This is a genomic window from Streptococcus sp. DD12 (genome assembly GCF_001578885.1).
GTDB lineage: Bacteria > Bacillota > Bacilli > Lactobacillales > Streptococcaceae > Streptococcus.
In genome coordinates this window covers 633350-686011 of record NZ_KQ969495.1, presented here as the reverse complement: position 1 = coordinate 686011, position 52662 = coordinate 633350, and the positions used below count along the sequence as shown (strand labels likewise).

49 protein-coding genes and 2 pseudogenes are annotated in these 52662 nt (G+C 45.6%); 44 read left to right on the top strand and 7 right to left on the bottom strand.

Translation table 11 applies throughout. The annotated features are described in order from the left end of the window. The 14 genes from STRDD12_RS08410 to STRDD12_RS03130 all read left to right on the top strand — a co-directional run. The coding region (locus tag STRDD12_RS08410) for an LPXTG cell wall anchor domain-containing protein (RefSeq protein ID WP_156471458.1) at positions 1–3164 on the top strand (3164 nt) is incomplete at its 5' end. Between the two features lie 130 nt (positions 3165–3294). Next, the gene (gene hflX, locus STRDD12_RS03190; RefSeq protein WP_066915092.1) at positions 3295–4542 is read left to right on the top strand and encodes a GTPase HflX; all 1248 of its coding nucleotides are present in this window, start codon (positions 3295–3297) and stop codon (positions 4540–4542) included. After that, positions 4526–5161, top strand: a complete 636-nt coding sequence (locus STRDD12_RS03185) for a hypothetical protein (protein WP_066915091.1) — start codon at positions 4526–4528, stop codon at positions 5159–5161. Before hflX ends, STRDD12_RS03185 begins: the two co-directional genes overlap by 17 nt. 2 nt (positions 5162–5163) lie before the next feature. After that, positions 5164–6093, top strand: a complete 930-nt coding sequence (rnz, locus tag STRDD12_RS03180; RefSeq protein ID WP_066915090.1) for a ribonuclease Z — start codon at positions 5164–5166, stop codon at positions 6091–6093. Then, positions 6090–6845 (top strand): SDR family NAD(P)-dependent oxidoreductase, encoded by a 756-nt coding sequence (locus STRDD12_RS03175; RefSeq protein WP_066915089.1) that lies wholly within the window; start codon positions 6090–6092, stop codon positions 6843–6845. The genes rnz and STRDD12_RS03175 overlap by 4 nt, the downstream gene beginning before the upstream one ends. Continuing rightward, a complete protein-coding gene (gene recJ / locus STRDD12_RS03170; RefSeq protein ID WP_066915087.1) occupies positions 6842–9067 on the top strand; it encodes a single-stranded-DNA-specific exonuclease RecJ in 2226 nt (741 codons plus the stop codon). The genes STRDD12_RS03175 and recJ overlap by 4 nt, the downstream gene beginning before the upstream one ends. Before the next feature lie 49 nt (positions 9068–9116). Continuing rightward, entirely contained in the window at positions 9117–9629 is a 513-nt protein-coding gene (locus tag STRDD12_RS03165; RefSeq protein WP_066915085.1) for an adenine phosphoribosyltransferase, read from the top strand. A gap of 106 nt (positions 9630–9735) precedes the next feature. Next, entirely contained in the window at positions 9736–10680 is a 945-nt protein-coding gene (locus STRDD12_RS03160) for a homoserine O-succinyltransferase (protein ID WP_066915082.1), read from the top strand. A gap of 9 nt (positions 10681–10689) precedes the next feature. Continuing rightward, positions 10690–11382: a DnaD domain-containing protein gene (locus tag STRDD12_RS03155; protein WP_066915080.1), complete on the top strand. Its 693-nt coding sequence runs from the start codon at positions 10690–10692 to the stop codon at positions 11380–11382. A gap of 119 nt (positions 11383–11501) precedes the next feature. Next, positions 11502–12179 carry a tRNA (adenine(22)-N(1))-methyltransferase gene (locus STRDD12_RS03150; RefSeq protein ID WP_066915078.1) on the top strand — a complete coding sequence of 226 codons (678 nt, stop codon included), beginning with the start codon at positions 11502–11504 and terminating at the stop codon, positions 12177–12179. Next, on the top strand, positions 12176–12967 hold the full coding sequence (locus tag STRDD12_RS03145) for a Nif3-like dinuclear metal center hexameric protein (protein WP_066915076.1): 792 nt from the start codon (positions 12176–12178) through the stop codon (positions 12965–12967). Before STRDD12_RS03150 ends, STRDD12_RS03145 begins: the two co-directional genes overlap by 4 nt. 9 nt (positions 12968–12976) lie before the next feature. After that, positions 12977–14074, top strand: coding sequence for an NAD(P)/FAD-dependent oxidoreductase (locus tag STRDD12_RS03140; protein WP_066915074.1), 1098 nt, complete (start codon positions 12977–12979; stop codon positions 14072–14074). Between the two features lie 214 nt (positions 14075–14288). Further along, entirely contained in the window at positions 14289–14846 is a 558-nt protein-coding gene (locus STRDD12_RS03135; protein ID WP_066915072.1) for a GNAT family N-acetyltransferase, read from the top strand. 366 nt (positions 14847–15212) lie between these two features. Next, on the top strand, positions 15213–16256 hold the full coding sequence (locus STRDD12_RS03130) for a 2,3-butanediol dehydrogenase (protein WP_066915070.1): 1044 nt from the start codon (positions 15213–15215) through the stop codon (positions 16254–16256). A gap of 93 nt (positions 16257–16349) precedes the next feature. Here the strand turns inward: STRDD12_RS03130 and STRDD12_RS03125 are convergent, their stop codons facing one another. The 4 genes from STRDD12_RS03125 to STRDD12_RS03110 are packed head-to-tail and all read right to left on the bottom strand — an operon-like array spanning position 16350 to position 21013. Further along, positions 16350–17486, bottom strand: a complete 1137-nt coding sequence (locus STRDD12_RS03125) for an ABC transporter ATP-binding protein (protein WP_066915068.1) — start codon at positions 17484–17486, stop codon at positions 16350–16352. A 24-nt stretch (positions 17487–17510) separates the two neighbouring features. Continuing rightward, on the bottom strand, positions 17511–18347 hold the full coding sequence (locus tag STRDD12_RS03120; protein ID WP_066915066.1) for a sugar ABC transporter permease: 837 nt from the start codon (positions 18345–18347) through the stop codon (positions 17511–17513). Beyond that, positions 18347–19705 carry a carbohydrate ABC transporter permease gene (locus STRDD12_RS03115; RefSeq protein ID WP_066915064.1) on the bottom strand — a complete coding sequence of 453 codons (1359 nt, stop codon included), beginning with the start codon at positions 19703–19705 and terminating at the stop codon, positions 18347–18349. Before STRDD12_RS03115 ends, STRDD12_RS03120 begins: the two co-directional genes overlap by 1 nt. 60 nt (positions 19706–19765) lie before the next feature. Then, a complete protein-coding gene (locus STRDD12_RS03110; RefSeq protein WP_066915062.1) occupies positions 19766–21013 on the bottom strand; it encodes an extracellular solute-binding protein in 1248 nt (415 codons plus the stop codon). A gap of 306 nt (positions 21014–21319) precedes the next feature. On the opposite strand from STRDD12_RS03110, the gene STRDD12_RS03105 reads away from it, so the two are divergent. The 6 genes from STRDD12_RS03105 to STRDD12_RS03080 all read left to right on the top strand — a co-directional run bounded on the left by STRDD12_RS03105 (position 21320) and on the right by STRDD12_RS03080 (position 26299). Next, the gene (locus STRDD12_RS03105; RefSeq protein ID WP_066915057.1) at positions 21320–22876 is read left to right on the top strand and encodes an NAD-dependent epimerase/dehydratase family protein; all 1557 of its coding nucleotides are present in this window, start codon (positions 21320–21322) and stop codon (positions 22874–22876) included. A 201-nt stretch (positions 22877–23077) separates the two neighbouring features. Further along, positions 23078–24058, top strand: coding sequence for a Gfo/Idh/MocA family protein (locus STRDD12_RS03100; protein ID WP_066915055.1), 981 nt, complete (start codon positions 23078–23080; stop codon positions 24056–24058). 96 nt (positions 24059–24154) lie between these two features. Beyond that, the gene (locus STRDD12_RS03095) at positions 24155–24661 is read left to right on the top strand and encodes a methylated-DNA--[protein]-cysteine S-methyltransferase (RefSeq protein ID WP_066915052.1); all 507 of its coding nucleotides are present in this window, start codon (positions 24155–24157) and stop codon (positions 24659–24661) included. A gap of 31 nt (positions 24662–24692) precedes the next feature. Continuing rightward, complete coding sequence (locus tag STRDD12_RS03090; protein ID WP_066916200.1) at positions 24693–25046, top strand: arsenate reductase family protein; 354 nt, start codon at positions 24693–24695, stop codon at positions 25044–25046. 9 nt (positions 25047–25055) lie between these two features. Continuing rightward, entirely contained in the window at positions 25056–25685 is a 630-nt protein-coding gene (nth, locus tag STRDD12_RS03085; RefSeq protein ID WP_066915050.1) for an endonuclease III, read from the top strand. An 11-nt stretch (positions 25686–25696) separates the two neighbouring features. Beyond that, positions 25697–26299, top strand: coding sequence for a nitroreductase family protein (locus STRDD12_RS03080; RefSeq protein ID WP_066915048.1), 603 nt, complete (start codon positions 25697–25699; stop codon positions 26297–26299). Between the two features lie 96 nt (positions 26300–26395). Here STRDD12_RS03080 and STRDD12_RS03075 read toward each other — a convergent pair. Continuing rightward, positions 26396–27225, bottom strand: a pseudogene (locus tag STRDD12_RS03075) (exodeoxyribonuclease III). Positions 27226–27373: 148 nt separating this feature from the next. Between STRDD12_RS03075 and STRDD12_RS03070 the strand changes: the two are divergent. The 6 genes from STRDD12_RS03070 (at position 27374) to STRDD12_RS03045 (ending at position 33032) form a co-directional block, all read left to right on the top strand. Continuing rightward, entirely contained in the window at positions 27374–28135 is a 762-nt protein-coding gene (locus STRDD12_RS03070) for a threonine/serine exporter family protein (protein WP_066915047.1), read from the top strand. After that, positions 28132–28578, top strand: coding sequence for a threonine/serine exporter family protein (locus STRDD12_RS03065; protein WP_066915045.1), 447 nt, complete (start codon positions 28132–28134; stop codon positions 28576–28578). The genes STRDD12_RS03070 and STRDD12_RS03065 overlap by 4 nt, the downstream gene beginning before the upstream one ends. A gap of 86 nt (positions 28579–28664) precedes the next feature. Further along, a complete protein-coding gene (locus tag STRDD12_RS03060; protein ID WP_082753048.1) occupies positions 28665–29285 on the top strand; it encodes a DUF3862 domain-containing protein in 621 nt (206 codons plus the stop codon). Positions 29286–29410: 125 nt separating this feature from the next. After that, positions 29411–30154, top strand: coding sequence for a DeoR/GlpR family DNA-binding transcription regulator (locus STRDD12_RS03055; RefSeq protein WP_066915041.1), 744 nt, complete (start codon positions 29411–29413; stop codon positions 30152–30154). Beyond that, positions 30151–31062, top strand: coding sequence for a 1-phosphofructokinase (gene pfkB / locus STRDD12_RS03050; RefSeq protein WP_066915039.1), 912 nt, complete (start codon positions 30151–30153; stop codon positions 31060–31062). The genes STRDD12_RS03055 and pfkB overlap by 4 nt, the downstream gene beginning before the upstream one ends. Next, on the top strand, positions 31059–33032 hold the full coding sequence (locus tag STRDD12_RS03045; RefSeq protein ID WP_066915037.1) for a PTS fructose transporter subunit IIABC: 1974 nt from the start codon (positions 31059–31061) through the stop codon (positions 33030–33032). Before pfkB ends, STRDD12_RS03045 begins: the two co-directional genes overlap by 4 nt. A gap of 155 nt (positions 33033–33187) precedes the next feature. On the opposite strand, the gene STRDD12_RS03040 is transcribed toward STRDD12_RS03045, so the two are convergent. Further along, the gene (locus tag STRDD12_RS03040) at positions 33188–33649 is read right to left on the bottom strand and encodes a GtrA family protein (protein WP_066915035.1); all 462 of its coding nucleotides are present in this window, start codon (positions 33647–33649) and stop codon (positions 33188–33190) included. A 117-nt stretch (positions 33650–33766) separates the two neighbouring features. Between STRDD12_RS03040 and STRDD12_RS03035 the strand changes: the two are divergent. The 13 genes and pseudogenes from STRDD12_RS03035 (at position 33767) to STRDD12_RS08205 (ending at position 46814) form a co-directional block, all read left to right on the top strand. After that, positions 33767–34190 (top strand): annotated as a pseudogene (locus tag STRDD12_RS03035) (MarR family winged helix-turn-helix transcriptional regulator). 68 nt (positions 34191–34258) lie between these two features. Beyond that, positions 34259–34801, top strand: a complete 543-nt coding sequence (locus tag STRDD12_RS03030) for an NADPH-dependent FMN reductase (RefSeq protein ID WP_066915033.1) — start codon at positions 34259–34261, stop codon at positions 34799–34801. Positions 34802–34957: 156 nt separating this feature from the next. Next, entirely contained in the window at positions 34958–37081 is a 2124-nt protein-coding gene (locus STRDD12_RS03025) for a Tex family protein (RefSeq protein ID WP_066916196.1), read from the top strand. After that, a complete protein-coding gene (locus tag STRDD12_RS03020) occupies positions 37081–37518 on the top strand; it encodes a SprT family protein (protein WP_066916198.1) in 438 nt (145 codons plus the stop codon). Before STRDD12_RS03025 ends, STRDD12_RS03020 begins: the two co-directional genes overlap by 1 nt. A 352-nt stretch (positions 37519–37870) precedes the next feature. After that, entirely contained in the window at positions 37871–40522 is a 2652-nt protein-coding gene (adhE, locus tag STRDD12_RS03015; protein ID WP_066915031.1) for a bifunctional acetaldehyde-CoA/alcohol dehydrogenase, read from the top strand. 444 nt (positions 40523–40966) lie between these two features. Beyond that, on the top strand, positions 40967–42025 hold the full coding sequence (locus STRDD12_RS03010) for an AAA family ATPase (RefSeq protein WP_066915029.1): 1059 nt from the start codon (positions 40967–40969) through the stop codon (positions 42023–42025). Between the two features lie 10 nt (positions 42026–42035). Beyond that, positions 42036–42824 carry a nicotinamide riboside transporter PnuC gene (pnuC, locus tag STRDD12_RS03005; protein WP_066915027.1) on the top strand — a complete coding sequence of 263 codons (789 nt, stop codon included), beginning with the start codon at positions 42036–42038 and terminating at the stop codon, positions 42822–42824. A 234-nt stretch (positions 42825–43058) separates the two neighbouring features. Beyond that, positions 43059–43751, top strand: a complete 693-nt coding sequence (locus tag STRDD12_RS03000) for a glycoside hydrolase family 73 protein (protein WP_066915025.1) — start codon at positions 43059–43061, stop codon at positions 43749–43751. A gap of 207 nt (positions 43752–43958) precedes the next feature. Then, a complete protein-coding gene (locus tag STRDD12_RS02995; protein ID WP_066915023.1) occupies positions 43959–44804 on the top strand; it encodes a DegV family protein in 846 nt (281 codons plus the stop codon). Continuing rightward, positions 44797–45630, top strand: a complete 834-nt coding sequence (locus STRDD12_RS02990; RefSeq protein ID WP_066915021.1) for an SGNH/GDSL hydrolase family protein — start codon at positions 44797–44799, stop codon at positions 45628–45630. Before STRDD12_RS02995 ends, STRDD12_RS02990 begins: the two co-directional genes overlap by 8 nt. After that, complete coding sequence (locus tag STRDD12_RS02985) at positions 45608–46210, top strand: YpmS family protein (protein ID WP_066915019.1); 603 nt, start codon at positions 45608–45610, stop codon at positions 46208–46210. Before STRDD12_RS02990 ends, STRDD12_RS02985 begins: the two co-directional genes overlap by 23 nt. 97 nt (positions 46211–46307) lie before the next feature. Beyond that, positions 46308–46583 carry an HU family DNA-binding protein gene (locus STRDD12_RS02980; RefSeq protein WP_066915017.1) on the top strand — a complete coding sequence of 92 codons (276 nt, stop codon included), beginning with the start codon at positions 46308–46310 and terminating at the stop codon, positions 46581–46583. A gap of 63 nt (positions 46584–46646) precedes the next feature. Further along, positions 46647–46814 carry a hypothetical protein gene (locus STRDD12_RS08205; protein WP_156471436.1) on the top strand — a complete coding sequence of 56 codons (168 nt, stop codon included), beginning with the start codon at positions 46647–46649 and terminating at the stop codon, positions 46812–46814. Between the two features lie 113 nt (positions 46815–46927). Here the strand turns inward: STRDD12_RS08205 and STRDD12_RS02975 are convergent, their stop codons facing one another. Continuing rightward, a complete protein-coding gene (locus STRDD12_RS02975) occupies positions 46928–47860 on the bottom strand; it encodes a dihydroorotate oxidase (RefSeq protein WP_066915015.1) in 933 nt (310 codons plus the stop codon). A gap of 256 nt (positions 47861–48116) precedes the next feature. Here STRDD12_RS02975 and STRDD12_RS02970 point away from each other — a divergent pair, with 256 nt between their 5' ends. The 5 genes from STRDD12_RS02970 to STRDD12_RS02950 all read left to right on the top strand — a co-directional run. Continuing rightward, a complete protein-coding gene (locus tag STRDD12_RS02970) occupies positions 48117–48380 on the top strand; it encodes a phosphocarrier protein HPr (protein WP_066915013.1) in 264 nt (87 codons plus the stop codon). A 4-nt stretch (positions 48381–48384) separates the two neighbouring features. Continuing rightward, positions 48385–50118 (top strand): phosphoenolpyruvate--protein phosphotransferase, encoded by a 1734-nt coding sequence (gene ptsP, locus STRDD12_RS02965; RefSeq protein ID WP_066915011.1) that lies wholly within the window; start codon positions 48385–48387, stop codon positions 50116–50118. 102 nt (positions 50119–50220) lie between these two features. Then, on the top strand, positions 50221–51573 hold the full coding sequence (gene rlmD, locus STRDD12_RS02960) for a 23S rRNA (uracil(1939)-C(5))-methyltransferase RlmD (protein WP_066915009.1): 1353 nt from the start codon (positions 50221–50223) through the stop codon (positions 51571–51573). 6 nt (positions 51574–51579) lie between these two features. Continuing rightward, positions 51580–52161 carry a GNAT family N-acetyltransferase gene (locus tag STRDD12_RS02955; protein WP_066915007.1) on the top strand — a complete coding sequence of 194 codons (582 nt, stop codon included), beginning with the start codon at positions 51580–51582 and terminating at the stop codon, positions 52159–52161. A gap of 81 nt (positions 52162–52242) precedes the next feature. Further along, the coding region (locus STRDD12_RS02950) for a YSIRK-type signal peptide-containing protein (protein ID WP_156471455.1) at positions 52243–52662 on the top strand (420 nt) is incomplete at its 3' end.

The window sequence follows — 52662 nt, the reverse complement described above, 5'->3', positions numbered from 1 at the left end:
CCGAGTCTACATCCGCGTCAGTATCTGCGAGCGAGAGTCTCAGTACGTCTGTCTCTGAGTCTGAATCTCTTTCAACCTCAGTTAGTCAATCTGAGTCCACCTCCGCGTCAGTATCAGCGAGCGAAAGCTTGAGCACGTCCGTGTCTGAGTCTGAATCCCTTTCAACATCAGTAAGTCAATCTGAGTCCGCTTCCGAGTCGGTATCAGCGAGCGAAAGTTTGAGTACTTCTGTCTCCGAGTCAGAATCCCTTTCGACTTCGGTCAGTCAATCCGAGTCCACCTCCGCGTCAGTATCGGCAAGCGAGAGTCTCAGCACTTCCGTGTCTGAGTCTGAATCTCTTTCGACATCGGTAAGTCAATCAGAGTCCCTTTCTGAGTCAGTGTCAGTGAGCGAAAGCCTGAGCACGTCTGTCTCCGAGTCAGAATCTCTTTCAACTTCGGTCAGTCAATCCGAGTCCACTTCTGCGTCAGTATCAGTGAGTGAGAGTCTCAGCACCTCTGTGTCTGAGTCCGAATCCCTTTCAACTTCGGTAAGTCAATCTGAGTCCACTTCTGAGTCGGTATCAGTGAGCGAAAGCTTGAGCACGTCCGTGTCTGAGTCTGAATCCCTTTCAACTTCGGTCAGTCAATCTGAGTCCACTTCTGAGTCGGTATCAGTGAGCGAAAGCTTGAGCACGTCCGTGTCTGAGTCTGAATCCCTTTCAACTTCGGTCAGTCAATCCGAGTCCACCTCCGCGTCAGTATCAGTGAGTGAGAGTCTCAGCACCTCTGTGTCTGAGTCCGAGTCCCTTTCGACTTCGGTAAGTCAATCCGAGTCCACCTCCGCGTCAGTCTCGGCAAGCGAGAGTCTCAGCACCAGTCTTTCTATGAGTGAAAGTCTCAGCACCAGCTTGTCTACCAGCGAAAGCTTGAGTACCAGCTTGTCTACTAGCGAAAGCCTGAGCACGAGCTTGTCTATGAGCGAAAGTTTGAGTACTAGTCTGTCAACGAGTGAGAGTCTGAGCACGAGCTTGTCTATGAGCGAAAGTTTGAGCACAAGTTTCTCCACCAGCGAAAGCTTAAGTACCAGCCTTTCGATGAGTGAGAGCCTTAGCACTAGCTTGTCAACCAGTGAAAGCTTGAGTATGAGCCTTTCTATGAGTGAGAGCTTGAGCACCAGTTTCTCAACAAGCGAGAGCCTTAGCACTAGCTTGTCCACTAGCGAAAGTTTGAGCACGAGTTTCTCTACTAGTGAAAGTTTAAGTACCAGCCTTTCTATGAGTGAGAGCTTGAGCACGAGCTTGTCTACCAGCGAGAGCTTGAGTACAAGTTTGTCTATGAGTGAGAGCCTGAGCACAAGCCTGTCTACCAGTGAAAGCTTGAGTACGAGCCTTTCTATGAGCGAAAGCTTGAGTACCAGTCTGTCAACAAGCGAGAGCTTGAGTACTAGCTTATCTACCAGCGAGAGCTTAAGTACCAGTCTTTCTATGAGCGAAAGCTTAAGTACGAGCTTGTCTACAAGTGAAAGCCTCAGTACTAGTCTTTCTATGAGTGAAAGTCTCAGCACTAGCCTCTCTACTAGCGAAAGTTTGAGTACTAGTCTGTCAACGAGTGAGAGTCTGAGCACAAGTTTCTCTACTAGTGAAAGTTTAAGTACCAGCCTTTCTACTAGTGAGAGCTTGAGCACGAGTTTCTCAACTAGTGAAAGTTTAAGCACCAGTCTGTCTACAAGTGAAAGCCTCAGTACCAGTCTTTCCACCAGTGAAAGTCTCAGCACTAGCTTGTCCATGAGTGAGAGCTTGAGTACAAGTTTCTCTACTAGTGAAAGTTTAAGTACGAGTTTGTCAACGAGTGAGAGCTTGAGTACCAGCCTGTCTACAAGTGAAAGTTTGAGTACGAGCCTTTCTACCAGCGAGAGTCTAAGTACTAGTCTTTCCATGAGCGAGAGCTTAAGTACCAGTCTTTCTATGAGCGAGAGCTTGAGTACTAGCTTGTCTACCAGCGAAAGCCTGAGCACCAGTCTTTCTATGAGTGAAAGCTTGAGTACAAGTTTCTCAACTAGCGAGAGCTTAAGTACCAGTCTGTCCACCAGTGAAAGCTTAAGTACTAGTCTTTCTACAAGTGAAAGCCTGAGCACCAGCTTGTCTATGAGTGAGAGTCTGAGCACAAGTTTCTCTACTAGCGAGAGTCTCAGCACCAGCCTTTCTATGAGTGAGAGTCTCAGCACTAGCTTGTCCACCAGCGAAAGCTTGAGTACCAGCCTGTCTACAAGTGAAAGTTTAAGTACCAGCTTGTCTACTAGCGAAAGCTTGAGTACCAGCTTGTCTACCAGTGAAAGTCTAAGTACTAGCTTTTCTACTAGTGAAAGCTTGAGTACCAGTCTTTCCATGAGTGAAAGCTTGAGCACCAGCTTCTCTACTAGCGAGAGTCTCAGTACGAGTCTTTCTATGAGCGAGAGCTTGAGCACAAGCCTTTCCACCAGCGAAAGCTTGAGCACAAGTTTCTCTACTAGCGAGAGTCTGAGCACGAGTCTTTCTACCAGCGAGAGCTTAAGTACCAGTTTCTCTACCAGCGAAAGCCTGAGCACCAGTCTTTCTATGAGCGAAAGCTTGAGTACTAGCTTGTCTACTAGCGAGAGCCTGAGCACAAGCTTGTCCATGAGTGAGAGCTTGAGTACCAGTTTCTCTACTAGTGAAAGTTTAAGTACGAGTTTGTCAACGAGTGAGAGTCTGAGTACCAGCCTTTCTACTAGCGAAAGTCTGAGCACTAGCTTGTCAACTAGCGAGAGTTTGAGTACCAGCCTTTCTATGAGTGAGAGCCTCAGCACCAGTCTTTCCATGAGTGAAAGCTTAAGCACTAGCTTGTCTATGAGTGAAAGCCTGAGCACCAGCCTATCAACCAGTGAGAGCTTGAGCACGTCAGAATCACTGAGCCAAAGCACAACGACTTCTCAAAGTCAGGCAATCTCTATGACTGAGGCAATGAGTCTTTCGGAATCGACATCGGATTCAGAGCTTCTTTCAACTTCTCAAATGACCTCCTTGAGTGCTTACCCACAAGCACCAGCACCAGTCGGGCGGTTACCGCTGACAGGTGATGATAGTGCTAGCCAGTTGGCTTTAGGACTTGGGCTTGTCTTGATGGGAGGAAGCTTAGCTCTTGCTAAGAAGAAAAAGAAACCGTAAGCGATTAGCCAAATTTTTTCAAAGGTGTTTAGCCTATTTAAAGAGAGCCTTAGTCTAACTAAGGCTCTCTTTTTCTTTCACTCCGCAAATATGATATAATGGAAAGACGTGACGGGAAAGGAGGAGACCCATGTTTGAGACGAAACTAAGCCCTGAAAGAGTCCTTTTGGTCCATGTGGTTCTACCTGAGAGTCAACGTTGGGAAATGTCGCTAGCTGAGCTAGAACGATTGGCACAAACAGCTGGCGGACAAGTAGTGGGCAGTGTTATCCAAAGAAAAAATGTTATCGATGCCAAAAGTTTTGTCGGTAGCGGGAAGCTAGACCAACTACGCCAAGAGGTTGAAGACAACGCAATAGACACCGTTATTGTCAATAATCGCTTGTCCCCTCGGCAAAATATGGTCTTAGAGGAAGCTTTGGACTGCAAGGTGATAGACCGTATGCAGTTGATTTTGGACATTTTTGCCATGCGTGCCAGAAGTTATGAAGGCAAATTGCAGGTGCATTTGGCCCAGTTGAAATACCTCCTGCCTCGTCTGGTCGGCAAAGGCATTATGTTATCTCGGCAGGCTGGCGGCATCGGGAGTCGTGGGCCTGGGGAGAGCCAATTGGAGCTCAATCGGCGGTCTATTCGCCATCAAATCACAGATATCGAGCGCCAACTGAAAGTCGTTGAGAAACAGCGACAACAAGGCAGAGAGCAAAGACAGCAGTCATCTGTGTTTAAAATTGGTCTTATTGGCTACACCAATGCGGGTAAATCCACGATGATGAATTGCCTGACGCAAGATGACCAGTACGAGGCGGATGAATTGTTTGCGACTTTGGATGCAACGACCAAGAAGATTCATATCCAAGGCGCTTTTGAGGCAACCTTAACTGATACCGTTGGTTTTATTCAAGACTTGCCAACAGAGTTAATCGCAGCCTTTAAGTCAACTTTGGAAGAAAGCAGAGATTGCGATTTACTGTTGCATGTTGTTGATGCAAGTGACCCTGATTTTAGAGAGCAAGAAGTTGTTGTTGAGCAGTTGTTGGACGAGGTGGACATGGGCACTATTCCTCGGTTGACAATTTATAATAAGTTGGATAAAGTCTCTCTCTTTGCGCCCGACCGTTTTCCCCATGCGACCTTGTCTTGCAAGGCCAAAGATAGCCATAAGCAGATAAAAACGATCTTGGTGCGCGAACTTAAGCACCTCTTTTCTCCTTTTCAAATTACTTGTCCAGTCGAGGAAGTCTACCGACTATACGAACTCTCTCGTTGGGCCATCTTGGATCAAGATGAATTGGGGAATTTTTCAGAAACAATTACAGGCTATATTGCCGACAAAAACAAATGGAGATTAGAGCGCTTCTATGACAGATTATCTTAACTTAGCTTTAACTTATGGGGGCTTTACACAGCTCGATCAGGCTTATTTAACAGGGGTGCTCAAGGGACTGTCCGACAAGCAAAAGCGGCTTTTTATCACACCACCGCCTAGCGTCATCAATGCTTTTTTTGCGCAGTATTATCAAAAAGAATCCCCACGTCAGGCGTGTGATTACTTTTTTGACTTGTCCCAGGCTTTGGAACTCTTTCAAGACCAGCCAAGCTTTCAAGAAGCCAAGCCTTTTATCCGCTTGAATCTGGATGGAAAGGCCTATGGTTTTGCCTACCAGAATAAGTCAGAAGAGGCCTTGGTTTTTGCAGAATATCCGAGTCCTTGGACGGTAGATTTGGCCCTTCAAGTGGCCAATTTGTTTCCCTTTTACCAAGTGCGAATAGGTGAGGATTATCTGCATCTGAAGCCTTTGTCAAGGTCTCTGAGTCAGGCCCAACCATTGGCTATTGAGGACCCACTGATTGAGGGCTGGCAATGGGCAGATGGAACCATCTGTCTGAGGGGCTATAATCAAGAAGACCTTTTAGACTTAGCGCATCAGTATCCCGGACAAAAGGCCTTTGCCTTTTCGGACCGACAAGTAAACGTATATATCGAAAAGGAGTAAGCATGGAAATCCAATTTCTTGGAACGGGCGCTGGGCAACCAGCAAAGGGGCGCAATGTGTCGAGCTTGGCACTCAAGCTGCTCGATGAAATTAACGAAATTTGGATGTTTGATTGCGGGGAAGGCACCCAACGTCAGGTTCTCCACACCAATATCAGACCACGTAAAGTAAAGAAGATTTTCATCACGCATTTGCATGGTGACCATATTTTTGGTTTGCCCGGTTTTTTGTCCAGTCGGGCTTTTCAGGCCAATGAAGAACAAACGGATTTGGATTTGTATGGTCCTGTGGGGATTAAAAACTATGTGATGACGAGTCTACGCATGTCCAAGACCCGCCTGCCCTACCGGATACAATTTCACGAATTTGACCAGCACACGACAGGGAAAATCATGGAAACTGATAAGTTTACGGTTTATGCTGAGCCTTTGGACCATACGATTTTTTGTGTGGGCTATCGGGTCATGCAAAAAGATTTGGAAGGAAGCTTGGATGCTGAAGGCTTAAAGGCTGCTGGTTTACCTTTCGGGCCCCTCTTTGGAAAAATCAAACAGGGTGAAGACGTTACCTTGGAAGATGGCCGAGTGATTCGCGCTAGCGATTTTATCTCGCCACCACGACCTGGAAAAGTTGTGACGATTTTAGGGGATACGCGTAAGACAGATGCTAGCATTCGTCTCGGTTTGGGGGCTGATGTTTTGGTGCATGAAGCAACCTATGGCCAAGGGGATGAACGGATAGCAAAAAGCCACGGGCATTCGACCAACACACAAGCGGCTCAAGTGGCCAAACAGGCCAATGCTAAACGCCTCTTGCTCAACCACATCAGTGCCCGCTTTTTATTTAAAGACATGGCCGATTTTGAACGGGATGCCCAAGCGATTTTCCCACAGACCCATGTTGTTAAAGACTTAGAAACGATTGAACTATGAGAACACTGCTTATCACAGGGGCCTCTGGTGGCATTGCGCAAGCCTTTATCGAGACCTTACCCAAGTCTGATCGTTTGATATTGCTCGGTAGAGATGCCGAAAAACTCGAAAAACGCTATGACGCCTGGCCTAATAAACGCTGTCTGGCCTATGATGTCATGGATAATCAAGCCTTGGTGGCTCTTGTGACCGAAATTGGGGCGAGCGAGTCCATAGACGTCTTGGTCAATACGGCTGGCTTTGGGGAGTATAAGGATTATCAGGACTTTTCCTGCGATGAGGTTGAGGCCATGTTTCAGGTTAACACCTTTGCAACCATGACCTTTTGTCGCCTGTTAGGACCTCGCATGGCCCAAAAAGGAGCAGGCCATATTATCAATGTTGTCAGCATGTCAGGCTTGGTGGCGACAGCCCAGTCCTCGGTTTATTGTGCCAGTAAATATGCAGTGACCGGTTTTTCAGATGCCATCCGCTTAGAGCTAGCTGATCAGGGAGTCCAGGTCACCACGATCAACCCTGGTCCAGTGGCAACAGGCTTTTTTGATTTGGCCGACCCAGAGGGTGTCTACCTGGAAAAAGTTAAGGCCTTCACCTTGAGTCCTCAAGCGGTTGCAAAGAAAATGGTTGAGGTACTCGACCACCCACGACCGAGTGTTAACCTGCCCTGGACGCTCAACTTTGCCTATAAGTTTTCGGTTCTCTTTCCACGCTTTTCTCAGTTTTTGTCCCGAAAGGTATTTAATTATAAATGATTCAACAACGCTATCAATGGCAGCTGGCCCAAACGGATCCAGATGCAGATTTTATGGCTATGGCAAAAAAACAAGGACTAGATACGCTGACAGCTCGTGTGGCTTATGCAAGGGGCTTGACTAGTGAAGAGGCTCTAAGTCAGTTTTTGCAGAAAGATATTAGCCAACTGCATGACCCTTATCTCTTGCATGATATGGCGAAAGCAGTGGAGCGCTTGCGTCGAGCCATTGAGACCCAAGAACAGATTTTAATCTATGGCGACTATGATGCTGATGGCATGACCAGTGCCAGTCTGGTCCAAGAAACCTTGGAAATGCTCGGTGCCCAAGTGCGGGTTTATCTGCCCAATCGTTTTACCGATGGCTACGGGCCCAATACCAGCGTATACAAATACTTTATTGAACAAGAGCATGTCGATGTCATATTGACAGTGGATAATGGCGTTGCAGGTCATGAAGCAATCGCCTATGCCCAAGCAGCAGGTGTGGACGTCATTGTGACGGACCACCATTCGTTGCCAAAGGAACTGCCGGAGGCTTTTGCCATTGTTCACCCTGAGCATCCTGAAGGTCACTACCCTTTTCCGCATCTGGCTGGTGTGGGTGTGGCCTTTAAGCTGGCCTGTGCCTTATTAGAAGAAATTCCACAAGAACTTTTGGACTTGGTGGCTATTGGGACGGTAGCTGATATGGTCAGCCTGACGGATGAAAATCGTCTCATGGTGGCCTATGGCCTAGAAGTGCTCAAACAAACCGAACGTCTTGGTCTCCAAGAACTGTTAAGCCAAGCCCAAGTTTCCCCCTCACAAGTGACAGAAGAAACCATCGGCTTTACTTTGGCTCCAGCGCTGAATGCCCTGGGGCGCTTGGATGACCCCAATCCAGCCATTGAACTTCTAACGGGATTTGATGACTTAACTGCCCAAGAGTTAGCCAAATTATTGCTTGATAAAAATGAAGAACGCAAAGCCTTGGTCCAATCCATCCAGCAAGAAGCCCTTGCTATGGTGGATGCCAGTCGGCAGGCTCAAGTCCTTGCTAAAGAGGGCTGGCACCCTGGTGTCTTGGGAATTGTTGCGGGTCGCTTATTAGAACAACTGGGACAACCCGTGATTTTGTTGGCTATTTCCGATGGAAAAGCCAAAGGCAGTGCTCGCAGTGTCCCTGCTGTGGATATTTTTCAAGCACTGGATGCGCACAGGGAGCTTTTTGAGGCCTTTGGTGGCCATGCTGGGGCAGCTGGGATGACCTTGCGTGTTGACCAGCTCCCTGCTTTACAAGACGCTTTGGAGGCTTACATTTGCGACCAGCAGATTGATTTGAGTCAGAAACCGGCCCTGGCCGTCGATAGCACAGTGGCTTTATCTGATCTCAGTTTAGCAAGCTTGGACAATCTTCGCCTTTTAGCCCCCTTTGGCATGGACAATCCCAAACCCCACCTACGTCTTACAGATGTCACGGTGACCCAGTCAAAAACCATGGGCAAGGATCAAAGCCATCTTAAGTTACGTTTGCAAGAGGGGCAGACTGCAGTGGATTTGGTAGCTTTTTCACAGGGCCAGCGGGCTTTAGATTTCGCCCAGGCTCAGGGGCTAGAGTTTGTCGTGAGCTTATCGACCAACCATTGGAATGGGCAAACAAGCCTGCAGTTGCTTTTTGATGATGCGCGTGTCGAAGGCGTCCAACTCTATGATGTCAGAAGCCGACGCCAGACACCGCCGGCTGATGTGCCTGATTTGATGGAGGCGCCTCAGGCAACTGCTGTTGTGATTAACCAACTCCCAGAAGATTTGACCCCTATCTGCCAAGCCCTGCAGGCCTATCCCCATGAGGCCATTTATTTCCGCAACCAGATGACGCCAAATTATTATCTGACTGGCTATGGGCAACGGGAACAATTCGCCAGACTCTATAAAACGATTCAGCGTTTTCCAGAGTTTGATGTGCGCTATAAACTAAAAGAACTTGCCAATTATCTCAAGATTGACCCTATTTTGCTGGTCAAGATGATTCAGATTTTTGAAGAACTCGATTTTGTAACCATCTCAGATGGTTTGATGACGGTCAACAAAAATGCTGCTAAGCGAGATATTGCAGAAAGTCAGATTTACCAAGATTTAAAAGCTTTAGTTAAAGTGCAGGAGTTGATGTCGATTGGCAGTCCCAAGGACATTTATGACTATTTGATGCAACCAGCCAATGCAAAAACTGTTTCCGACTAGAGAAACATGCTATAATGTAGGCTGTTATAAAAAGGAGAAAGAAACATTCATGAATTTAAAAGATTACATCGCTAGTATTCCCAACTATCCACAAGAAGGGGTGACCTTTCGGGATATTAGCCCTTTGATGGCAGATGGCAACGCCTACAGCTACGCTGTTCGTGAGATTGTCCAATACGCTACCGACAAGGAAATCGATATGGTAGTAGGCCCTGAAGCGCGTGGTTTTATCGTGGGCTGTCCTGTGGCTTATGAGCTGGGTATCGGTTTTGCGCCCGTTCGTAAACCTGGAAAACTGCCTCGTGACGTGATTTCGGCGGACTATGAAAAAGAGTATGGCCTAGACACCCTGACCATGCACGCTGATGCGATTAAACCAGGGCAACGGGTCCTCATCGTCGACGACCTTTTGGCGACAGGTGGAACGGTAAAAGCGACCATCGAAATGATTGAAAAATTAGGTGGTGTTGTTGCAGGCTGTGCCTTCTTGATTGAACTAGATGACCTCAAAGGTCGTGAAGCCATTGGCCGTTATGACTATAAGGTTTTGATGCATTTCTAAGCGTGTTATAGTTGATAACTATAGCTATCTAGAAAAAATATATAATTGCTAACTATAGGTTCTTCCCTTATAATAGGTCTATCACTAAAAATGGGAGGACTTTAACATGCCGATAACTGTGGACAAAAAACTCGCTGCCATTGACATCTTACGTCAGGAAAATATTTTTGTCATGGACAATATGCGCGCAGACCATCAGGATATTCGGCCGATGAATGTTCTCATCGTGAACCTCATGCCCAAAAAGGCTGAAACGGAAGTTCATCTCTTACGTAATTTAGCGAATACGCCCTTGCAGATCAATGTTGATTTTCTCTATATGACCAGCCATCAGTCCAAAAATACGGGGCGCGGTTATTTAGAGACTTTCTATAAAACTTTCGCTGATATTGAGGGCAAGTTTTTTGATGGCATGATTGTCACGGGAGCTCCTGTCGAACAGATGGCTTTTGAAGAGGTCGATTATTGGCAAGAGCTATGCGATCTGTTCAACTGGTCCAAGACCCACGTCTATTCCACCTTGCATTTGTGTTGGGGGGCGCAGGCAGGTCTTTATTATCGCTATGGGATTGACAAAGACTTGTTAGCCTGTAAACTTTCAGGTGTCTATGAGCAAAAGGTTCTCTTGCCAGATAGTCCCTTGATGCGAGGGTTTGATGATACCTTTTTGGCCCCTCACTCTCGACATACCGAAGTGGTTGAAGAGGCGATTCGCCGTCAGAGTCATCTGCAGGTTTTAGCCGCAGGTGATCAAGTTGGGCTTTCTATCTTGTCTAGTCGGGATATGCGAGAGGTTTATAGCTTTGGTCACTTGGAGTATGGTCGTGAGACCTTGTCACAAGAGTACCACCGTGATCAAAAAGCAGGCCTGTCACCACAAATTCCCATCAATTATTTCCCAGAGGACCAGCCAGATCAGCAACCGAGCATGCGCTGGAGTTTAGCAGCATCAACCTTCTTTAGCAATTGGATGAACTATGCGGTTTATCAAGAAACCCCTTATCGCTTAGAACAACTCCAAGAAGAGGTAGCTATGTTTGGCTACCTATAAGAGAATGAGATGAGTTATTACAAGATTTTTAGTTCGGAACAGGCCATTTTGCCTCTTCCTAGTGCCTTGCTCTTGCACTTCAAGGCTATCTTTTCCAATGCAGATGATTTTCTCGTTTGGCAATATTTTTATTACCAAAACTTGAGCCCTGAAAATGAGATGACCCCTGGTCAGATTGCAGAAGCTACCGGCAAATCTCTTACAGAGATTAATCGTTCCATCGAACGCCTGGTCAATGGTGGCTTGATTAGCATGACAGATATTCAGTTGGATGCCCGCTTGGATACTGTTTTTGATGCTCGGCCTGTCTTTAGGCGTTTGGACGAAATCCTTGGTGATACGGCCCATCCAGCAGAAGACGCGAGTCAATCTTCACCGGTGATTAGTCTCAAGACGCTAAATGAAGAATTTGAACGCGAGTTAGGGCGTTTACTGAGTCCCTTCGAGCTAGAAGACCTGCAACAAACCTTGGACGAAGGCACACGACCAGAGTTGGTCCGTGAGGCGCTCAAATTAGCGGTTCTTAATGGTAAGGCCAATTGGTCCTATATCAACGCTATCCTACGCAATTGGCGCAAGGATGGGATTACAAGCTTGGCTCAGGTGGAAGCGCAGCGGCGAGAGCATGAGGCCAGTCAACCGCAAAACGTTACGGTTTCCGATGATTTTTTACAGGCGATGGACCTTTGGCAGGACGATTAAGCCCCACAGGCCCTCTGCTAGTGACCTATTTATCAGTGCTATCAAGCCCTTCTGGGCTTTTTTTTGTGTCCAAGAGATGGTATACTTAGAGCAGTTAGTCTGATGTGAAGGAAGTTAAAATGACCATTACCCTTTCAGACCGTCTCCAGGCGGTCAAAACCTTTGTGCCTCAGGGGGCACGTCTTTTAGATGTGGGCAGTGACCACGCTTATTTACCGATTGCGCTTATTCAGGAGGGGCAGATTTCTTATGCCGTAGCGGGTGAAGTCGTGGTTGGTCCCTATGAAGCTGCCAAAGCAAATGTCCAGACTTTTGGGTTGGAAAAGCAAATTGTAGTTCGTCTGGCAGATGGATTAACGGCCTTTGAGGCTGAAGATCAGCTGGATACCATTAGTATTTGTGGTATGGGTGGGGGACTCATTGCGCAGATTTTGGAGGCGGGTAAGGAGAAGCTAGCACCTGTGCAACGCCTCATCTTACAGCCCAACAACCGGGAAGATGATGTGAGGACTTGGTTGGAGCATAATGGCTTTGAACTTGTGGCAGAGTCCATGGTGTTGGATCATGGTAAATTTTATGAAATCTTAGTGGCGCAGGCAGGTCAGATGACCTTGACTGAGCAAGAAAAACGCTTTGGCCCCCTATTAAGTCAGGAAAAGTCAGCGACCTTTACCCAGCGTTGGCAGAGAGAACTGTCTAAATTGGAGAGGGCTCTGACTAAGATTCCCCAAGAAAATACAGATGACCGACGCCTATTGGTTCAAAAGATGAGAGCGATTGAGGAGGTTTTGGCGTGAAAGCAGAAACGTTGATTGAACGGTATGAAGTATTTTGCCCTCAGGAACTATCCATGGAGGGAGATGTTACTGGTTTGCAGTTGGGCAGTCTTGATAAAGACTTGTCACGTGTCATGGTTGCCTTGGATATCCGGGAGGATACGGTAAAAGAAGCCATTGCGCAAGGCGTTGATTTGATTATTGTTAAGCATGCCCCGATTTTTCGGCCGCTTAAAAATTTAGTAGATAACCCGCAAAATCGCTTGCTCTTGGATTTGGTCAAACACGATATTGCGGTTTATGTGAGTCATACCAATATCGATGTCGTGCCGGGCGGTTTAAATGACTGGTTTTGCGAGCTGCTAGATGTGACGGATACGACCTATTTGTCTCAAACGCAGGCCGGTTATGGCATTGGCCGAGTGGGTCATATTGCCCCACAAACCTTAGAGCAATTTGCCAATCTGGTCAAGGCTAAATTTGGACTGGACAGTGTGCGCCTCGTCAGCTATGAAAAAGAATCGCAGGCGCTCCTTGATTGTGTGGCTATCTGTGGCGGGTCTGGCCAATCTTTTTATCCGGAGGCTATCAAAAAAGGGGCCCAGGTGTATGTGACTGGGGATATCTATTACCATACGGCACAGGAAATGTTGACGCAAGGCCTTTTAGCGATTGACCCTGGGCATCATATCGAGGTTTTGTTTGTGGAAAAGGTAGCCCAATTGCTCAACCTGTGGAAGGAAGCACAAGGATGGGATGTCACGATTTTACAAAGTCAGGCAAATACCAATCCTTTTTATCACCGATAGGAAATCTGTATGACAAAAATAGCGATTATCGGAGCTGGGGCTGTCGGAGCAACAGCAGCATTTTACTTATCCCGAGAAACGGACTGTGACCTAACCGTTTTCGACTATGGGGAAGGTCAGGCCACCAAGGCCGCGGCAGGTATTATCTGTCCTTGGTTTTCTAAACGGCGCAATAAAGCCTGGTATCGCCTAGCCAATAAGGGGGCGCATTTTTACCAGGAGTTACTTAAAGACTTAGCAGCTAGCGGGTATGACGGGGATTTCTATCAACAGACAGGTGTTCTTCTTCTAAAAAAAGACGACAAAAAGCTAGACGAACTCTATGACCTAGCCTTGAGTCGGCGAGATGAGGCTCCTGCCATGGGGGATTTGAGCCTTTTGGAAGCAAGTCAAGTACAAGACCTCTTTCCAGGTTTGACCGGCTTTGCGCGAGCGCTTTACGCGACGGGAGGGGCTCGAGTAGATGGCGCTAGATTAACGCAGACGCTCTTAAAGGCTAGTGGTGTTCCACTTGTTAAAGGCAAAGTTGACCTTGAAGTGCTAGGCGATGCTTATCGGGTGGGCCATCAGGTTTTTGACCAAGTTATTTTGGCAACTGGTGCTTGGTTGGGTGAGATTTTAGAACCCTTAGGTTATTCTGTCGATGTCCGTCCCCAAAAGGGGCAACTCAGCGATTATTCGATGAGCCACCAAAAGCTAGACACTTGTCCTGTTGTCATGCCTGAGGGGGAATTAGACCTGATTCCTTTTACGAATGGCCAACTGAGTATCGGTGCCAGCCATGAAAATGATAAGGGATTTGACCTAACTGTGGACCCAACCATTACAGAGCGCTTCGACCAAGAAGCGATGGGTTACTACCCGGACTTGAGACAGGCTAAGGTCCACCAATCACGTGTGGGGACGCGTGCTTATACAAGAGATTTTTCCCCTTTCTTTGGTCAGGTTCCAGGTCTTTCTGGTGTTTATGCAGCGAGTGGATTAGGGTCGACGGGCTTAACCATTGGTCCTTTGATTGGTCAGTTCTTGGCCAATCTGGCGACCAGCAAAAAGCCAAGCCTAAATCCTAGCGATTACCCTATCGGAAGCTATATTGCTAAGCGTTAAGATGAAGCCTTGTAATCTGGGGCATTTTGAGTCCTTAAGCTCAGAGATGAAAAGCCTGACTTCCTAGAGGATTCCTGACCATTCCTCTCTCAGCTAAGAAAAGACTTTGTCTTCGCTCCCTAGGGGTGACTTTCTACTACTGATAGAAAGCTGCTTGGTTTTCTGGCACCATTAAAAATCGAACCCCGTTAAAAAAATGTAAAAAGGAGTTTACATGTCTCTGCACAGTCAACTAATCACCGCAGACTTGCCTGACCTAGCTCGGGTAGAGGCCCTCAATAAGGAGGCCTTTCCACCGGAAGAACGTGTCTCGCTGTCTGAAATGTTAGAAGCGGCTCAGGGGGATAGCGCAAACTTTTTTGCCTTTTATGACGAAGGTGATTTTGTGGGCTTTGCTTTTAGCCTTTACAACGAGGCTTGCTTTTATTTGAGCTTCTTTGCAATTATGCCGACCAAGCGTAGTCAAGGTTATGGCAGTCAAATCATTGACAAATTGGTCGAATTTTACCAAGGAAAGACCATGGTTCTCGAGGTTGAGCGCCTGGATGAACCGAGTGATAACCTGTCGCAACGTCAAGCGCGGATGGCCTTTTACCAGAGAAATGGCTTTAAAAGTAGCAATGCCTTTTTGAATTACGATGGCTTGAGCTTTGAAATCCTCTACCGTGGCGATCATTTTGATGAGGCAGCCTACCGGGATATATTTGCCAAGTTGCAAGCCCAGCATCCCTTTCATTTTGGCATTAGCTATCGGGATTTGAGTGACAGTTGATAGTCTGCTCGGTCATGGCTAAGGCTATCACTGTTTCGCCAATCTTCAAGTTCCCCCACAAAGATGATATGTTATAGGGGATGACGACTGACATTTGTCAGTAGTTGTCGTAAACTCCATATTGGAGGGCGCCCGCTCTTTATCTTTCTTGTTTGTTTAGCTGGGGCGCTGTTTTTACTCCTTTAGAGGAGTTGTTTTGTGCACCAGATAGGGCAGAAGTTTTGTAAACCCAAGAAAAGCTGGCTCAAGAAATCCAGCTTTTTTGTGATGATTTTCACTTGACAAATACAGCGGAAGCGCTTACAATAAAACAGTAGATTTCCTGAAAAGGGAATGGTACCAAAAGAAAATTGAGAGGTAACTATCATGGAAACTATGAAAGCAGCGCGTTGGTATGCGGCTAAGGATGTCCGTATTGAAGAAGTTGAAGTCCCTGAGGTTTTACCTCATCAGGTCAAGGTAGCCGTCAAATACACAGGAATTTGCGGGACAGACCTGCATGAGTATTTAGATGGACCGATTTTCATCCCAACGGAGGAACATGTTTACTCTGGGCAAAAAGCACCTGTGACACTGGGACATGAATTTTCAGGTGAAATTGTCGAGGTGGGTAACCAGGTGACGCGGGTCAAGGTTGGTGACCGAGTGACGGTTGAACCTATTTTGGCTAAGCACAATTTGATTGGGGACTATAACTTGGACCCTGATTTGAACTTTGTCGGTCTGGCTGCAGATGGTGGATTTGCCAAATATTGTGTTTTAGATGGGGATTTGGTCCATGTCATTCCAGATAGCCTGACTTATGAGCAGGCAGCCTTGACGGAGCCTGCAGCGGTTGCTGTTTATGCTGTGCGCCAATCAGCACTCAAGGCTGGTGATACGGCTGTGGTCTTTGGCCTTGGCCCTATTGGCCTACTCATCGTGGAAGCCCTCAGGGCTGCAGGTGCCTCAAAAATTTATGCCGTTGAATTATCAGCAGAAAGACAAGCTAAGGCAAGAGAATTAGGGGCGATTGTGGTAGAACCCGAGGCAGGAGAAACCGTTGTGGAAGCCATCCACCGTTTAACAGACGGGGGAGCGGATGTTTCTTATGAAGTCACTGGTGTTCCAGTGGTCTTAAGCCAAGCCTTGGCCGCTGTCCATAAGGCGGGTGAATGTATGGTCGTCTCTATCTGGGAACGGGAAGCGTCCATCAACCCCAATGAATTTGCCATTCAAGAGAAATCCCTGAAGGGAATTATCGCCTATCGCCATATCTTCCCTAAAGTGTTGGAATTGATGGAGCAAGGCTACTTCTCAGCAGACAAACTCGTCACCAAAAAAATTAGCTTGGAAAATATCGTCCAAGACGGTTTCATCGAGCTAACACAGGACAAATCGCAGATTAAAATTCTTGTAAAACCAGAATAAGATGTTTGCTATCGAGATAAGTTGAAACAGTAAAAAAACGCCAGTAGGCGTTTTTTTTTGTTGCGAAATACTGATGGGACGTGAAAATTTTTCTTACAGATGAATCCGTTTTTTAGTTTGAGGGTCAAAGAAGTGCCCTTTAACGACATTGAAGGTCAAATTGACAGTCTCTCCTGGTTTGTGGTAATCCCTCGCATCCACTCTGGCAGCGAATTCCGTATGGCCCTTGCGGACATAGAGCATGGTTTCAGACCCCAGGAGTTCAGCGACTTGAACCTCGGCATCCACATTAGCCTCGGGATAAGTTTCTTGAACAATCGGTTTGCTGGAAATGTCCTCTGGACGGATACCAAAGATGACTTCTTTTCCTTCATAGCCAGTTTCTTTTAGGATTTTGGCTTGCCCTTGTGTGATGGCGAGGTCGAGGCCTTCTTCATTGCTAATGCGCTGACCATCTACTTTGACCGTAAAGAAATTCATAGACGGACTGCCAATGAAGCCAGCTACGAAGGTATTCACGGGCTCGTTGTAGAGTTCTTGTGGGCTACCAATCTGTTCAATGCGACCGATAGTGCCGGAACCATCAGGGTTTTTGCTAGCACTCATAATAACGATACGGTCTGCCAAGGTCATAGCTTCCGTCTGATCATGGGTGACATAGATGGTTGTTGCGCCAATACTTTGTGTGATTTTGGCAATTTCAGCACGCATAGTCACCCGAAGTTTGGCATCCAGGTTAGAGAGGGGTTCGTCCATCAGAAAGACTTTGGCATCACGAACGATAGCCCGCCCCATAGCCACACGTTGGCGTTGTCCTCCTGACAAATCTGCGGGTTTACGTTCCAAGAACTCGGTTAAGCCTAGACTTGCCGCAGCCTCACGGACCCGACGGTCGATGTCGTCTTTTGCGTATTTACGCAGTTTCAAACCAAAGGCCATATTTTCATAAACGGTCATGTGCGGATAGAGTGCGTAATTTTGAAAGACCATGGCAATATCTCGGTCTTTAGGTGATTTATCATTCACACGTTCTCCATCGATGAAGAGGTCGCCTTCAGTGATATCTTCTAAGCCAGCAACCATGCGGAGGGTGGTTGATTTTCCACAGCCGGAAGGACCGACAAATACGATAAATTCTTTGTCCTTAATGTCGATAGAGAAATCTTCAACAGCGTAATGCGAAGCATTGGGGTATTTTTTATAAATCTTGTCTAATTTTAGTGTTGTCATAATAATTTTCCTTATCCTGTAAACTTATTTGACAGAACCACCAGTCACACCTTCAACATAGTATTTTTGCATAAAGATAAAGAGGAGTGTGATTGGAATGGCAATGAGAATGGCACCAGCGGTGAATGGTAGGAACCATTCGTTGATAGCATCTTGGTTGAGCATTTGATAAAGCCCTAGCGCTACGGTGTACTTGTCTTTAACGTCACCAAGAATGACAGAGGCAAAGATAAAGTCAACCCAAGGTCCCATAAAGGCCATCAGCGCAGTATAGACGATGATGGGTTTGGACAGGGGCAGGGTAATCTTGGTGAAAATTTGCAGGCGTGTAGCACCGTCAATCATGGCTGACTCATCCAAAGCGTAGGGAATGGTATCAAAGAAACCTTTGGCAATGTAAAAACCAAGCGCCGCCCCCGCGGAATAGACCAAAATCAGTGATGTTAATGTCTGGGTTAAATTGAGTGCCTTGAGGATGTAGTAAACTGCAATCATACTCATAAAGCCAGGAAACATATTTAGGACAAGAGCTAACTTTAGAAAGCCATTGCGATGCTTGAACTGGATGCGGCTTAGCGAATAGGCCATACCGACGGTGATGAGTGTAGAGAGGATACAGGTGCAGGTTGCCACGATAAAGGTATTAAGAAACCATTGGCCAAAAGGATAGGCATTGTTGTTAAAGAGTTTGATGTAATTGTCAAAAGTGTAGGTTTTGGGAAAGAAGTAGGGGACCGCATTGGTGCCTTCTCCTCGAAAACTGGTCAGGACAATCCATAGGATAGGGAGCAACCAAATCACGGCAAGCACGGTTAAGAGGATGTAAATACCTGTTAGGTAGAGATTTTTTTTGCGTTTCATTATTTAGCAGCTCCTTCCTGGAATGAAGCAGACCGCGTGTAGGCCAAAAGGCTAAATATGGCGGACAAGGCAAAGATAAGAATACCGATAACAGAGGCTAAATTATAGTCTTTGGCTGTAACGGTTAACTTGTAGAGCCAAGTGACCAGAAGGTCAGTAGACCCTGCTTGGTAGTAAGCGGAATTGGTTGGCCCACCACCTGTCAAGAAGTAGATGACATTGAAATTGTTGATGTTCCCGATAAATTGCTGAATTAAGGACGGCGCCATAATCAGTAAAATTTGAGGGAAGGTGATGTGCCTAAAAATTTGGAATTTGCTGGCCCCATCGATTTCTGCCGCCTCGATTTGCTCCGATGGGAGATTCATAATAATACCCGTTGCCACTAGCATGGTAAATGGAATCCCAATCCACATGTTGACAAAAATGATGGAAAATTTAGCCCACAGTGGGTCTGTTAAAAAGGGGATAGGCTCTTTAATGAGGTGCAGATGCTGTAAGATACCATTGAGTGGCCCGTGATCATTGAGGAAATTGCGCATCAAGAGCAGGGACACAAACTGAGGCACCGCAATCGTAATCACAAATAGCGTCCGCCAGACTTTTTTAAAGCGTAGCCCCTTGGTGTTGAGTAAGAGGGCAAGTACAATTCCGAAGAAAAAGGTCGTTGCCGTTGCAGCAACAGCCCAGACCAGGGTCCAGGTTAAGAGAGGGAAAAAGGTACTGGCCATGCGCCCTGAAAAGACGTCGCTAAAGCTTGCGAAACCAACCCAGTCAAAGAGAGATTTTGGAGCCGGGTGATTGTGATCAAAGTTGGTAAAAGCCAAAGAGATCATGTAGATCAACGGTAAGATGGTGAAAAGTAAAACTCCAATTAGCGGAATAGCCATCAGTCCCATGTGAAAGCGACCATCTGTCAGAGTTTTCACATCTGTCAGAAAGTTTGGGACAGGACGACCCGTTTGGACAAGAGACATGAGATGCCGTGTGCTTTTTAGGCTGCACCAGTAGATGTAGGCAAAGACTGCACAAAAGATAAGGGCAGCCAGTCCTGAAATCAGCATCAGCATAGAGTTGTCCCCGGCCACTTGAACGGTGATGGAAATACCGTCAACAGTTTTCGTGGCCTCTCCCTGCTCTTGACTCCCCAGAGTGATTAGGCCTTGAAGAGCTGGGATGACCTGTAGGAAAAAGCTCAGCAAAAAGAGTATTTCAGAGAAGAGGAAAAGCAAGCCTTTGGTCCATTGTTTATGGACGAGATTGCTAAAGCCCATGATGAAAAAGGATAGTTTGACCTCCCAGCTTCCTTTTTGAAAAACTTGGCGCATGGGAAGGCTCTCGTATGAAATCTGTGTCATAAGAATCTCCTAGTCAAGCTGTAAAAAAAGTGAAGAGAAAAAGACTCCTCACTTTTTGCCTTATTTAGCAGACGCTAAATCTTTATCAAATTGTTGCAATTTAGCAAGGTATTGGTCCTCACTGATTTTACCATTGTAAACATCACTGAGGATTGCAGCACTTTCAGTCCAAAAGACGGACATTTGGCTGAGTTTTGGCATGACAGTCGTGTAGCTGTCAGAAGAACCCATAGTAATAACTGCTTGAGCTAGTGTGTCATTTTGGACGGCTTGAGAAGCTTGGACTTCTTTGTTGGCAGGAATGATGTGACGGCCCTCAAAGCTGAATTGGTTTTCTTGACTGTCCTTGCTGGTCAAAGCTTGAGCGAGTTTGTAGCTAGCGGCAATACGGTCTGCGTTCCCTTTTGAAGGTGTTTGGTTAACCGCATAGAGCTTAACACCTAGAAAGGCTTTTTGTTGCACTGTTTTGCCACCGATGACGACAGTTGGGTAGATAGCGATACCAAGATTGTCTTTACCGACTGCTTTTTCAGCAGCAGCGTAATCCCATGGGCCTGATTGGAAGGCGTCAATGGAACCATCGCCAAATTTTGAAAGGGTATTGGCTGCGTCGACATTGACAAAGCCGCTATTAGATTTTTGAGCTGCAATAAATTTTAGCACGTTAACCCCAGCTTCATTGCCCCAGTTGGTTCCCTTAACATCTTCACCGGAAGCTCCAAAGAGGGTATCTCCGACTGATAGGAAAAGAGGGGCTGTGGCATAGGCATTGACTTCTTTTAGGTTGCCTCCGAATTTACCCTTTGAAGTAATGGTTTCATAAGATTTGACATCGTCTGCTGTCAGTTTTGATTTGTTGTAGTAGGTGACTTGAGACTCGATACCATAAGGAAAGGCATAGGTTTTTCCTTTGTATTGGGCACCAAGTGCAGCTTGCTCGGTATCATTTTGAGTAATCTCTTTCCGGTATTTTTCAGGAATTTCTTGAATGGCGCCTGATTCGACGAGTTTACCTAACTGATCATGAGGCAGTGAAAAGACATCGGCAGCTGTTGAAGCATCCTTAGTCAGGTTTTCTTGGGCATTAGGGTCTTCCATTTCAACCATGTCAACCTTATAGCCGGTTTCTTTTTCAAAGTTTTTAATGGTGTCTGCGTAAGATGTCTTAGCGCCAGTAGGCACCCACAACTTCAGCGTTTTTTCACTAGCAGAAGCTTTTGAATCTTTGCTGTTGCTACATGCGACAAGGAGTGACCCTGCCACTAAAAGACTTGTCCCTGCAAGCAGGACTTTTTTCCAATTTTTCATTCTGATTCCTCCTGAATGACTTGTTTTTCTCCATTATGCAACCGTTTGCAGAGTTTGTCAAGCGCTTTCTTTAAATTTTTTTAAAATATTTTGTTTTTTGTTGAGTCCTCCTAAGGAAAACCCATGAGACGGTAGGGGGTGCAGATTAAATTACCATCTGTTGACATTTTTCTTAAAAGTGGAATAAATCGACATTTTTAGCGTGTTTTTGAAAGCAGGGTTTGATACAATACTTATGATGATGGTTTAAGGACTTTTTTTGCGAAAACAATTGATGGGCCTGCCAGGACAAAGGAGTGAGTAAGGATGCAAAGGATGAAAGTCATGTTAACGGGGGCCTCTGGAGCGATGGGGCGGGCCTGTCTGAAGGAACTGACCAAAGATGAGATGGCTTTTGACTTACTCTTGATGTGTTTGGATACGCCAGAAGATCGTCGGGTCTTGTCAGCCTATCAAGACCATCCACAGATTGAAATTGCCTACGGGGACATCACCGACGCCGAATTCGTTCAAAAACTCATGCCTCATATTGACCTTGTCATCCATATGGCCGCTTTGGTGTCGCCTAAGGCTGATTATTTTCCAGAGCGTACCATGGAAGTCAACTATGGTGGAATGGAAAATCTCTTGGCTGCCATCGCTCACTGGGATCAGATGGATAAGACCCGTCTGGTCAGTATTGGGACTATTGCGCAGACGGGTGAGCGAATGCCTGGGATTCATTGGGGCCGTATCGGTGACCCCATAAAACCGTCAATGTTTGATTATTACGCAGTTTCCAAGGTAGCTGCTGAGCGTGTTTTGATTGAATCAGGTTTGACTTATTGGGTTAGTTTACGCCAAACGGGAATCATGGGGCCGACCATGGCCAGTATCAAGGACCCGATTATGTTTCATAATGGGTTAAACAATGTGCTCGAGTACGTGTCTGATCGGGATTCGGGTCGCATGGTTGCTCACCTGTGTCAGTATGTGGCAAATGATAGTTTAGCAGATAGTTTTTGGGGACATATCTACAATATTGGTGGCGGTGCCTCCTGTCGCTTGTCGGGCTATGATATGTACCGAGGGTTTTTCAGTCGTTTGGGGTTTAAGGATGTCAATGCGATTATCGAACCTCGTTTATATGCTACCCATAATTTTCACGGTCATTTTTTCCTGGATTCTGATACTTTAGAGGACTACCTGCACTTTCGGCAGGATGATTTGTCCTATCTGTTTGATTGTTTGATGGCTGATTTGGGTTGGCAGGCTAAGCTGTTAAGGGGGGTGAATCGCCTGCCTTTTGGGCAAAAACTGACGACCCCAATCATTCGAGCTATTTTTCGTCGGATAGCCAAGAGAGAGCACGGTAGCCTCTACATGGTGCAACACAAGCAGATGGATGAAATCGAAGCTTTCTGGGGCAATATGAAAAACTGGGAGGCTTTGCCTGCTCAGGTTGACCCCAAAGATTTGTTTACAAACTGGGAAGAAGAAGTTTGGATTGACCACGGCTATGATGACAGCCTGCCTGAAGAGGAGCTCAACCTTGCCATGGTGCAAGAGGCAGCCATCTTTCGTGGGGGAAAATGTTTGAGCACTCACATGACTGTGGGGGATTGGACAACGCCTCTGGACTTCTCTTGTAGCTACGGACATGACTTTAAAGCCAGCCCACGTCTTGTGCTAGAGGGCGGTCATTTTTGCCCTGAGTGTGAGAGACGGTCTTGGAATTATGGCCAAAGGGCCCAACGTGAGCCTTTCCTGCGTCAAGTTTGGGCGCCTCTGCATGGGCCTGAAGAAATTCGAGAATACCCCAAGGCTTTTTCAGAGGCCACGGTTGATGCCTTCCGCCAAAAAGAACTGCCAAGAGAGAAATAGTGGCCGAAGGCCAACTGCTTTCAGGTCTCTAGGGGAAATGTCGCCATGAGAAGCTTCTAGAACTATTCACTAATGGTTAAAAGTCAAAAGAAAATCCTTTTAAGGACTGAGTGACACGCTCAGCCCTTTTTTCTTAGTCTTTGAATGTCTCTTGCTACCTATGGTATACTAGAACTAGGAATAAGCAAAAGGAGAAGGACCATGCAAGAAAACAATTACCGTTGGGCTACCCTAGGGACAGGTGTCATTGCCAATGAGCTGGCACAGGCTTTGCAAGCGCGTGGACAAAAGCTCTATGCTGTAGCAAACAGGACTTATGACAAGGGGCTGGCTTTTGCCCAAAAGTATGCCATCGAAAAAGTCTACACAGACATTGATCAGGTCTTTGAAGACGAGGCGGTTAACATTATCTACATCTCCACGCCACACAATACCCATATTGACTTTTTGAGAAAGGCCCTGAGGGCAGGAAAACATGTCCTTTGTGAAAAATCTGTCACCCTCAATAGTCAAGAACTAGAAGAAGCGATTGCTTTGGCGAAGGAACATCAGGTGATTTTTGCCGAAGCGATGACCATTTTCCATATGCCCATCTATCGGCGTTTGGCCATGCTACAGGCTTCTGGCCACTTGGGCGACTTAAAACTCATCCAGATGAATTTTGGCAGTTACAAGGATTACGACATGTCAAATCGTTTCTTTAACCGCCAACTAGCAGGCGGAGCGCTCTTGGATATCGGTGTCTACGCCTTGTCCTTTGTGCGTTGGTTTATGGAGACCAAGGATAGTCAAATCAGCTCTCAGGTCCGCTTAGCCCCATCTGGGGTAGATGAACAGGCTGGTATTCTCTTGACCAATCCAGCTGGCCAATTGGCCACGATTACCTTGTCCTTACACGCTAAGCAACCCAAGCGTGGCTTGATTGTTTTTGATAAGGGCTATATTGAAATTTATGACTACCCTCGGGGGCAAAAAGCGGTCATTACCTATACGGATGACGGTCATCAAGAGGTTATCGAGGAGGGCAATACCTTGGAAGCACTCCAATATGAGGTGGCCGATATGGAAGAAGCCGTGTCAGGGCAGTCCAATCACATGTTTTTGGAATACAGCCAAGACGTTATGCAGATTATGACGGATTTACGTAAAGACTGGGACTTGGTTTATCCAGAAGAAGAATAATCTGGGCTTCCAGATACCCCAAATCTTTAGGGCTAGTCTGTCCTGTTGAGGGCTGATTTCCATAGGATTTGTTTGTCCAAAAAGGGAGGCGTATGCATGCTTTACCATCAATCTTATGACTCCCCTTTGGGAGCGATGTCTCTCTTAGCCACGGATAAAGGCTTATGTGGTTTATATTTTCAAGGGCAGGCCTATTTTGAAAAAGGTTTTGAGACATCTGAGCGACGTGAGGTCTCTAGGCCAGTTTTAGAAGAGACGGTTGCCTGGCTGTCAGCTTATTTTTCTGGGGAAAATCCCAGCACAGCCGATTTGGTGCTAGACCTCCATGGGACGCCTTTTCAACTGAGGGTCTGGCAGGCTTTGCGAGCAATTCCTTATGGTCAAGTCACCACTTATGGGGATTTAGCCAAGGACTTGCAATGTCGTTCGGCCCAAGCTATCGGTGGAGCAGTGGGCCGAAACCCCATTGCCCTGATTGTTCCCTGCCATCGGGTCCTTGGTGCTAAAGGGCAGTTAACGGGTTATGCCTCAGGGCTACAGGTAAAGGAAGCTTTGCTAAGAAGGGAAGGCCTTGAACTTGACAGTCTGGTAAAAGGCGACTAAGATGAAAAGAAAAGGTGAAAAGAAGGTTTTTATGTTAACATTTATTGCGTATCCCAAATGTAGTACCTGTCGGCGGGCAAAAGCGGAACTTCAAGAGTTAGGACTGGACTTTGAGGAGCGAGATATCGTCACCCAAACCCCAAAAGCCGAGGAATTGTTAGCCTGGCTAAAGGCTGGAGAGTTTCCCATCAAAGCATTTTTTAATACCAGTGGGCAAAGCTATCGGGCGCTGGGCTTAAAGGATAAAGTGGCTGACCTGCAAGCAGAGGAAGCAGCGCGTCTTTTGGCTAGCGATGGCATGTTGATTAAACGGCCTCTGTTGGTTAAAGATGGTCAGCTCTTACAAATCGGCCATCGTAAATCCTACGATGCTTTGAATTTGTAGGGTGGCGCTATGGTCTTATCCAAAAAACGTGCCCGCCACGTCCTAGAAGAAATTATTGCCCTCTTCCCTGAGGAAGAACCGAGCTTGCACTTTAGCAATCACTTTGAACTCCTCATAGCTGTCATGTTATCCGCCCAGACCACGGATGCTGCCGTTAATAAGGCAACTCCGGCTTTATTTAAAGCTTACCCGACCCCGAAAAAGCTAGCCTTGGCATCGGTGGCAGACATTGAGACCTATATCAATAAATTAGGTCTCTATCGCAATAAGGCGAAATACCTCAAAACCTGTGCCAATCAATTGCTGGAACGCTTCAACGGAGAAGTTCCTCGGACCCGTAAGGAGCTTGAAAGTTTAGCAGGTGTCGGACGAAAAACAGCCAATGTGGTGATGAGTGTTGGTTTTGGAATCCCTGCCTTTGCAGTAGATACGCATGTCCAGCGTATCTGTAAACACCATCAGATTGTCAAACAGGATGCCAAACCGCTCGATGTCGAAAAGCGCGTGATGGACGTGCTGCCCCCTGAGGAATGGTTAGCAGCCCACCAGGCCATGATTGCCTTTGGTCGGGCTATCTGTCACCCTCAAAATCCCGAGTGTGATCACTACCCGCAACTCTATGACTTTACCAATATATAGGAGACCTATTCATGAAATTTTTAGACCTCAATAAGAAGCGTCATGCCTTTAAAAACTTTACGGATAAAGCGGTGGATCCCAAAGATTTACGGACAGCCATTGAGATTGCTACCCTTGCCCCATCGGCAAATAACATTCAGCCTTGGAAATTTGTTCTCGTCAAGGCCAAAAAAGATGCTCTTGCAGAAACCTTACCCGATGCCAATCGCCGACAGCTAGACCAAGCCCCTTATGTGATTGCTTTGTTTTCGGACACAGATTTGACCCAGCGTTCCCGCAAGATTGCGCGTATCGGTGTCAAAGATTTGACCAATGACCAGTTAGAATACTTTATGACAGTCTTACCAAGTCGCTACGCCAAGTTTTCTGAGACTGTTAAAGGGGAGTATCTGGCGCTCAATAGTGGCTTGGTTGCTATGAACCTGGTCCTAGCCTTGACCGATCAAGGGCTGGCCTCTAATATCATCTTAGGTTTTGACAAATCAGTGGTCAATGACATTTTGGACATTGATAAGCGTTTTAGACCTGAACTGCTCTTTACGGTCGGCTATAGTGATGACTTGTTAGAGCCTAGTTATCGCCTACCAGTGGACAATGTCATTGAAGAACGCTAAAAGGATAGCAAAGGTAAATTGGCTCTTGCTATCAAAAAAAGACTAAGGACTCGAGTCCTTAGTCTTTTTCAATAATTTCTGCTTACGATGACAGGCCTAGGGCAGGTCGATGACCAAAACAATTGGGGTATGGTCTTGGCGTTCCCCAGAGTCAATCATTTCAGACGTCACGACGCAATCAGCCAGGCGTTGACTCACCAACCAGTAATCAATGCGCCAGCCACTATTATTGATTTTAGACGTTTTACTGCGCTGTGCCCACCAAGAGTAGACATGAGGGACGTCTCCGTGTAAGTAGCGGAAGGTGTCCACAAAGCCACGGTCTAGTAGACGAGTGAAGCCTTGACGTTCCTCGTCTGTAAAGCCAGGAGAGCGACGATTGCTTGCTGGATTAGCCAGGTCGATTTCCTTATGGGCAACATTATAGTCACCCGTCGCTAAAACAGGTTTTTGGGCGTCCAGTTCTGCCAGGTATTCTGCATACTTGGCATCCCAGATTTGACGCTCGGCTAAGCGTTTTAAGCCATCCCCAGCATTGGGCGTATAGACTTGGGTCACAAAAAATGTAGGGAATTCTAAGGTGATGATACGCCCTTCGCTGTCCATGGTAGAAGGGGCGTCAATCTCAGGAAAACTGACGATAGGGTCTAGATGTTTTTGTATAAAAAAAGGGTACCAGCATAGCCTTTACGCGCAGGTTCAACCGAAGACCGCCAGCTATTCTTGTAGTCTGGGAAATAGTCGTCTAAGAGGGCCAGATGTTTTTTACTAGGCCCTTTTGCGGGCAATTTGGTTTCTTGGATGGCAATGATGTCAGCGTCTTGGGCGACCAAGGTGTCGATAACTGCCCGAGACAATTGCGCTCGTGCTGAATCGCTGGTCAAGGCAGCGTTTAGTGAATCAATATTCCATGAAATGAGTTTCATAAGTCTTCCTTTGTATGTGATAGTGCCATTGTAACAAAAAGGGTCCAAAAAAGCGATGACAAGCCCTTGACCCAAAGCTAAAAATAAGCTGTTTGTCCGAGGTGTTTTTTGTTATAATAAAGGGGCTAAAATCTTAAAAGGAGTGCTCATGAAAGAAAGCAAGGATTTCAACTTAGCTGTGGATGTGATTATGTTAGCAGGGACCCTGCTGATTAAAAGTGGCTCAGAAATTTATCGGGTTGAAGATACCATGATTCGTATTGCGCACTCCCAGGGTATTTTGGACTGTAATGTTTTGGGGATGCCGGCCGCTATTTTCTTTTCTATCGATGCGAGCAATATCTCGCGGATGAAACGCATTACGTCATCGTCCTATAATATTGAAAAGGTTTGCGAGGTCAACCAGATTTCCAGAAGTCTGGTGGCTGGACAGATGAGCTTGGCTGAGGCCAAGCGTGCCTTAAAGGCGCTGGAAAAGAAGCCACTTCCCTACAGCCCCTTTGAGCAGACGCTAGCGGCGGTGATTAGTGCCCCCTTTTTTTCCATTATGTTTGGAGGCAATGCTTTTGATGCCGTGGGTGCAGGGCTTGTGACAATCGTGAGCTTTCCTATTTTTCTATTTATGGACAAGTATATCCGTATCAATTTTGTGAGTGCCTTTATGGCTGCGCTAGCTTTTGGTTTTTTAGCACAAGCTTGGCAGTTGTTTTCGGGTTTTCCGACTTCGGCAGATTTAATCATGGCAGGTGCTGTCATGCCATTTGTGCCCGGCATTGCACTGACGAATGCTGTCCGTGATATCATGACCAATCATATCAACACAGGGATGAGCCGCCTGTTTGAATCTTTGCTCATTACCTTGGCTCTAGGAGCAGGGACCTCAGTTGCCCTGATTTTGATGACCTTATGACCTTACTATTACAAGCTGTAGCGAGCCTCCTCGCTGTTATTACCTTTTTAATTGTCCTTAACGTCCAAAAAACCAAATTACTGCCTGCAGGCGTTCTGGGCATGGGAGTTTGGATTGTTTACTATCTGCTCAAGGGCCCAACCAATGTCATTATTGCGACCTTTATTGCTGCCATTTTAGGCGCTTGTATTAGCCAGATTCTCAGTATCCACTATCGCACGCCAGCTGTGGTGTTTATGCTAGCGGTTCTGGCGCCTTTAGTGCCGGGTTATCTCTCTTATCGGACAACGGCTTCCTTTGTGACGGGTGAATACCGTGAGGCGGCCATTCAAGCAACCTCGGTCGTCCTTTTAGCCTTGGTTGTTTCCATCGGAATGGCGAGCGGGACAGTCGTTTTAAAAATCTATCATCTTTATCGCAAGCAAGTCTTGAATAAGAAATAATACCGCAAGACAAGGCCGTCGAAAGCAGACGGCCCCTTGTTGTTCTCAGCTAACTGTGTTAAAATTTTACCAGATGGGAGTGGCTAATGAAAAAAATAATTATAAGTTTATGTTTAGGAATGAGCTTGCTGGCTCTAGCAGCTTGTACTGCAGAAGATGGGACTTCGCAAGCGACAGGAACCAGTGTTTCGAGTTCTTTAAGTGCGCAGCAAAATCCTACGGCAGCATACAAGGACCAGCGTCTGGCCATGGACAAGGTGACCTACGGAGTTCAAGCTGATAACTTTGCAGGGGGCAGTTCGCTGGCAACTCTGACCAGTTATTTTGGTCAACCAACAAAGTCAGAGCAAAGCCCCAGTGGCAATGTGACCCTAGATGTCTATACTTGGCAACTAGGCCAGGTAAAAATTCAAGCCAGCCTGTTTCAAGATAGCACGGTAGCCTTATCTATTTCGAATTTTTACTTTACACGTGAAGAAAGCATCACAAAGAAAACCTACCAAAAATTAAGCAAAGGCATGTCCTATGCCAAGGTAGAAGAGTTGCTCGGAAAGCCGGATGACTATTCTAAGGCTGTATCATCTGATGGAGAAGAAATGCAGGCACTCTGGGTGTCTGGTCTTCGCAGTCAAAAGAGCAATCCACGTATTACGCTGACATTTAAAGAGGGCCTTCTGGATAAAATTACCAGCGAAAACCTCTCCTAACAGAAAATGACTGCTTATGAGCAGTTTTTTTGATGCTTTTTAAAGTTTTTGAAAGATTTTGCTTGACTTTGAGAGAAAGTGAGATATAATATCCCTTGTAAACGATTTCAGAGAGGAGGAGTGAGGTGCTCAAATCCGAACGCAAACAGATCATTTTAGATCTTTTGGCTGAGGACTCTTTCGTCACTTTGGAACAGTTGACCCAAAGATTAAAGACATCAGAGTCAACCTGCCGTAGGGACTTGGATGAATTGGCGGAGGCGGGTCTCTTGCATCGCGTCCATGGGGGCGCTGAGCTGGTCACCTCTTTACAGGCAGAGCTTGATAACCAGGCCAAGTCGGTCAAACATGTGGCTGACAAACGGGCCTTGATTGCCAGTGCTTTGGCGACAATTTCACCGGGTGATGTGATTTTTATCGATGCAGGAACCACGACAGCTATGCTGATTGAAGCCTTGACTGTTTCAAATGTGACAGTGGTGACCAATTCCATTCACCATGCCACCTTACTGGTGGAGCGAGGCATTCAAACCCATATCATCGGTGGATTTGTCAAACAATCAACGGATGCTAGCGTCGGCGCTATGGCTATGCGACAGATTGATGAGTTGCACTTTGATAAGGCTTTTATTGGAATCAATGGTGTGGATAGCGATAGCTTGACGACACCAGACCCAGAAGAAGCGGTCATCAAACGCTCAGTGATTGCTAACGCAAAGGTGACTTATGTGCTGGCTGACCAATCCAAACTGGGGCAAACAGCTTTCGTCAAGGTGGCGCCAATCACATCTGTCGTCCTCATCACCAATCTGACATCGTCACACTTACTCACTACTATAAAGGAGAAAACGAGGGTAATCACAGTATGATTTATACAGTCACATTGAACCCATCGATTGACTTTATTGTCCGTCTGGACAATCTGGCCTTGGGGGAAGTCAATCGCATGACAAGCGATGATAAGTTTGCTGGGGGAAAAGGCATTAATGTCAGTCGCATTCTCAAGCGTTTAGGCATTGCCAATACAGCAACTGGCTTTATCGGTGGCTTTACCGGCCGCTTTGTCACAGATGGTTTGGATGCTGAAGGCATCAAGACAGACTTCGTCGCAGTTGACCAAGATACGCGTATCAATGTCAAAATCAAGGCCGGCGAAGAGACTGAAATCAACGGTCAAGGGCCACACATCACCGAGGAGCAGCTTCAGGCTTTGGAACAGATCTTGTCAGGTTTGTCTAGCGATGATACAGTGGTTTTTGCAGGTTCTGCACCAAGCAATTTGGGCAATGCCGTCTACAACCGCTTGATTCCAGTCGCTAAAAAAGCTGGTGCTCAGGTAGCCTGTGATTTTGAAGGACAAACCCTTCTGGATTCACTGGCCTACCACCCCCTCTTGGTTAAACCCAATAACCATGAACTGGGAGACATCTTTGGGGTGACCTTGACGGAGCTAGCAGATATTGAACGCTACGCGAAGGAAATTTTAGCCAAAGGGGCACAAAATGTCATCATTTCCATGGCAGGCGATGGGGCCCTATTGGTGACGCCTGAGGCATCTTATTTCGCTAAGCCTATCAAGGGTCAGGTCAAAAACTCTGTGGGGGCTGGTGATTCTATGGTGGCTGGCTTTACCGGTCAATTGGTTGAAACTGGTGATGTGATTGAAGCTTTCAAATGGGGAGTAGCCTGTGGTACAGCAACCACCTTCTCAGACGATTTGGCCACCAGTGAGTATATTAAAGAAATTTATCAAAAAGTAGAGGTAGAAAAACTATGAAAATTCAAGACTTGCTCCGTAAAGAAGTCATGATCATGGATTTGCAAGCGACAACAAAAGAAGCTGCAATCGATGAAATGATTACAAGCCTTGTAACTAACGGTGTCGTTACTGACTTTGATACTTTTAAAGAAGGTATCATGAATCGTGAAGCCCAAACGTCGACTGGTTTGGGTGAAGGGATTGCTATGCCCCACAGCAAAAATGCTGCTGTTGCAAAACCAACGGTTTTGTTTGCCAAATCAAATAAAGGTGTCGATTATGACGCTTTGGACGGCCAGCCAGTTAATCTCTTCTTCATGATTGCAGCGCCAGACGGAGCCAATGACACCCACTTGGCAGCCCTTGCGGAGTTGTCTAAATACTTGCTTAAACCTGGCTTTGCAGATCAGTTGCGTCAAGTCTCAACAGCTGACCAAGTGTTAGCGACCTTCGATGCCGCTGAAGAAGAAACTCAAGAAGAAGCAGTTCGCGAAGCCCAAAACAGTCAACCAAAAGCTGGTCAAGACTTTGTGGTAGCCGTAACAGCTTGTACGACAGGGATTGCTCACACCTATATGGCTGAAGAAGCGCTCAAAAAACAAGCTGAAGAGATGGGAGTTGCCATCAAGGTAGAAACCAACGGAGCATCTGGTGTTGGGAACCGTTTGACAGCTGAAGACATCGCTAAGGCTAAGGGAGTCATCGTTGCAGCTGATAAAGCGGTTGAAATGAACCGCTTTGATGGCAAACCTTTGGTGCAAGTGCCAGTTGCCAAAGGGATCAAAGAGCCTGAACAACTTATTCAAACTGTCTTGGATGGGCAAGCACCAGCCTATGCAGCGACTGGCAGTGTGGATGCTTCTGCCGAATCTGGTGAAAAACTGACATTGTGGGGGGCTTTCTACAAACACCTCATGAGCGGGGTTTCACAAATGTTGCCGTTCGTTATCGGTGGCGGTATCATGATTGCCCTTGCCTTCTTGATTGACCAACTGATGGGCGTGCCAACTGACCAGTTGTCACAATTGGGTTCTTACCATGAAATTGCAGCGCAATTTAAAGCAATCGGTGCAGCAGCCTTTGGTTTCATGTTGCCAGTCCTTGCTGGTTACATTGCTTATTCCATTGCTGAAAAACCAGGTTTGGTTTCTGGTTTCGTAGCTGGTGCTATTGCGTCAAGTGGTGCAGCCTTTGGCGGGGTCCCATTTGCTGAAGGCGGTAAAGCAACGCTTGAACTAGCCGGTGTCTCATCTGGTTTCCTTGGTGCCTTGGTCGGTGGTTTCTTGGCTGGTGGGGTTATCCTTGTTCTTCGTAAAGTCTTGGCAGGTATCCCACGTGCACTTGAAGGTATCCGTTCTATCTTGCTCTTGCCACTTCTAGGTGTCTTTGCAACTGGTTTCCTTATGCTTGCTGTTAATATCCCAATGGCAGCGATTAACACGGGGCTTAATAACTTCCTTTCAAGCTTGTCAGGTAGCTCAGCAGTGCTTCTTGGCCTCCTCGTTGGTGGTATGATGGCTGTCGATATGGGTGGACCAGTGAATAAAGCGGCTTATGTCTTTGGTACTGGAACACTTGCAGCGACTGTAACATCAGGTGGTTCAGTCGTCATGGCTGCGGTCATGGCTGCAGGTATGGTGCCACCGTTGGCAGTCTTTGTAGCGACACTCTTATTCCGTAACAAATTCACTGAAGAAGAACGTAACTCAGGTTTGACAAACATCGTTATGGGTCTGTCCTTCATCACAGAAGGAGCTATCCCATTTGGTGCAGCTGACCCAGCCCGTGCGATTCCAAGCTTTATTGCTGGTTCTGCCTTGACAGGTGCCTTGGTCGGTTTGGCTAATATCAAATTGATGGCGCCTCACGGTGGTATCTTCGTCATCGCCTTGACGTCTAACCCACTCCTTTACATCGTCTTTGTCTTGGTTGGTGCTATCGTCTCAGGTATCCTCTTTGGAGCCCTTCGTCGCCCAATCAAAGATTAATAATCACTGAAAAAGTCGGTTGTAGCCGGCTTTTTTGTTGTCTTCAAAAAACACTAAGATAGGATAAATTTTGCCCAAAGACCTATATTTTTTGTGTGCTAAGGTAATGAAGACGAAAAAAGTCTGAACCTTGTCGGTTCAGACTTTGCTCGTTTCTAGTCAATTTTTTTATCTTTAAAGACGAAAAATTTACTGATCAGGTAGTTCAAGGCGATGATGAGCACTTGTGCGAAAATCATTTCAATGGTATTCACCAGGGTTTTGCTATCTCCGACAAATTGCCCAATCAAATGAGGATTGGTGTCAACCAAGTACCAGGCCATCACCATATCAAGGGCGAGAGTCCCTAGGCGAGCCACGAAAAACTGCACCAGGCGTTTAAACCACCCTTGCCGTTTTTGGTTAAAGACAAACCTATCATTGGTGAAAAAAGCAAAGAGAATTGCTAAAACATTAGCAATCATGGCTGAAAGCGTCGCATCTTTTACCAGTGCGAAAATCAGAGCACGTACCACCATATAAAACAGGGTCGCCAAGACGCCAAAGAAAAGGTATTTGAAGGCTTCGCTTAAGATAAAGCGCCTTACAAAGTTGCTAAAGGAAGATTTTTGTTTCATAGCCTTACTATATCATAAAACTGCTCAAAAAGCGCTAGAAAGTCGCAAGTAGTTCTTGTCAGCTAGGGGGGACTAGGGTAAAATGGTGGAAAGGAGAAAGGTGAGGAGAAAAAAGGGATGTCGCAGTTTAAAAATGAAGCAGTAAAGGCCATGGTGGTCTTGCGCAAGGCTTTTCGGTCTGTAGATAATTATGTATCGACTACTTTTAAAGAAGACGGTTTGACGACCAGTCAGTTTGCTGTTTTGGATCTGTTGAATGCCAAGGGGCCTATGACGATTGGTGACTTGGTCAAGGGGGCCTTAGCGACATCAGGCAACATGACTGTGGTGATTAAGAATATGGAAAAAAAAGGGCTGGGTGACGCGTCAAGCTTGTCCCAATGATAAGCGAGCTTTTTTAATCACTTTGACAGCTAAAGGGAAGCAAAAGATTGACCAGGCCTTGCCACACCACATCCAGCGTGTTGAGACCTTCTTTGCCCGACTGACAGCAGAAGAACAAGGGGAATTAATCCGAATTTTAAAGAAGTTCAAAGACTGAGCCCTATTTTTGACAGGCCCAGTTTTTCTTGCTAAGATATCACTACATAGTAACAAAGAGGTGGGAAAATGACAAAAAATATTTTATTTCTAGTAGGGTCTTTGCGGGAAGGTTCTTTCAACCAACAGTTGGCCAAGTATGCTGAAAAAGCTCTGGAGGGAAAGGCGACTGTTAGTTATTTGGACTACAGAGATGTTCCGATGATGAACCAAGATTTAGAAAACCCTGTTTTGCCTGCCCTTGCTCAAGTACGTGAGGCAGTGGCAAAGGCAGATGCTATCTGGATTTTTTCTCCTGTCTATAATTTCTCTATTCCAGGTGTGGTTAAAAATGTCTTGGATTGGCTGTCACGCGCAGTGGACCTGTCTGATCCTACAGGCCCTTCGGTTTTACAGGATAAAGTGGTGACTGTTTCATCTGTTGCCAATGCTGGGCACAACCAGTTGTTTGCTATTTACCACGATTTATTGCCTTTTATTCGAACAAAAGTTGTCGGAGACTTCACCGCATCACGGATCAATGATGATGCTTGGACAACAGGGGTTTATGTGCCGACAGCGGATGTTCTAGATGAGATTGCTTGCCAAGCCCAAGCACTCTTAAAAGCCTAAGTCCTGCTTGTCAGCTTTAAAGACCACTCTGAGCAGGTCACAAACAAAATAAGAAATAACAAAGGATAAGTAAGGGTCTGATTTTGCAAGCCCTTGCTTATTTTTTTGCGTTTGTTAAAAGGCGCTTTGCCCTCTGGGATGTGGTATAATGGCCCTATGGAAAAACAAACTATGACAACAATCGCTAGTGATTTGGCAGTAAAGCCATCACAAGTGGCAACTGTTCTAGACTTGACCAGTCAAGGCAACACGATTCCCTTTATTGCGCGCTATCGAAAGGAAGCCACTGGTAATCTAGATGAAGTGACCATCAAAGCTATTATTGATAAGGACAAGGCCTTAAAGGCGCTTGCTGACCGAAAAGAGACGGTTTTGGCGAAAATAGCTGAACAGGGAAAACTGACAGACCAGCTGAAAACAGCCATTTTGGCGGCAGAAAAGTTAGCCGATGTCGAGGAACTTTACCTGCCATACAAAGAAAAGCGTCGGACAAAAGCCGGCATTGCGCGTGAGGCCGGACTATTTCCTTTGGCGCGACTGATCTTGCAGAATGCTTCTGACCTTGAGACCCAGGCCCAAGCCTATCTCTCTGAGGGCTTTCCAGATACTAAGGCAGCTTTAGCAGGTGCTGTGGACATCTTAGTCGAGGCCTTATCAGAGGATGTTGCTCTCCGTTCACGCGTTTACAATGATATCTGGGAAAACAGTATCCTGCGGTCGGAAGTCAAGGATGCAGAGAGCGATGAAAAAAAGGTCTACCAGATTTATTATGATTTTACGGAGCGGGTTAAGGATTTACCGGGCTACCGTGTTCTGGCCCTGAACCGAGGGGAAAAGGCTAAAATTTTAAAAGTCTCCTTTGACCACCAACTGGATAAGTTGACCGTCATCTTTCAATCACGCTTTAAGGCCCTCAATCCTTATATTGAAGAAGTGGTGCAACAAAGCCTCAAAAAGAAAATCATTCCAGCCATGGAACGGCGGGTGCGTTCAGAACTAACAGAGGCTGCCGAAGACGGAGCTATTCAGTTATTTTCTGAAAATCTTCGCCATCTCCTCTTAGTGCCTCCGCTAAAAGGCAAGGTGACGCTTGGTTTTGACCCAGCCTTTCGGACAGGTGCCAAGTTAGCGGTTGTTGACCAGACGGGTAAACTCTTGACGACCCAAGTCATCTATCCGGTCGTACCAGCTAGTGCACAAAAAATTGCCCAAGCGAAACAAGATCTCAGAGACCTCCTGGTGACCTATCAAGTGGAAATCATCGCTATCGGTAATGGAACTGCTAGCCGTGAAAGCGAGGCCTTTGTCGCAGAAGTTATCCGTGATTTGCCAGAGGTTAGCTATGTCATTGTCAATGAAAGTGGGGCTTCGGTTTATTCAGCGTCCGAATTGGCCCGTCATGAATTTCCGGAATTGACCGTTGAAAAGCGCTCAGCCATATCCATCGCCCGTCGGTTGCAGGACCCTCTAGCTGAGTTGGTAAAAATTGACCCTAAATCCATCGGTGTGGGGCAATACCAGCATGATGTCAGTCAAAAGAAACTATCCGACAATCTGGACTTTGTCGTTGATACAGTGGTTAACCAGGTAGGTGTCAATGTTAATACAGCCAGTGCCGCCCTACTGTCTCACGTAGCCGGCCTCAATAAGACAATTTCCGAAAATGTTGTCAAATATCGGGAAGAAAATGGACGTTTGACCAGTCGGGAACAAATCAAACAGGTTCCTCGTCTAGGGGCTAAAGCTTTTGAGCAGGCTGCAGGCTTCTTGCGAATTCCAGATGGCGACAATGTCTTAGATAATACCGGGGTTCACCCCGAGTCTTACCCAGCTGTGCAAGACTTGTTTGACCAGTTGGAAATTACGGAATTGGATGCGTCAGCCAAGGCTAAGCTACAAGCCCTATCCTTGGAAGAAACGGCGGAAAAACTGGCAATCGGGCAAGAAACTCTAGCCGATATCCTAGCTGATTTATTAAAACCTGGCCGAGATTTACGGGACAATTTTGAAGCGCCTGTTCTTCGCCAAGATGTTCTGGATATTAAAGACTTGCAGATTGGTCAAGCCCTTGAAGGAACCGTTCGCAACGTGGTCGATTTTGGTGCCTTTGTCGATATTGGCGTTCACGAAGATGGTTTGATTCATATTTCTGATATGAGCGACCAATTTGTTAAACACCCTAGCCAAGTTTTGGCCGTTGGTGATGTGGTCAAGGTATGGGTGACGAAGGTTGATTTGGAACGTCAAAAGGTTAACTTATCGCTGGTTGCGCCACGATGATAGATTTAAGGGCTTATGTGCAGTTGGTTTCTCTGGAGGATTTCCAGCTGCCCTTTCGCCATCAGGTTCAGTGGAATAACCGCTTAAGAACAACAGGTGGGCGTTTTTTCCCCAAGGATGGCCACTTGGACTTCAATCCAAAGGTTTTAGAGGAGCTAGGACAAGAGATTTTCCGTAAAATCGTCCGTCATGAACTCTGTCATTACCATCTTTATTATGCCAAAAAGGGCTATCGCCATCAGGATGCGGACTTTAAAAGACTCCTGGCCCAAGTCGATGGCCTACGTTACATGCCACCCTTGCCAAGCCAGCAGAAGACCTACAAATACCGCTATATTTGCAGTCATTGTGGTCAGGAATACCTACGCCAAAGACGGATGAACCTGCAACGCTATCGCTGTGGCCACTGCCGAGGGCGACTCATCATAGACAGCTGAAAAAAACCAAGGAAGACCCTTGGTTTTTTTGTGTTTTATAGAGTTGTTGCTGGTAAAAGGAATAAAAGAAATCACTATCGTATTAAGACTATAGTTTTTCTTTATTATCTTGATACAAAATTCCAAATAGTCAGAGGTCTATTCTTGTGTTATCTATCAAAAAAAGACACTTGGTTTTAAGTGAACGATTTTATTTAAAAGAAATAAATTGATTAAAGAGAAGACTATTTTAAACTCCCTGAAAATTTCGCAAAAATATTCTTGAAAGGGTTTACAGATTTCTGAAAATGGGGTATACTATGAGAGTAAATGATTTGTGAATTATATCACAACTAAGTTTAAAGGAGATCCTATGTCTGATAAGAAACAACCTACCCCTGAAGAAAAGAAATTGGCTGCCGAGCAGCATGTGGATGAATTGGTTCAAAAAGGATTGATTGCCCTTGAAGAAATGCGCCAACTCAACCAAGAACAAGTGGATTATATCGTGGCAAAGGCTTCGGTAGCTGCCCTTGATGCGCATGGGGAACTTGCTTTACATGCCTATGAAGAGACTGGACGTGGTGTTTTTGAAGACAAGGCAACGAAAAATCTGTTTGCCTGTGAACACGTGGTTAACAACATGCGCCATACCAAAACGGTTGGGGTCATTGACGAGGACGATGTGACTGGTTTGACCTTGATTGCAGAACCGGTTGGCGTGGTCTGCGGGATTACACCGACAACTAACCCAACGTCAACGACAATCTTTAAAGCCTTGATTTCTTTGAAGACACGCAATCCGATTATCTTTGCCTTTCACCCATCTGCTCAGGCATCCTCTGCACATGCTGCGCAAATCGTGCGTGACGCCGCTATTGCCGCAGGAGCACCTGAAAACTGTGTGCAATGGATTACAAAACCTTCCATGGATGCGACAGCAGCCCTCATGAACCACGACGGTATTGCTACTATTCTTGCGACGGGTGGTAATGCCATGGTTAAAGCAGCCTACTCTTGTGGCAAGCCTGCCTTGGGTGTTGGTGCTGGAAATGTACCTGCTTATGTTGAAAAAACAGCTAATATCCGCCAAGCTGCGCATGATATTGTCATGTCTAAATCTTTTGACAATGGGATGGTCTGTGCCTCAGAACAAGCCGTTATCATTGATAAAGAGATTTACGACGCCTTCGTTGAAGAGTTCAAATCTTACCATACCTACTTTGTTAACGACAAAGAAAAAGCGCTTTTGGAAGAATTCTGTTTTGGTGTCAAGGCTAACAGCGAGAATTGTGCTGGAGCCAAATTGAACGCAGATATCGTCGGGAAACCGGCTACTTGGATTGCAGAACAAGCTGGATTTAGTGTGCCAGCAGATACCAATATCCTGGCTGCTGAAGTGACAGAAGTGGGGCCAAAAGAACCTTTGACGCGTGAGAAATTATCTCCTGTTATTGCTGTTCTCAAATCTGAAAATCGTGAAGACGGTATTGATAAGGCCCGTCAAATGGTTGAGTTTAACGGCCTCGGACACTCTGCTGCCATTCATACGGCTGACCAAGAGTTAACCAAGGAATTTGGTAAAGCTGTCAAAGCCATCCGTGTTATCTGTAACTCACCATCAACCTTTGGTGGAATCGGGGATGTTTACAATGCCTTTCTCCCATCTCTGACTTTGGGTTGTGGTTCATATGGACGTAACTCTGTCGGGGATAATGTCAGCGCTATCAATCTCTTGAATATCAAAAAAGTAGGAAGACGTAGAAATAATATGCAATGGTTTAAAGTGCCGTCTAAGACATACTTCGAGCGGGATTCTATCCAATACCTGCAAAAAGCGCGTGATGTGGAACGGGTCATGATTGTCACCGACCACTCCATGGTTGAGCTTGGTTTCCTCGATCGGATTATCGAGCAATTAGACTTGCGTCGTAATAAGGTCACTTATCAAATCTTTGCAGAAGTCGAGCCAGATCCAGATATCACAACTGTTTATAAAGGAACAGAACTGATGCGAGACTTTAAACCAGACACCATTATTGCTCTAGGTGGGGGGTCTCCAATGGACGCAGCCAAGGTCATGTGGCTCTTCTATGAGCAACCTGAGGTTGACTTCCATGATTTGGTTCAAAAATTCATGGATATCCGCAAACGGGCCTTCAAATTCCCAGAGTTGGGCAAGAAAACCAAATTCATCGGTATTCCGACAACCTCTGGTACAGGTTCTGAGGTCACTCCATTTGCCGTTATTTCTGATAAGGCGAATAACCGCAAATACCCAATCGCAGACTACTCATTGACGCCAACCATTGCCATCGTTGACCCAGCCTTGGTGATGACCGTCCCAGACTTTGTCGCAGCTGATACAGGTATGGACGTGCTGACGCACGCTACTGAAGCCTATGTTTCTCAGATGGCTAACGACTACACGGATGGTTTGGCCTTGCAAGCAATCAAGCTCGTTTTTGAACACTTGGAAAGCTCTGTCAAGAATGCTGACTTTGAATCACGTGAAAAGATGCACAACGCTTCAACCATTGCAGGGATGGCCTTTGCCAATGCTTTCCTAGGCATTTCTCACTCAATGGCTCATAAGATTGGTGCGCAATTCCACACGGTTCACGGCCGTACCAATGCTATCTTGTTGCCTTATGTTATCCGCTATAATGGTACGCGTCCTGCCAAGACAGCTACTTGGCCAAAATACAACTACTACCGTGCCGATGAAAAATATCAAGACATTGCTAAAATGCTTGGTTTGCCAGCTTCTACCCCAGAAGAAGGGGTGGCATCTTATGCTAAGGCAGTCTACGAGCTGGGTGAACGGGTTGGTATTCAGATGAACTTTAAGGCGCAAGGCATTGACGAAGCAGAGTGGAAAGCTCACACCCGTGAATTGGCCTTTCTTGCCTACGAGGACCAATGTTCACCAGCCAACCCTCGCTTGCCAATGGTTGACCATATGCAAGAAATCATGGAAGATGCCTACTATGGCTATAAAGACCAACCAGGGCGTTTGAAATAAGTTTTTGAAGTGCCTTCTCATCAGCATTTAGCCATCTGCGTCACTGGAGTGGGGGACCAGCCAAGATTAAAAGAGCAGCAGAACTCTTCTTAGCTTTTTAGGCCCCCTTAGGTGTGGTTTGGATGGTAGTGAAACCCTAATAGCTTGCCTAGCTGTAAGGTCTTGAAGTTTTAAAACGCTTGAAACAGACTTGTTTCAAGCGTTTTTCTTATGGCAAGAAGCCTTTGATGTTTGTTTTTAAGCATTCGCTTTAACCTTTTCATGGGGAGAACGCCGTGGCTTCTACCAAGGTCTGAGCCTGTCTAGGTTTTATAAGTCGCAAGGCTTGTCTTTTCTTTTATCATTTCGATAAAAAGTTTATATCTTTTTGATAAAAAAGCTTGACCCCAGTAGAAACATCCCCTATAATGAAACCAACACCTTTTAAGGAAAGAGAAAAGAAGGATGACACAGAGGATTGCAGTTGTTTTTGGGGCCTTTGCCCCATTGCATCGAGGCCATATCGATTTGATTCAAAGAGCTAAGCGCCAATGTGACCGCGTTCGGGTAGTGGTATCAGGTTATGCTGGTGACCGTGGCGAAGTTGTTGGTCTCAATCTCCAAAAACGTTTTCGCTATATTCGAGAGGCCTTTCGAGATGACGAATTAACGTCTGTTTATAAGCTAGACGAAAGTCAGGTGCCTCGCTATCCCTTGGGCTGGGATATTTGGTTGAATCACTTGCTACAGACCATTGCTTATCGCGAGGAAGAAGAGGAATTAACCTTCTTTGTAGGTGAGGAAGCCTATGCTAAGGAACTTGATCAACGCGGTTTTTCTTCCCAGCTAGAAAAGCGTCGTTTTGGGATTTCATCGACGATGATCAGGGAAAATCCGAGTCGTTATTGGTCTTACATCGCGCAACCCTTTCGCCGACAATTCACCAAAAAAGTCCTGATTATGGGGAGTGCCAGCAATGGAAAGACAACACTTGCTAAGGACTTGGCGCGTTTTTATGATGCTCCCGTCAGTTTAGAGTATGCTAGAGAATATCAGGTCAAAAATAATGTTCGGGATGATGAGTTGACTCCCAAGGATTACTATTACCTACTTTTGGGTCAGTACGATCAGACCTCACAACTTATCGAGAGTCAGGCCAACCGTGGGTTGGTGATTGCTGATACTAATTCTCTGGTGACAAAAGGCTATTATGATTATTATCTGGATCAGGTTGGAGAAGAACCAGCCCCATCAGCTACCTTTGATAACCTCTTTGTCAGCCTGCTAGCCAAAGAAAAGTGGGATCTTATCTTATTTACGCAACCTGTTGGAACTTATGTGGATGATGGTTTTCGTGATATGACGATGGCAGATAGTCAGACACGGCTGCATTTTTCACATTATCTCGATGAGCTCCGACAACAGCATCTGCCGGATATCCCCGTGACCTATCTGACAGGGAATTACCTAGAAAACTATGAGTCGGCTAAAGAAGCCATTGATCACATTTATTCTATCGCATAAAGGAGAACACATGAAAAAACTTCGAAACAAATGGCAAACCTTTGGCCAACACTTGCACAATGTTCATCGGGAAGCGAAAAAAATCGGTTTTTGGGGAATTCTAAGCTTGCTCTTTCAAGACCTTTTTTGTGGGCGGAGTGTCTGGCAATGGCTTTATTTGATAGCCTTGTCCAGTGTGCCGCTTATTCTAGAGTTTAGTCAAACACAGGCCCAGCATGACTGGGTAGGGTTATTGGCCTCTTGGACAGGTATTGTCTGTGTGATTTTAGTAGCAGAAGGACGCGCCAGTAATTATCTGTTTGGGGCCATCAATTCGGCTATTTATTTGATAATGGCCTTTAACGCCACCTTTTATGGCGAAGTGCTGACGACAGCCTATTTCTTCATCATGCAACCTATCGGCCTTTACACCTGGTTATCCAACCGGATAAACGACCAAGGAAATGTTGAAGAATCTCATTTTGAAGCCAAGGCCCTGCGGCTGGTTGATTGGCTGAAGTACTTGGCCCTAACCGCGATTATTTGGATTGGTATGGGCTTTGCCTACCAAAGCATCCATAGTGCGCGTCCATTTCGTGACAGTGTGACGGATGCCACCAATGGGGTTGGACAACTGTTGATGACCCGTCTGTATCGTGAACAATGGATCTTCTGGATTGCGACCAACCTTTTTAGTATTTATCTCTGGTGGGGCAGCAATATCCAAATTCAGGGCATGTATTGGGTTTATACCCTTAATAGCCTGGTCGGCTGGTATCAATGGACCAAAGCGGTCAAAACACCAAAAACCAACGGTTAAGCTATTTCCTTTTTACGTGTTAGAAAGGGATATCATACCAGTAAAGAGAGGTTTCCTTTCTTTTTTTCTTGACCTCTTTAGGTCTAAAATAGACCACATATTGACCTCACCCCTGTGGATAAGTCTTAAAAAAGATAAAATTTTCCCTGTGGATAACTTTACAAGTTCATTGTTTTAGGTTAATATAATATTAAATAGTTTGACAGAAGGTGACAATTAACGAGGAAAACACACATGAAGAAAAAAAGAAAACAACTCTTGATGGTTGCGGCAACCTCGCTCTTATTAGCGGGAGGCTTGACTGCCCAGTATGCTTATCAAGGAAAAAATGTAACTAAAATTAAGGCAGAGGGCGTGTCCTACGGTTCTACCGCAAACTTTATCGCAGAAATCGCTCCTTCTGCCCAAGAAATTGCAGCCCAATATGACCTATACGCGTCAGTGATGATTGCTCAAGCTATTTTGGAATCCAGTTCGGGAACCTCTGCGCTCGCACAAGCTCCCTATTATAACTTCTTTGGGGTTAAAGGTTCCTATTACGGTAACTCGGTTTCCATGACAACTTGGGAGGATGATGGGGCTGGCAATGCCTATACGATTGATGCGGACTTCCGGTCCTACGCATCACCAGCAGGCTCGCTTTATGACTATGCTGCCCTCTTGAGTTCATCCTATTATGCAGGCACGCATAAGTCCAATACCAACTCTTACTTGGATGCGACGGCAGCCCTCACAGGTACCTATGCAACAGATACCAGCTATGGTGACAAGCTAAATAGCATCATTGCGAGCTATGGTTTGACCCAATACGATACGCCGACTTATACTGCGACAGATAGTGACACTGGTAGTGTCTGGAATAGCTACCGGGGCTCATACACCGATGCAGAAACCTTGGCTTTGGATGAAGCCTGGGCCAATCGCTAATAATGACAAACCTAGGACTTTTGCCCTAGGTTTTTTTATGTTTTCACCTTGAGTTTTTTCTAGAAAAACCATCTGTCAGCCCATGCTGAAAAGGATTAAGGAGCATTTTTTGCTGGCCCGTCATTTTTTGAGGAAATTTCGGGTAAGTTTTGCTTTTAAAATCTATTCTTGTTACAATAAGGAAAAAAGACTAGAAATGGTAAGCTTATGACAATTAAAATTGTGACTGACTCTTCTTTGACCATTGCGCCAGAATTAATTTCCGCACTGGATATCACAGTAGTGCCCTTATCTGTAATGGTTGCAGGTGTTGTCTATGCCGATACGGATTTAAAAGCACCGGGTTATTTCTTATCACTAATGAAAGAACACAAGGAGTTGCCAAAAACCAGTCAACCGCCGGTAGGGCTTTTTGCTGAGACCTATGAACGCTTGATAGCAGAAGGGGCTGACCAGATTGTATCGATTCATTTGACAGATAGTTTATCAGGTACCATTGAAGCGGCTCGCCAAGGCGCGCAATTAGCGGGCCTTTCTGACCAGGTGACGGTCATTGATTCTTATTTCACAGACCAATGCCAAACTTTTCAAGTAACTGCAGCAGCGCGTTTGGCACAAGAGGGGGCATCGCTGGATGCTATTGTCGCAGAGATTGCCAAGGTCCGGGAACATTCCGAACTCTTTATCGGTGTTTCAACATTGGAAAACCTTGTTAAAGGTGGGCGCATTGGTCGTGTCACAGGTCTTTTAAGCTCGCTCTTAAACATCCGCGTGGTTATGGAAATGAAGGATAAAACCCTGACGCCTGTTGTTAAAGGGCGTGGGGCGAAAACATTTAACAAGTGGCTAGATGGCTTTATCTCAGAAAAAATTGAGGGCCAATCGATTGTTGAAATTGGGATTTCCTACTGTGGGACTGCGGATATTGCTCAAGGATTTAAAGAACGCCTGGCTCTTCATACCCAAGCACCGATTACCGTTCTAGAAACCACATCGGTTGTCCAAACCCATACGGGCGAAAACGCCTTTGCGATTATGGTGCATTATGCTTAAAGGTTCGAAAATTAGGACTTTTGGTCTCTTTCTTATCCTACTAGGTCTTTTTTGCGGTCTCTTTTGGTTTTTAGTGCCAAGCGTGCGTCCAACGGTCGAACGGGTGGCACAGACGGTGACCAAGGAACGCTGGACCATGGTGGCGATTGGGGATTCCTTGACGGAAGGTGTCGGCGATACGACACAGAAAGGTGGCTATGTGCCTCTTTTAGGTAAGGCATTAGAAAAAAACTATGACGTGCGCGTCAAGACCAAGAATTTTGGTGTTTCTGGAAATACCAGTCAGCAGATTTTGAAACGTATGACAGAAAATAAGGCCATTCAGAAGTCCTTAAAGTCAGCCAAGCTCATGACTGTAACCGTTGGTGGCAATGATGTGCTCAAGGTAGTGAAGGGCAATCTCTCTAACCTGACGGTCTCAAGCTTTAAGCAACCCCAAAAGGCTTATCAGAAACGGTTGCGTCAAATTATTGACCTCGCTCGGCGAGATAACCCGCAATTGCCTATTTATATTATGGGGATTTACAATCCTTTTTACCTCAATTTTCCTGACCTAACCGCTATGCAGGATATTATAGATAACTGGAATGAGGCCACCTTAGCAGTGACGCAGTCATATCAAGGTGTTTACTTTGTTCCTATTAATGATTTGCTCTACAAGGGCATCGATGGAAAAGGTGGCATCACTCAGGAGACTTCTGGAAATATCAGTATTTCTAATGATGCCTTGTATGATGGGGACCATTTTCACCCTAATAACCGGGGCTATGCGATTATGGCAGAAGCAACAATGGAGAAAATCCGTGACACACAATCAAACTGGTAAAAAACACGTTATTTGGAAATGGCTATTCTTTGTCCTTTTAGCCCTCAACCTCGCTTTTGTTGGAGTGGTTGGTGTTCGTATCTTTTGGCCGACAACAGTTAGTCAGTCAGAACAAGTTGACACGACAGGAGCGGTTAAAATCGGGACTTTGACCACTAGCCGCAAGGAATTTAACCAAGCAGCAGCCTCCTACCTTAAAGACTATACCAAATCTTCTCAATACCGTTTTTATGCAACGTCTAGTCAGATGGTTTTTGAGGGGAGCTATACTTTTTTGGGCTATAAGATTCCTCTGACCTGCTATTTTGACCCTCAGGTCACCTCTTCTGGGTCTATCCGTCTCAAAATGACCTCTTTTTCAGTCGGAACTCTGTCCCTCCCAAGTAGTGAAATCTTGAAATACCTCAAAGGGCATGTGGACTTACCTCAGTTTGTTTCCATTGATATTGATTCAGAGACGATTACATTACAACTTGAAAACATGGCGAGTTCGGCGACAGCTAATACTTTTCTTAAAGCAGAGAACCTAGATTTGGCACAGGATAAGATTTCTTTTAGTATCTATAAGAAAAACGATTAAAACACGTTTAAAGCTTGACGTTAGGCCATCTTTAGGGTAAGATGGTTGGTGTTAAGACGTTGAAACGTCTATAAAATATTTTTGGAGGATTTGTTACATGGCTAACAAACAAGATTTGATTGCAAAAGTGGCAGAAGCTACAGAATTGACTAAAAAAGATTCAGCAGCAGCTGTTGATGCCGTATTCGCAGCTATCGAAGGTTTCCTTGTAGAAGGCGAAAAAGTTCAATTGATCGGTTTTGGTAACTTTGAAGTTCGTGAACGTGCTGCACGTAAAGGTCGCAACCCACAAACTGGTAAAGAAATCGAAATTGCTGCTTCTAAAGTGCCAGCCTTCAAAGCAGGTAAAGCTCTTAAAGACGCTGTAAAATAATAGTTAGAAAGTCTGTTGAAAGGTCAACAGACTTTTCCTATCTGTTCTTCTAAAGAGGTGAATATGTCAGCTTTGACGCTTCTCGCTATAGCCTTGCTAGTATTTACACTCATCAAGATGGTGATGATTATACTATCCATTAACTCTGTAAAGCCCCCGAAAGTTGATCCCAAAGTTATCGATGCCAATAATAAAGCTTATGATGGTGATGATGACGATTGGGAAGACTAAGAAGCGGTTGGTAAGATGAAGACACAGTTTTTGGTTATTGAAACTTGTCTTGCCTGTCTTCATTTTCAGAAAATCAAAAAGCCTGGACAGAAGTCCCAGGCTTTTCTTGTATCTTATAAGTAGTGCAGTTTGCCTCTAAAGTCATCTAGGCTGTCGTAGCCCTTTTCATCCATAATGCTTTTAAGTTCTTGAGACAGACGGTCGAAAATCTGTGGACCTTCTTTTTGAAGTGCAGTCCCGACTTGAACCATGCTGGCACCACAGAGAATGTGTTCGAAGGCATCCCGACCAGTTTTTACACCGCCTGTACCGATAATTTTAATCTCTGGGTTGAGGCGTTTGTAGAAGGCGTGGACATTAGCCAAGGCAGTCGGTTTGATAAAGTCACCGCCGATACCACCAAAACCATTTTTAGGTTTAATCACAACACTTTCGTCCTCAATGACTAGACCATTTCCGATGGAGTTAACGCAGTTGACAAATGCCAAAGGGTATTGATTGAAAATGGCAGCGGCTTGATCAAAGTGGACGATATCAAAGTAAGGGGGCAATTTGACCCCTAAAGGTTTGGTGAAGTAGCTGAAAACTTCCTTCAAGATAGCATCTGTTGTTTCAAAATCATAGGCGATTTGAGGTTTGCCTGGAACGTTTGGACAAGAAAGATTGAGTTCCACGAGACCTTGGTAGTCACTTTCTTCAACCTTTTTGAGGATAATGTGGGTTTCTTCTGGTGACATCCCCACCAAAGAAAGGAAGTGGGGTTTGCTGCTAGGGTCTTTTTGTAATTCAGTGACATAATCCAGATAATAGGTGAATCCTAAATTAGGTAAGCCCATTGAATTAATAGAGCCCCAGTCCGTATTGACATAACGTGGTTCAGGGTTTCCTGGACGCGCTTCTAGTGTACCAGTCTTAGTGACGAATGAGCCGGCCTGTGATTGTTCAATCTGCTCGAGTTCTTCGCGTGTCATGCAGTAAACACCTGCTGCATTCATAAAACAATTGTCGAAGTGAAATGCCCCGATTTGAGTCTGTAATTGTGCCATGGGAACCTCCTTTTTCTTGGCTTAAGTATAGCATTTATCCGCAAAGTCAGCAAGGTAGATCAGCTTGTTTCTAAGAGAGTGAGTGAAAGCGGGATTCAGTTTTTCAGAAAATTTTTGAAAATGATAGCATTTTCAAAAAGTAGGGTCTTAAAGACAAGTAAGACTTGACATTCATTTTGACTGTGCTATAATATCTCATTGTAAGGGTTATCATAGATAATTCAAAATTTTCAAAAAGAAAAAGGAGAACCATCACATGGCTTCAAAAGATTTTCACATTGTTGCAGAAACAGGGATTCACGCACGTCCAGCAACTTTGCTTGTGCAAACAGCTAGCAAATTTGCTTCAGACATTACCCTTGACTACAAAGGTAAAGCCGTTAACTTGAAATCAATTATGGGTGTTATGAGTCTTGGTGTCGGCCAAGGAGCTGATGTGACTATTTCAGCTGAAGGTGCAGATGCAGACGACGCAATTGCAGCAATTACTGAAACAATGACTACGGAAGGATTGGCATAAGACAATGACAGAAATGCTTAAAGGAATTGCAGCATCTGATGGTGTTGCCGTTGCTAAGGCATATCGACTTGTCCAACCTGATTTGTCATTTGAAACTGTAACAGTTGAAGATACAAATGCAGAAGAAGCTCGCCTTGATGTCGCACTTAAAGCGTCTGAAGACGAGCTTTCTCTGATTAAAGAACAAGCCGTTAAAAGCCTTGGTGCAGAAGCAGCAGCCGTTTTTGATGCACACTTGATGGTTCTGGCTGACCCAGAACTCATCGGTCAAATCAAAGACGCTATCACAAGTAAACAAGTTAATGCAGAAGCAGCCCTTAAAGAAGTGACCGATATGTTTATCGCAATCTTTGAAGGGATGGAAGATAACCCTTATATGCAAGAACGTGCAGCGGATATCCGCGACGTTACTAAGCGTGTTTTGGCAAATCTTCTTGGCAAAACCTTGCCAAACCCTGCAGCAATCACTGAAGAAGCTATCGTGATTGCCCACGACTTGACACCTTCTGACACTGCTCAGCTTAACAAGAACTATGTTAAAGCTTTTGTAACGAACATTGGGGGACGTACAAGCCACTCCGCTATCATGGCACGTACCCTTGAAATCGCTGCAGTTTTGGGAACTAATGATATTACGGAACGTGTACAAGACGGCGATATCGTCGCTGTCAATGGGATCACTGGTGACGTTATCATCAACCCAACAGATGAGCAAGTAGCGGAATACAAGGCGGCTGGTGAAGCTTATGCCAAACAAAAAGCTGAGTGGGCCTTGTTGAAGGATGCGCAAACCGTTACAGCTGACGGAAAACATTTCGAGTTGGCTGCCAATATCGGAACACCTAAGGATGTCGAAGGTGTCAACGATAACGGTGCCGAAGCCGTTGGTTTGTATCGGACAGAATTCTTGTATATGGATTCACAAGATTTTCCAACAGAAGACGACCAATACGAAGCTTATAAAGCTGTATTGGAAGGCATGAACGGAAAACCTGTCGTTGTCCGCACCATGGATATCGGTGGAGATAAGGAACTTCCTTACTTTGACCTGCCAAAAGAAATGAACCCATTCTTGGGTTACCGTGCTTTGCGTATTTCCATTTCTGAAACAGGTAACCAAATGTTCCGTACACAGTTGCGTGCTTTGTTGCGTGCTTCTGTTCACGGTCAATTGCGTATCATGTTCCCAATGGTTGCCTTGTTGACAGAATTCCGTACAGCTAAAGGCATCTTAGAAGAAGAAAAAGCTAAATTGCTGGCAGAGGGTGTTGCTGTTTCAGATGACATTCAAGTAGGTATCATGATTGAAATTCCTGCAGCAGCGATGTTGGCTGACCAATTTGCTAAAGAAGTGGACTTCTTCTCTATTGGTACAAATGACCTGATTCAATACACCATGGCTGCTGACCGGATGAATGAGCAAGTTTCTTACCTCTATCAACCTTACAACCCTTCTATCCTGCGCTTGATTAACAATGTTATCAAAGCTGCTCATGCAGAAGGCAAATGGGCTGGTATGTGTGGTGAAATGGCTGGTGACCAAAAAGCAGTACCACTCTTGGTTGGTATGGGTCTAGATGAATTCTCTATGTCAGCAACTTCTGTTCTTCGGACACGTAGTCTCATGAAGAAATTGGACACTGCTAAAATGGAAGAATTAGCAAACCGTGCTTTGACTGAATGTGCGACAATGGAAGAAGTTCTCGAACTTGAAAAAGAGTACGTGGATTTTGACTAAAATTCGCCAATAGCTAGAACCTTTGACCCTTGGGGTTGAGGGTTCTTTTTTAGCCCTTTTTTTGCTAAAATAAAAGGCAGTTAGCGTAAGGAAGAGGATTATATGGCACTAAGAGAACGACAAACCTGTGTTTTAAAAATTAAACGTATGGGTATCAATGGTGAGGGGATTGGTTATTTTCAAAAAACCCTAGTTTTCGTTAAGGGCGCCCTTAAAGGAGAGGAGGTCTTTTGCAAAATTACAAAGGTAGGTCGAAATTTTGCTGAGGCTAAGTTGCTCGAGATAAACAAACCTTCCAAGTTTCGCGTGCAGCCAGACTGTCCCATCTATGAAACCTGTGGCGGGTGTCAAATCATGCATCTGCGCTATGACAAACAACTAGAATTTAAGCGTGATTTGTTAGGTCAAGCCCTTAAAAAGTTTCGGCCACAAGGGTATGAAAGTTATGACTTACGCCCCACTATTGGTATGGATGAGCCTTGGCATTATCGGGCTAAGTTGCAATTTCAGACACGCCCCATTAAGGGCCAAGTGAAAGCAGGACTCTATGCTGAAGGGAGCCATCACTTGGTTCCTTTAGATAATTGTTTGGTACAAGACCGCGTGACACAAGCCGTTGTCAATACTATTGTTAGCCTGTTAAAAAAGCACCGCTTGCCTATTTATGATGAGCGTAAACAACAAGGCATTCGAACCCTCATGGTGCGTCAAGGGCAGACTAGCGGTCAGGTTCAAGTGATTCTAGTAACTTCTAAACAGGTCCGTCTGTCTGCAGTTGTCAAAGAACTTGTGGCCCAACATCCTGAAGTTGTGACAGTTGCGGTCAATTGGCAGACCAAGAAAACGAGTGACATCTATGGGGATAAAACTGAAATCATCTGGGGCAAAGAAACAATTAATGAAGCTGTTTTGGATTACCAGTTTGCCTTATCTCCACGGGCTTTTTATCAACTAAATCCTAGTCAAACGCAAGCACTCTATAGCGAGGCTGTAAAAGCTTTGGAGGTGACTGCTTCTGATCGGTTGATCGATGCTTATTGTGGTGTCGGGACCATTGGTTTTGCATTTGCTAATAAGGTAGCCGAGGTGCGTGGGATGGATATCATTCCGGAAGCAATCGCGGATGCTAAGGCGAATGCCAAACAAATGGGTTATGCCAACACGCATTACGAAGCGGGAAAGGCTGAAACGATTATTCCCCGTTGGTATCGGGAAGGCTACCGTGCCGATGCAATTGTAGTGGACCCACCGCGTACTGGTTTAGACAAGCAGTTATTAGAGACGATTGTGGCCTATGCACCTGAAAGGATGGTCTATGTTTCTTGTAATGTCTCAACTCTGGCCAGAGATTTGGTGACCTTAACACGCGTTTACGATGTGGCTTACATCCAGTCCGTCGATATGTTCCCACAAACTGCTCGTACGGAAGCCGTAGTGAAACTGGTAAGAAAGTAGGTACTTATGCTTATTCGTTATGCGAAAGAGGCGGATATCCCAGCGCTTCTAGCTATATATGGACCCTATGTTGAAAAAACAGCTATTACATTTGAGTACGAGCCACCGAGTCTAGATAGCTTTCGCAAAAGATGGCAATCTATTTCGGCTTTTTACCCTTTTTTGGTGATTGAAAAAGAGGGGGAAATTTTAGGCTATGCCTATGCATCAGCATTTCAGTCGCGCCCTGCCTATGCCTGGTCTGTTGAAACCAGTATTTATTTAGCAGAAAAGGCGCGTGGCCAAGGTCTTGGGCATGCGCTTTATCACCGCTTAGAAGCTGACCTGCAAAAGATGGGAGTTACCAATATCAACGCCTGCATTGCGCAAGCTCGTCAGGAGGGTCCTTATCTCAGTCATGCCAGTCGCCATTTTCATGAAAAGGAAGGCTTTCGTTTGGTGGGAACCTTTCATAAATCAGGCTATAAATTTCAAGAATGGTTCGATATGGTTTGGATGGAAAAAATAATAAACCCTCACCAAAGCGATATGCCTAAAGTACAGAGTATTCAAGAAGTTTTAGCGGAAAAAAGACAAAATAGCAACTGATGATGACCCTGTTTTCTTTACAAATTCTCTAGGACTATGTTATGATAAACCTTGTAACATTTGTAACATAAAGGAGATGCTGTGTTTTATTCAGGAAAGCATTGTGCGCGCAAGGAGCGTTATGGGATTAAGAAATTAAGTGTCGGAGTAGCGTCTGTTCTGATTGGGACCGTCTTTGCGACGCAAGGAAGTGTTTTGGCGGATGAGACGGCTGGTCAACCTCTGGAAACAGCGACTGGTCAAGTGACGACAGGAGCTAGTGCCTCTGCTGAGGCGATTGAGGATGCTGAGTCGTCCTCCGACACTGCCTCTAGTCAAACTGATGACAACAGTCAAACCTCCCAAAGTAGTCAAACAAAAGTAGAGGCTGACAGTCTCGACGTTACCAGTGCTCCAGCTAGTCAGGACCAGGCGACTACAGAGATATCTGCGCAACCGTCTTCTGCAGATGCCAACACAGCATCATCTACCACAAGCACTGAAACAGCAACATCCGAAAGA

Coding starts and splice junctions, on each gene's coding strand:
- hflX (WP_066915092.1), top strand. CDS start 3,295: ATGTTTGAGACGAAACTAAGCCCTGAAAGAGTCCTTTTGGTCCATGTG.
- STRDD12_RS03185 (WP_066915091.1), top strand. CDS start 4,526: ATGACAGATTATCTTAACTTAGCTTTAACTTATGGGGGCTTTACACAG.
- rnz (WP_066915090.1), top strand. CDS start 5,164: ATGGAAATCCAATTTCTTGGAACGGGCGCTGGGCAACCAGCAAAGGGG.
- STRDD12_RS03175 (WP_066915089.1), top strand. CDS start 6,090: ATGAGAACACTGCTTATCACAGGGGCCTCTGGTGGCATTGCGCAAGCC.
- recJ (WP_066915087.1), top strand. CDS start 6,842: ATGATTCAACAACGCTATCAATGGCAGCTGGCCCAAACGGATCCAGAT.
- STRDD12_RS03165 (WP_066915085.1), top strand. CDS start 9,117: ATGAATTTAAAAGATTACATCGCTAGTATTCCCAACTATCCACAAGAA.
- STRDD12_RS03160 (WP_066915082.1), top strand. CDS start 9,736: ATGCCGATAACTGTGGACAAAAAACTCGCTGCCATTGACATCTTACGT.
- STRDD12_RS03155 (WP_066915080.1), top strand. CDS start 10,690: ATGAGTTATTACAAGATTTTTAGTTCGGAACAGGCCATTTTGCCTCTT.
- STRDD12_RS03150 (WP_066915078.1), top strand. CDS start 11,502: ATGACCATTACCCTTTCAGACCGTCTCCAGGCGGTCAAAACCTTTGTG.
- STRDD12_RS03140 (WP_066915074.1), top strand. CDS start 12,977: ATGACAAAAATAGCGATTATCGGAGCTGGGGCTGTCGGAGCAACAGCA.
- STRDD12_RS03135 (WP_066915072.1), top strand. CDS start 14,289: ATGTCTCTGCACAGTCAACTAATCACCGCAGACTTGCCTGACCTAGCT.
- STRDD12_RS03130 (WP_066915070.1), top strand. CDS start 15,213: ATGGAAACTATGAAAGCAGCGCGTTGGTATGCGGCTAAGGATGTCCGT.
- STRDD12_RS03125 (WP_066915068.1), bottom strand. CDS start 17,486: ATGACAACACTAAAATTAGACAAGATTTATAAAAAATACCCCAATGCT.
- STRDD12_RS03120 (WP_066915066.1), bottom strand. CDS start 18,347: ATGAAACGCAAAAAAAATCTCTACCTAACAGGTATTTACATCCTCTTA.
- STRDD12_RS03115 (WP_066915064.1), bottom strand. CDS start 19,705: ATGACACAGATTTCATACGAGAGCCTTCCCATGCGCCAAGTTTTTCAA.
- STRDD12_RS03110 (WP_066915062.1), bottom strand. CDS start 21,013: ATGAAAAATTGGAAAAAAGTCCTGCTTGCAGGGACAAGTCTTTTAGTG.
- STRDD12_RS03105 (WP_066915057.1), top strand. CDS start 21,320: ATGCAAAGGATGAAAGTCATGTTAACGGGGGCCTCTGGAGCGATGGGG.
- STRDD12_RS03100 (WP_066915055.1), top strand. CDS start 23,078: ATGCAAGAAAACAATTACCGTTGGGCTACCCTAGGGACAGGTGTCATT.
- STRDD12_RS03095 (WP_066915052.1), top strand. CDS start 24,155: ATGCTTTACCATCAATCTTATGACTCCCCTTTGGGAGCGATGTCTCTC.
- STRDD12_RS03090 (WP_066916200.1), top strand. CDS start 24,693: ATGTTAACATTTATTGCGTATCCCAAATGTAGTACCTGTCGGCGGGCA.
- nth (WP_066915050.1), top strand. CDS start 25,056: ATGGTCTTATCCAAAAAACGTGCCCGCCACGTCCTAGAAGAAATTATT.
- STRDD12_RS03080 (WP_066915048.1), top strand. CDS start 25,697: ATGAAATTTTTAGACCTCAATAAGAAGCGTCATGCCTTTAAAAACTTT.
- STRDD12_RS03070 (WP_066915047.1), top strand. CDS start 27,374: ATGAAAGAAAGCAAGGATTTCAACTTAGCTGTGGATGTGATTATGTTA.
- STRDD12_RS03065 (WP_066915045.1), top strand. CDS start 28,132: ATGACCTTACTATTACAAGCTGTAGCGAGCCTCCTCGCTGTTATTACC.
- STRDD12_RS03060 (WP_082753048.1), top strand. CDS start 28,665: ATGAAAAAAATAATTATAAGTTTATGTTTAGGAATGAGCTTGCTGGCT.
- pfkB (WP_066915039.1), top strand. CDS start 30,151: ATGATTTATACAGTCACATTGAACCCATCGATTGACTTTATTGTCCGT.
- STRDD12_RS03045 (WP_066915037.1), top strand. CDS start 31,059: ATGAAAATTCAAGACTTGCTCCGTAAAGAAGTCATGATCATGGATTTG.
- STRDD12_RS03040 (WP_066915035.1), bottom strand. CDS start 33,649: ATGAAACAAAAATCTTCCTTTAGCAACTTTGTAAGGCGCTTTATCTTA.
- STRDD12_RS03030 (WP_066915033.1), top strand. CDS start 34,259: ATGACAAAAAATATTTTATTTCTAGTAGGGTCTTTGCGGGAAGGTTCT.
- STRDD12_RS03025 (WP_066916196.1), top strand. CDS start 34,958: ATGGAAAAACAAACTATGACAACAATCGCTAGTGATTTGGCAGTAAAG.
- adhE (WP_066915031.1), top strand. CDS start 37,871: ATGTCTGATAAGAAACAACCTACCCCTGAAGAAAAGAAATTGGCTGCC.
- STRDD12_RS03010 (WP_066915029.1), top strand. CDS start 40,967: ATGACACAGAGGATTGCAGTTGTTTTTGGGGCCTTTGCCCCATTGCAT.
- pnuC (WP_066915027.1), top strand. CDS start 42,036: ATGAAAAAACTTCGAAACAAATGGCAAACCTTTGGCCAACACTTGCAC.
- STRDD12_RS03000 (WP_066915025.1), top strand. CDS start 43,059: ATGAAGAAAAAAAGAAAACAACTCTTGATGGTTGCGGCAACCTCGCTC.
- STRDD12_RS02995 (WP_066915023.1), top strand. CDS start 43,959: ATGACAATTAAAATTGTGACTGACTCTTCTTTGACCATTGCGCCAGAA.
- STRDD12_RS02990 (WP_066915021.1), top strand. CDS start 44,797: ATGCTTAAAGGTTCGAAAATTAGGACTTTTGGTCTCTTTCTTATCCTA.
- STRDD12_RS02980 (WP_066915017.1), top strand. CDS start 46,308: ATGGCTAACAAACAAGATTTGATTGCAAAAGTGGCAGAAGCTACAGAA.
- STRDD12_RS08205 (WP_156471436.1), top strand. CDS start 46,647: ATGTCAGCTTTGACGCTTCTCGCTATAGCCTTGCTAGTATTTACACTC.
- STRDD12_RS02975 (WP_066915015.1), bottom strand. CDS start 47,860: ATGGCACAATTACAGACTCAAATCGGGGCATTTCACTTCGACAATTGT.
- STRDD12_RS02970 (WP_066915013.1), top strand. CDS start 48,117: ATGGCTTCAAAAGATTTTCACATTGTTGCAGAAACAGGGATTCACGCA.
- ptsP (WP_066915011.1), top strand. CDS start 48,385: ATGACAGAAATGCTTAAAGGAATTGCAGCATCTGATGGTGTTGCCGTT.
- rlmD (WP_066915009.1), top strand. CDS start 50,221: ATGGCACTAAGAGAACGACAAACCTGTGTTTTAAAAATTAAACGTATG.
- STRDD12_RS02955 (WP_066915007.1), top strand. CDS start 51,580: ATGCTTATTCGTTATGCGAAAGAGGCGGATATCCCAGCGCTTCTAGCT.